The following is a 56950-nucleotide window of genomic DNA, read 5'->3' as shown; positions in this document are numbered from 1 at the left end:
GATCACCGCGCGCAGGTCCTTGTCCTTGCGCAGCGCGTGCGCGGTGATCGCCAGGTCCTGGAGGATCGGCAGGGTCAGCGCGTTGAGCTTGTCGGTGCGGTCGAGCCGCACGTGGGCGACGCCGTTGTCGATCCTGCAGGTCACGTTGCTCATGGCGTCAATACTACCGGCTGGTAACTTAGACCGGAAGATCAGCGGTAGGAGCGGACCTGCTGGGCGTCTGCGCTGAAGGTGACCACGCCGCCCTCGACCGCGAACGCAACGGCGTCGTGGTCGCGGAGCGCGATCCGGAACTTCTCGTGGCTGTGCTCGATGTCGTCGTAGACGACGAGCTCGGACTCCTCGACGGCGTAGACATCGTCGGCCGGTGCCTCCGGGCACTCCGCTCCGGTCCGGATCACGTCGCCGGTCGTGCGGTCGAGGACGTCGCCCTCGTTGCTTCCCGCGCACTCGCGGACGAGTCCGTCGGCGAGCACGGTCAGGCCAGGATCGCCGCTCCCGGTCTCGGTGTCCCACCACTGCCGGCCGGTGTCGTCGAAGCCGATCACCGCACCGGCATCGGTCGCGGTGTTCGTGGTCGCCACGAGCACCCAGTCGCCCGCGACCACCGCACTGGTGACGGCGGACGACGGGTCGATCTCGGCGGACCACACGACCCGCGCGTTGCGGTGGATCACGGCCTCGCGCTGCAGCGTCCCGCCTGACTCGTCGTCGGTCGGGTCGCCGGCCTCTTCGCACCCCGCTGTGACCAGCAGGAGCGCGACGAGGGGCATCGCTCGGAGCAGGGACGCCATGGGCCGAGACCCTAGACGATCACGCCCACGGGCCTCAGGCGGCGGGGACGTACTCCTGCTTGGCCTTGCGCTCCAGGAGCTTCAGCATCACGCGACGGCTGCGCTTGTCGGCGGTCGAGATCTTGTAGAGCGCGACCAGCTGCTGCGGCAGGTTCTTGGTGTTGGTCGTGGCCAGCCAGCCGTTGGGGAAGGACAGGCGCACGAACCGGTGCCACGCGCTCGCGACCTGCTTCGGCATCGGAGCGGTGTGGTAGTTGAGGCCGTACTCGTCGAAGATCGCGCGCACCTTCGGCGCGACCTCGGCGTAGCGGTTGCTCGGGAGGTCGGGGAAGAGGTGGTGCTCGATCTGGTGCGACAGGTTGCCGCTCATGATGTGCAGGGCCTTCGAGCCGGAGATGTTGGCCGAGCCGAGCATCTGGCGGAGGTACCACTCGCCGCGCGTCTCGCCCTCGATCGACTTCTTCTCGAAGGTCTCGACGCCCTCGGGGAAGTGGCCGCACATGATGACCGAGTGCGTCCAGAGGTTGCGCACGATGTTGGCGGTGAAGTTGGCGGCCAGGGTCGGGAGGAACGAGCCGGTCGGCAGCGACAGGAGCGGGTGGACGACGTAGTCCTTGGTCGCCTGCTTGCGGATCTTGGCCAGGACAGCCTTGGAGTTGGCCTTGAACTCCTCCGACCGCTTCTCCTTGGGGGTCTTCAGGTTCTTGCCGAGCTCGAGGTCATAGGCCGCGATGCCGTACTCGAAGAAGCAGGCGTTGATGAAGTTCCAGACCGGCTGGAACATGAAGAACGGGTGCCACGGCTGGTCCTCGTCGACCCGCATGATGCCGTAGCCGAGGTCGTTGTCCTTGCCGATGACGTTGGTGTAGGTGTGGTGCAGCTCGTTGTGGCTGTGCTTCCACTGGTCCGACGGCGTCACGTTGTCCCACTCCCAGGTCGAGGAGTGGATCTTCGGGTCGCGCATCCAGTCCCACTGACCGTGGAGGATGTTGTGGCCGACCTCCATGTTGTCGAGGATCTTCGCGGCCGACAGGCCGACGGTGCCGGCGATGAAGGCCGGCGGGAAGATGCTGCCGAGCAGTACGGCGCGGCTGCCGAGCTCGAGGTAGCGCTGGGTCTTGATCACGCGGCGGATGTAGGCCGCGTCGCGCTCGCCGCGGCTGTCGAGGACCTCCTGGCGGATGGCGTCGAGCCGGGTGCCGATCTCCTCGATGTCCTCGGGGGACAGGTGGGCGATCGGGTTGACGGGCTTCTTCGTAACGGCGGTCATGGGGATTCTCCTGATGGGGGGCGGAGGGGTCAGTGGTCGAGGTGGCAGTCGCCGGCGGCTGCGCTGATGCAGGTCTGGATCTTCACGCCGCCCGGGGCCTCGCCCGGGACGACGACGGTGATCTCGCCGTTGCGGAGGTCGCGCACGGCGCCCTCCTTCATCGGCAGCACGCAGCCCATGCAGATGCCCATGCGGCACCCGCTCGGCATGAGGACGCCCGCGGCTTCGGCGGCGTCGAGGATCGGGGTGGCGCCGTCGGCGTCGATGACGGTGCCGTTGGCGAACGCGACGGTGCCGCCAACGCCGGCATCAGCGACCAGCGCAGTGCGGAAACGCTCGGTGTCGAGCGACAGACCGCGCTCGTCGTACCACTGCTCGAGGGCGTCGAGGAGGCCGCTGGGGCCACAGGCGAACGCCGCCCGCGTGCCGATGTCGGGCACGAGGGACTCGAGCCGGGCCAGGTCGAGCAGGCCGTCGCGGTCGTCGAAGTGCTCGACGAGCGTGATGTGGCCGGCAGCCGCCAGCGCGCGCAGCTCGTCCTTGAAGATCGAGTCGGGCTCGGTCTGGTTGACGTGGAGCAGGGTGATCGCGGTGGTGGGCGCGACCGCCTTGGAGAAGAGGTTGCGCAGCATGCCGATGACGGGCGTGATGCCGGAGCCCGCGGTGACCATGAGGATCTTCTCGGGCAGCGGGAGCGGCAGCGTGAAGTCGCCGGCGGCCTGCTGCAGGTGGACGAGCTGGCCGGCGCGGGCCTTGTGCACCAGGTGCTGCGACACGATGCCGTCGGGGATCGCCTTCACGGTGATGCTGATGTGACCGTCGCGGCGCGGGCCGTGGGTCAGCGAGTAGCAGCGCCACAGGCGGACGCCGTCGATGTCGATGCCGACCTGGAGGTACTGACCCGGCGCGTGGCCGGTCCAGTCGCGGCCGGGCTTGATGACGATCGTGGCGGCGTCGGCGGTCTCGGCCTCGACGGCGACGATCTTGCCCTTCAGGTCGGTGCCCGACCGGAGCGGGTGGAAGCCGTCGAGAACCTCGTCGACCGACAGGGGGGTCAGGGCCGCGTCGGCCAGGGCGCGGAGGCGGCGGCTGAGAGTGCCGCGCTGGGCACTCCGGGCCAGCACTGGGGCGGAAAGACTCGTGGAACTCACAACATCAAGACTTCCCCATCGCGGCGGTAAGGTCATGACAGTGGGTGGTGAATCTGAGGCCACTTTTTATTCCTTGCGAACAAAGGAGGAGTGATGGCTGGCGGACCCGCTCCGACCGGCGTCGAACTCCCACCTGAGGTCGCCGTCGCGATCCGGGCCAACCTGCCGCGCGTCGCCGACGACGTGGTGCGGGTGATCATCGACGAGGTCCCCAGCTATACCGACGCCTTCAGCGGGCCGATGGGCGAGACGATCCGCTCGGCCGTGCGGGTCGCGCTCGGCGGCTTCTTGTCGATCGTCTCCGAGGGCCGCGCCGGCGCCGCCCAGCGCACCCCAGCCGCTGCGATCGAGGGTGCCTACCAGCTCGGACGTGGCGAGGCTCGGAGCGGGCGCAGCTCGGAGGCGTTGCTGTCGGCCTACCGGATCGGTGCCCGGGTCTCGTGGCAGCACCTGTCCGCGGCCGCCGTCGAGAACAACGTCGATGCCACGTCGCTGGGCGCCTTCGCCCAGGCGGTCTTCTTCTACATCGACGAGCTGTCGGCTGCGAGCGTGTCGGGTCACGGCGACGAGTCGGCGACGGCCGGCCGGGTGCGGCAGCGGCTGCTCGACCGGATCGCGCGCCACCTCCTGACCGACGCGCCGGAGAAGACCGTGCTGTCCGCCGCCGAGCGCGCGGAGTGGCCGCTCCCGTCGACCCTGACCGCCGTGATCGTGCCCGAGTCGCAGGTCGGTTCGGTCCTGCAGCTCGTCCACCAGGGCACCCTCCAGGCCGCCGACCTCCCCGAGCTCGACGCGGCGGTGCTACTGCTCGTGCCCGACGCGCACGGGCGGCGCCGCGCCGCCCTGCTCCGCGGCGTCGAGGGGCGCAACTGCCTGGTCGGGCCTGCCCGTCCGTGGCTGGAGGTGCGGTCGTCGTACGACCGGGCCCGGAGGGCCCAGGAGCGCGGACTCGAGGTCGACACCGAGGCACACCTCCCCGAGCTGGTGCTCACGGCCGACCCGGAAGCGCTCGCCGACCTCCGCGCCATGGCCCTGGCGCCGATGGCCGACCTACGCCCTGCCTCGGCCGCCAAGCTCGCCGAGACCCTGCGGGCGTGGCTGCTCCACCAGGGCCGGCGCGACGACGTCGCTGCCGCGCTCTTCGTGCACCCGCAGACGGTGCGCTACCGCATGACCCAGCTGCGCGAGCTCTACGGCGACAAGCTCGAGGACCCCGACACCGTGCTCGCGTTGACGATCGCGCTCGGGGTGGAGCCGGACTCCTAGGCCCGATGAGCGACCCGACCGGCGACGACCGTGAGTGCGACGTCGGGCCGGGTGGTGGTGAGCGGATCGTGGTCGAGGACCACGAGATCACCGGGCTGGTGGGGGCTGATCGCGTTGCCGCCGACGGATGCTGCCAGCGCCTCTCGCCGCGTCATCGCCTGCTCGCCGTGCCAGGCACCGCGGCCGTCGCCCGTACGCCGGACCGCCGCGTCGATCGCCAGCCACGGGTCGAGCGGCGAGACCGGGGCGTCCGATCCCAGGCTCACCGCCACCCCTGCGTCGAGCAGCCAGCGGAAGGCGAAGCACCGGTCGGTGCGGTCGGGCCAGACCCGCTCGGTGAGGTCGCGGTCGTCGACGAGGTGGTGCGGCTGCACGCTGGCGCGAAGACCGAGGGTCGCCATCCGTGCGACGTCGGCCTCGGCGATCAGCTGCACGTGCTCGAGCGAGCCGCGCGCTCCGCTGCGCTCGTACGCCGTCAGCGCCGCACCGACCGCCGCGTCGCCGATCGCGTGCGTGGCCACTTCCAGGCCGTGGGCGTGCGCCCGGCGGTGGAGGTCGGTCAGCTGGTCGAGGTCGAGGTTGGGCGCGCCCGCGGGGTGCTCGGGGTGCGCTCCGGTCGCGTAGGGGTGGTGGCACCAGGCCGTCCCGGTGTTGAGCGATCCGTCGCTGATGATCTTGAGCGGGCCCATCGTGAGCCGGGGGTCGTCGAGAAGCGGGTCGCCGGTCCGGAGGCCCTCGGCGATGACCTCGTCGAGGTGCTCGGCGTAGACGCCGGTGCGGACGCGGAGCAGGTCCGCGCCCTCCTTCCAGCGCTCGCGCCACAGGTCGGGGGTGTCGGTGAACTCCAGGTCGACGAGGCCGACGACGCCGAGCGCGGCTGCCGCGGCCAGGGTCTCCCGGTAGGACGCGGGGTCGTCGCCGGTGTCGGTCAGTGAGTTGAGGCGCTCGTAGGCCTCGAACCACTCCGTCTCCCGGACCATCCCGTCGCGCAGCGGCAGCCCGAGGGCTCCCTGCGCGGCGCTGTTGAGCCACGCGTGGTGGGCGTCGCCGGCGACGAGGACCACCGGCGTCACGCCGGCCGCCAGGTCGAGGTCGGCGGTCGTCGGCTCGCGCGACCAGGTGCCGGGCCGGTGGCCCCAGCCGATCACGGGCGTGCCCGGGCGCTCCGAGACCTTGTGGGCCACGAGAGAGACGGCTTCCTCGACCGAGTGGACCCGGCTCGTGTCGAGGCGTTGCCGAGCGAGCGTCCACTGCCCGAGGTGGACGTGGGTGTCCCACAGTCCGGGGAGGACCCATCGGCCTGCGGCGTCGTACTCATCGATGCCCGGAGGGCGCTCGACGACCGGTGCGACATCGGTGATGACGCCGTCGCGCACGAGCACGTCGACCGGGTCGACCGCCTGCGCGGTGCCGAGCAGCGGCACCAGCCGCGCGCGCCGTACGAGGAGATCGCTCACGGGGTCACCGTAGGCCGGGCACGTGCAGGAATCCCCGGTGCACCGGGGAAACTGGCGGTTATCGAGGGTTGCAACCCCCGAAAACTGCAGGAATCCCCGGTGAACCGGGGATTCCTGCAGCTGTGGATCAGAGCGCAGCGATCGCCTCAGCGATGGAGAGGGTGCGCTCGGCCGACTCGACATGGAGGTTCTCGACCATCTTGCCGTTGTAGGTGACGACGCCGGAGCCCTTGCCGTCTTCCCAGGCCCGGATCAGGCCGCGGGCGTCCTCGATGGCCTGGGCCGACGGCGCGAAGCCCTCGTTGGCGCCCTCGACCTGACCGGGGTGGATGAGCGTCTTGCCGTCGAAGCCCATCTGGCGACCCTGCTCGACCTCGGCGAGGAACCCCTCAAGGTTCTTCACGTCGTTGTAGACGCCGTCGATGATCACGATGCCGGCAGCGCGGGCCGCGAGCAGCGCGAGGCCGAGGCCGGTGATGACGGGCTGGCGGCCGGGCACGTGCTCGGCGTAGAGCTCCTTGACCAGGTCGTTGGTGCCCATGACGAAGCCGGTCAGACGCGGCGAGGCCTGCGCGATCGACAGCGCATTGAGCATCCCGATCGGCGTCTCGACCATGGCCCACAGCGTGGTCTTCTCGGGCGCGCCGGCGGCCTCCAGAGCGGCGACGAGCTGCTGGACCTCGGCGGCGGAGTTGACCTTCGGCACGAGTACGACGTCGGGGCCGGCCGCAGCGGCCGCCACGATGTCGGCGTCGTGCCACTCGGTGCCGATGCCGTTGACGCGGATGATCAGGTGGCGGCGGCCGTATTCACCGGACTGCACAGCGGCGGCGGCGGACTCCCGGGCGGCCGGCTTGGCGTCGGGGGCGACGGCGTCCTCGAGGTCGAAGATGATCGCGTCAGCGGCGATGGTCTTCGCCTTCTCCAGCGCCCGCTCGTTGGAGCTGGGCATGTAGAGGACCGACCGCAGGGGCTTGAACTCGCTCATGACTCAGGCCTCCGTCGGGATCGCGTCGTAGGTCGCCTTGAGGTCGGGGTCGATCTCGGCCAGCTTCTCGGCGAGCTCGACGAGCACCAGGCACTGCTTGAGGGAGGCGTCGTCCTCCATCTTTCCGTCGATCATCACCGCGCCCGTGCCGTCGCCCATCGCGGCGACGACCCGCCGTGCGTGGGCGATGTCCTCGACGGACGGGGAGAAGACGCGGTTGGCGATCTTGATCTGCACCGGGTGCAGCGACCAGGTGCCGACGCAGCCCAGGAGGAACGCATTGCGGAACTGGTCCTCGCAGGCGACGGTGTCCTTGATGTCGCCGAACGGGCCGTAGTAGGGGTAGATGCCGTGGGTCGCGCACGCGTCGACCATCTTGGCGATCGTGTAGTGCCACAGGTCCTGCTGGAAGATCGCGCGCTGGGCGTCGAGGATCGGTAGGCCGTCCTCGCCACGAGGCGCGTCCTCACGGACCAGGTAGCCGGGGTGACCGCCGCCGACGCGGGTGGTCTTCATCTTGCGGTCGGCGGCCAGGTCGGCCGGGCCGAGCGAGAGGCCCTGCATGCGCGGGCTCGCCCCGCAGATCTCCTCGACGTTGGCCACGCCGCGCGCGGTCTCGAGGATCGCGTGGATGAGGATCGGCTTGCTGATGCCGGCCTTCGCCTCGAGCTGGGCCAGCAGCCGGTCGACGTAGTGGATGTCCTCGGCGCCCTGCACCTTCGGGACCATGATCACGTCGAGCTTCTCGCCGATCGCGGGCACCAGGGTGGTCAGGTCGTCGAGCACCCAGGGGCTGTCGAGCGAGTTGATCCGGGTCCACAGCTGGGTCGGGCCGAAGTCCGTCGACTGGGCGATCTTCACCAGACCCTCGCGCGCGGCGACCTTGTTGTCGGCCTTGACGGCGTCCTCGAGGTTGCCGAGCAGGACGTCGACGGTGCCGACCATGTCCGGGATCTTGGCGGCCATCTTCTCGTTCGACGGATCGAAGAAGTGGATGGCTCGGCTGGGCCGGGCCGGGATCTCGCGCAGCGGCAGCGGGGCACCGACGGCGAGGGGGCGGAAGAAGTCCTTGGCGCTCTTGTGACTCACGTTCGGCGACCTTACCGACTGGTAGTCCCCGAGCGGTATGACCGATGTCTCGCCGAGACGGACGAGATTCGCTCTAGATTGACCAGGGTGACGCGGACGCTCGTCGGACGTGACGCCGAGCTGGCCTCCGTCCTCGCGACCGCAGCGGCGGGCGAGGACGGCTGGACCGTGGCCATCGGGGGTGTTGCCGGCATCGGGAAGTCGGCCCTCTGGGACGCCGTGCAGGAGGCGCTGCCCCCGCCGCGGTGGCTGCTCCGGACCCGGAGCAGGGCGGCGGAGACGGAGCTCGCCTTCGCCGGGCTGACCGACCTGTTGGACCCGGTGCCCGACGAGGAACTCGCGCACCTGCCCGAGCCGCAGCGCGACGCCCTCGCGGCCGCAACGTTGCGCGCCGGCTCGGTCCCCGGAGACCGGCGCGCGGTTGGTACGGCGTTGCGCACCCTGCTGGTCCGCCTCGCCGAGCAAGGCCCGGTCGTCCTCGCGCTCGATGATGTCCAGTGGCTCGACCCGGCATCCCGCGAGGCGCTGGAGTTTGCGCTCCACCGCTGCCGGGTCGGGTTGCTGGTCGCCGTACGCGACCCTGGCGCGACGGTGCCGGTCGCCGTGGCTGCGGCGGTTCCCGAGGTCCGGATCGACCTCGGCCCGCTGAGCGTCGCCGCGTTGCACCACCTCGTCGTCGGGGCGCTGGGCCATGCCCTCACCAGGCCCGCGCTGGTCCGGGTCGCCGAGACCTCCGGCGGCAACCCGCTGTTCGCCCTGGAGCTCGCGCGGGTGCTCCTGGGGAGCGGCACGCTCTCCGGCGACCAGCTGCCACGACTTCCGGCGTCGCTCACCTCGGCGCTGGCACAACGGGTCGGAGGACTGTCCGCGCCCGCGCGTCGATCGGTCCTGGTCGCGGCGCTCGCTGCGGCCCCCACAGTCGGTCTGCTGCGGCAGGTCGATGCCCGGGAGGGCGTGGAGGAGGCCGAGGAGGCCCGGCTCCTCGTGGTCGCCGGCGGCCGGGTCGAGCTGCATCACCCGCTGGTCGGGCCCGCGGTCGTCGAGCAGACGCCGGCTCCCGCCGTACGCGCAATGCATGCGGCCCTGGCCGCAGCCCTCCGCGACGACGAGGAGCGCTCGGCCCGTCACCTGGCGCTGGCCGCTCCGGAGCCGGACCCGACGGTCGCCGACGCCCTGGACCGAGCGGTCGTCGCGACGCGCGAGCGGGGTGCGGTCGCCGCGGCTGCCGAGCTCGCGCGCCTCGCCGTCCAGCACTCGGAGGGGGACGCCCCGGAGGCCCTGCAACAGCGCACCCTCACCCTGGCCGGTCTCGCGTTCGAGGAGGGCGACGCCGCGGAGGCGGAGCGGCTCTACCGCGAGGTCTTCCGGTCCGACGGCGCGCCGGGCCCGCGCGCGACCGCGGGACTGGAGCTCGCCGAGATCTTGTGGAAGCGCGGCGAGGTGGTCGAGTGCATCGAGGCCGCTCGGGCTGCGGCCGCCATGGGAGCGGGGGCGGAGGTGACGGCGCGCGCCCACCTCACACTGGTCGCGCTGTGGGACGACCGCGAGGCCAACACCCAGCGTGCGATAGAGGTCCTCGACGCTGCCGGGATCACCGACCCGCAGCTGCGCAGCTGGGCGCAGCTGTCCGTGCTCGACCTCGACTTCACCGCGGGTCGCGGGCTCGACGCCGGCGCGCTCGAGGATGCCCTGGTCGCCGAACGCGTCGGCCGCGAGTGGCGAAGCGACGACCAGGTCGCGACCTGTCGGCCCGTGATGCTGAAGTACGCCGACCACCTCCCCGAGGCGTTGGGAGCGCTGGACGAACTGCGGGCGCAGGCCGAGCGCGAGGGCAACGTCGGGCAGCTGATCTACGTCATCGGGCACTACCCGACCGTCCTGCTCCGGATCGGCGATCTCGCAGGGGCGGAGTCGACCGCGCGCGAGCACCTGGACCTGGCGGTCACGACCGGACAGACCAACCACCTCTGGCAGGCCCACCAGAACCTCGCCTGGGTGGCGCTGCATGCCGGGCGCCTCGATGCGGCGACCGACGAGGTGGCGGAGATGAAGGAGGCGCTGCAGGGGGACACCTACGCTCAGCGCGCCTACCGTTCCGTGGCCGGAGCGCTCGCGCTCCACCGCGGTGATGCCGAGCTCGCCGCCGATCATCTCGACGTCTGGTGGCAGCTCTGCGGCGAGATCCACGACGACCCCGGGGTGAGTCGCGAGCACGGTGACTACGCCGAGGCCCTCGTCGCGCTGCGCCGGTACGACGACTGCGCGGCCTTCCTCCAGGCAGCTCGACCCGCGGCCGACCGCGCGGGCCGGGTGTCGGTGCAGGCCATGCTCGCCCGTGGCCGCGCGATGCTCGAGGCGGCGCAGGGCGACCTCGACGCAGCGCTGGTCGCCGTGGAGGAGGCGATCCGCCTCGACGAGGCGGTCCCGATCGCGGTCGAGGGCGCCCGACACCTGCTCCTCAAGGGTCAGCTGCACCGACGTCGCCGGGAGAAGCTCCTCGCCCGGGAGTCGCTCGAGGCGGCGCTGGCCGGGTTCGAGCGGGTGGGTGCGGACTCCTGGGCAGATCGCGTGCGCGACGACCTGGCCAGGGTCAATATCCGCCCCGCGGCGCCGACCGACCTCACGGCGACGGAGCAGCGGATCGCCGAACTGGCCGTCCAGGGACTCACGACCCGGGAGATCGCCGACGCGGCCTTCGTCAGCCCGAAGACGGTCGAGGCCAACCTGACCCGCATCTACCGCAAGCTCGGCATCCGGTCGCGCGCCGAGCTGGGCCAGCGCCTGGCCCATGTCGAGGGTGCTCCCTGATTCCCCAGCGGTCGGGCCGCCGTACGTTCGCGACATCGACACCATCCGAGAGCTTCAGGTCTTCCTCGTCGAGCGCTACCTGCCCGACGCGACGATCGGCGACGTCCGCAACGGCGTCGAGAGGATCGGCGCCGCGCTCCCGTCCGACGGCTCGGTTCGCCACGTGTCGTCGACGCTGGTGCCGGACGAGGGCGCGGTGTTCGCGGTCTTCGAGGCCGTGAGTGCCGAGGCGGTCCTGGTCCTCAACCGGCGGGCGGGGCTGCAGGTCGACCGGCTGGTCGAAGGGGTCCACGTCACGCGGGCGCTGGCCCAAGTCGAGGGTGCTCCCTGATTCCTCGGGAGCCGCTGCTTCCTAACGTCGGAACCACACCGACCAAGGAGCTCCCCGATGTCCGTCCGACCAGCTGACGCCCCCCTGTCCCGCCGAGGAATCCTCGGCCGTCTGAGCGCTGCTGCCGTCGGAGGCGGTGCGTTGGCTGCCACCGGGATCGTGGGTGGGGGACGGGCGTCAGCAGCGAGCGGGGACGACTTCATCCTCGGCGTCGAGAACACCACCGAGTCACCGACCGTCGTGCATGCCCTCGTCGGCGGAGGTGGCATCGAAGCCTTCGCGAGACTGGATGCCTTCGGCCTGCACGGCCAGGCGCACTACATCGGCGTGTGGGGTGAGAGCTCGAAGGACCTGGTCCTCGTCGGCGAGACGACGAGGAGCGAGCACGTCGGTGTCTGGGGCCAGGCGATCGGGACCAACTGCAGCCACGCCAAGGTGGGCGTGCGGGGCGAGGGCGCGAGCGGAGGCACCGGGGTCGAGGGCACGGCCGCGCCGTACGGCTATGGCGTGCGGGGGTTCAGCGGCCAGGGGTTCGGCGTCCGCGGCGAGGTGACCCACGTCAACGGCATCGGCGTCTCCGGCACGGGCCCCGGCGTCGGAGTGAAGGGCGAGGGCCAGACCGGCGTCCTCGGCGTCGGCACGGCCGGTCAGACCGGCGTCAAGGGCACGGCGGGCGGCAACGGCTGGGGCGTCTGGGGCACCACCGGGATCGGCCACGGCGTCCACGGGGAGGCCGGCAGCGGCGGGATCGGTGTCTTCGGTCGCGCGGCGCCCAACGGCTACGGCGTCCGCGGCGAGTCGCCGTCCGGCTTCGCCATCATCGGGCAGTCCTCCAACGGTGTCGGGGTCGCCGGCGATGCGTCCAACAACGGCTGGGGCGTCAAGGGGACGGCAGCCAACGGCGGCTGGGGTGTGCAAGGCATCTCCGACACCTCGTTCGGGGTGCGCGGCGACTCGACCGGCGGCACCGGCGTGCGCGGTGAGTCGCAGACCGACACCGGGGTCTACGGGCGATCGATCAACCAGACCGGCGTCCTCGGCTACGGCGGGGTGTACGGCGTGATGGGCCAGTGCGATGCCGGCGGCACTGCTGTCGACGGCACGTCCTCCAACGGCGGCGTCGGCGTCTACGGCCGCAGCCTGCCGACGGGTTACGGCGTGCGCGGCGAGTCCTCGTCCGGGTTCGGCCTTCGTGGCGACGCCGTCACGGGCATCGCGGTCTCGGGGCAGGCGGACCAGGGGACCGGCGTCTCCGGCCAGGGCAAGGTCGGTGGCGAGTTCCGCGGCACCCGCTCCGCCCTCCGCCTCGTCCCGACCGCCTACGTCGGTGCGCCCACGACCGGCCGCCACCTCAAGGGCGACCTGATCCTCGACAAGAACGCCGATCTCTGGCTTTGCAAGGCCGATGGCACGCCCGGCACCTGGGTCCTGCTCGGATGACCAATCGAAGGGAAGATCTCATGAACCAGAAAGACGAGTCCGGGACGGCGGGTCCGTTCTCCCGCCGACGCCTCCTCTCCCAGGCCGGCCTCGCTGCCGCAGGCGGTGGTGCCCTCGCCGTCACCGGCGTGGTCGGTGGCGGGCCCGCCGCCGCAGGCAACGGCGACGCCCTGCTGCTCGGGCAGGCGAACTCGGCGAACTACAAGACGACCCTCTTCCCCGATCAGCTCGGCTTCGACATCTGGTCCCTGTCGCGCAACGGTGTCGGCATCCGGAGCGAGATGGGAGCGCTCGGTCTCTGGGGGCGGACCGGGCAGAAGAGCGACGGAGTGACGGCCGGTGTCTACGGCGACGTCTACTACGACACCTTGCCCGGCACCGGTGTCATGGGAGTCGGCCCCAACAACCACGCCGGCGGAATCGGCGTCGAGGGCATCGGCTACAAGGGGATCGGCGTGCACGGCACGGTCGCGGACTCGGGATACGGCGTCCTCGGTCATGCCGGGATCGGCTTTGGAGTACGTGGCGAGGTGACGAACGCCGACGGCATTGGCGTCTCAGGCGAGGGGCCGGGCGTCGCGGTGAAGGGGAAGGCCACCACGGCTGGCGGGACCGGGGTGCAGGGTGCCGCCGTCGACGGAGGTACGGCGATCCGCGGCGAGGTCCCCAACTACGGCTACGGCGTGCGGGCCAAGGCGGGCGCCGGTTTCGGTCTGCTCGCCGAGGTCGTCAACGGGGTCGCGGTCGCTGGGGACTCGACCGACAACGGCTGGGGCGTGAAGGGGACCGCGGCCAACGGTGGCTGGGGCGTCCAGGGGATCTCCGACACCTCGTTCGGGGTGCGGGGCGACTCGACGGGCGGCACCGGGGTCCGCGGCAACTCGACGACCGACGTCGGTGTCTACGGCCGGTCCACCAACCTGACCGGCGTCCTCGGCTACGGAGGTTCCTACGGCGTGATCGGGCAGTGCGATGCCGGCGGCACAGCGGTCGACGGTGCGTCCTCCGACGGCGGGACGGGAGTGTGGGGCCGCAGCCTGCCGACCGGCTACGGCGTCCGGGGTGAGTCGTCCTCGGGCTTCGGCGTGCGCGGTGACGCGGTCACCGGGATCGCGGTTTCTGGAAACGCGCCTCAAGGCACCGCGGTCTCGGGGGTTGGCAAGCTGGGCGGGGAGTTCCGCGGTACCCGCGCCGCCATGCGCCTGGTCCCGACTGCCTACGTCGGCTCGCCCCCGACCGGCCGGCACCTCAAGGGCGACCTGGTCTGCGACAAGAACGGCGACCTGTGGTTCTGCAAGGCCGACGGCACTCCGGGCACCTGGGTGAAGATCGCCTGATTGTCAGCGTGACCGTCGCTGCCACCACCGCCGAGGCGGGGGTACGGCGGCAGCGGGCCGGGCCGCGCGCCGTACTGCTCGACGGGCGGCCCACGCTGCGACGGTCTCCTCGACGTCGCGCGGCATGGTGATCAGCGGCGGACCCGACGGAGTCGAGTAGCGCGCGTGGATGACCCGCGCGTTGAAGTCCTCGACGGCGCCGCGGACCTCTTCCTCGGAGCCGAGCTTGTCGAGCCGGGCGTCGAGCTCGGCGTCCTCCTTGCGGAGCTGGAGCGAGGGCGGCAGGACGGTGATCTGCTCGCGCTCGATGAGCTTCTTCACCCACCACTCGGGGTCGTGGGTGTCGCCCAGTCCCTCGATCGGTTTGCCGGCGCCGGGCAGGTCGTCGAAGTCGCCGCGTTCGATCGCGCGCTGCACCTGGAGGTCGACCCAGGTCTGCTGTTGCTCGATCCGGGCCCGGGCAGCCGCTCGCTCGGCCGCGCGTCCCTGACCGGCGGGTGCACGGTCGGTGTGATCGTGGTCGGTCATGTCGTTCTCCTCGACACCACGATAGATATCGGCTCAACCGGGGACACGGTGCCGCTTCGCCCCTACGGTCTACTGCGTGGACGTCCGACTGCTCGGCCCGCTCGAGGTGGGTGACGCGGGCGAGTCGATCGCTCTCGGGGGACCGCGGCAGCGCGCCGTGGTCGCCATCGCCGCGCTCGCGGCACCGGAGGTCGTGTCCACCGACCGGCTCGTCGACGCGATCTGGGGCGAGGAACCGCCCGCCAACCCGCTGCCCACGCTGCAGGTCTTCGTCTCCAAGGTCCGCAAGGCGCTCGCGACCGCGGGTCACGACGGCGTCCTCGAGTCACGCTCGCCGGGCTACCGGTTGAGGATCGACGCGCTCGACACCGACGTCGCTCGCTTCGAGGAACGTACGGCGACCGCCCGCCGCCTGCGCGACAGCGATCCCGCTGCGGCACTGGCCGCCTACGACGACGCGCTCGCGCTGTGGCGGGGCCCGTTCCTGTCCGACCTCGGCGATCTCCCCTTCGTCGAGGCCGAGGGCGCCCGGCTCGAGGAGCTGCGACTGCTCGCCCTCGAGCAGCGGATCGAGGTGGCGCTGGCGGTCGGCGGGCATGCCGAGCTGGTGGCCGAGCTGGAGGAGCTGGTCCGCCTCTACCCCACGCGGGAGGCGCTCTGGGGTCACCTGATGACGGCGCTCTACCGCAGCGACCGCCAGGCTGACGCCCTCCACGCCTACGGCCGGGCGCGGGAGCAGCTCGCCGAGGAGCTGGGGATCGACCCCGGTCAGGCGCTGCGCCAGCTCGAGCTGGCGATCCTCCAGCAGGACCCTGCGCTCACGGTCCCCGTCCGCGCCGCCACCGCGAGCGCCGCGCCCGAAGCTGCGCCCGAGCCGACGCCGCGGCTGGCGGCACGGGTGCCGCGCCTGACGACCCCGACCTTCGGTCGCGACGAGCTCGTCGCCGAGGTCGTCGAACGGGTCGGCTCGGCCCGGTTGGTGAGCCTCACTGGCATGGGCGGCAGCGGGAAGTCGCGGCTGGCCACCGTGGTCGCCCACGAGCTCCACGCCGCGGGTCGCGGGGTGGTGTTCCTCCCGATCACCGAGGCGACGTCGGTCGAGCGGCTGCACGCCGACATCGCCGACGCGTTGTCGGCGTCGGGCACGCGCGACCCGCTCGACGCACTCGCCGACCGCGACGAGACGGTCGTCCTCGACAACCTGGAGTCGATGCCCGACGCCCCGGAGGCCGTCGCCGCGGTCATCGAGCGGACCGCGCTCACGATCATCGTGACCTCGCGCGTCGCGCTCGGGCTGCTCGCGGAGGCGGAGCTCCCGGTGCCCCCGCTGGCGGTGCCGGCCGAGGGCGCGGCCGTCGCCGAGATCGGAGAGGCGCCCGCGGTCGCGATGTTCGTGGACCGCGCCGCTGCGGCGGCGCGCGCTGCCGGGCGCAGCTTCGGGCTGGCCGGACACGAGGACGCGGTCGCTCGCCTGTGCCGGATGCTCGACGGACTCCCGCTCGCTCTCGAGCTCGCCGCCGCCCGGGTCAAGCTGCTCGGCCTCGACCGGCTGCTCGCCGCGCTGCCCGAGAGCCTGTCGGTCCTCACGACGACCGCCGCCGACGTGCCCGAGCGACATCGAGCGCTGGAGCAGACGATCGAGTGGAGCTATCGCCGGCTGCAGGACGACGCCCGGGTCATGTGCGACCGGCTCGCACTCTTCGAGGGTGGCTTCACGCTCGACGCACTGGAGGCGGTGTGCCCCGACATCCCGCACGTGCTCGACCTGGTCGCCGCGATCAGTGACGCGCGGCTGGTGACAGCGATCGAGAGCCGGGTCGAGGTGCGGTTCGCGATGCTCGGCACAGTCCGCGCCTTCGCCCACCGCCGGCTGGCCGACCACTCCGACCTGGCCGAGCGGCGCGAGCGCCTCGCCGGGCACCTGACGGTCCAGGTCGAGACGTGGTCGCGGGAGATCGAGGGGCCTGACGGCGTACTCGCCCTGGGGCGGTTCGCCGACGAGGCCGCCGACATCGAGGCAGCGATCGCGCGGGCCGTCGACAACGGTGACGTCGACCAGGCCGTCCGCCTCCTCCGCGGCACCGCCGAGCTCTGGGTCGCCTCGGGCCGGCTGTCGACCGGCGGTGCGCTCGTTGCCCGTGCTCTCGCGCTCGCTCCCGACTCGCCCGACCTGCTGCTCGTGGCCGGTCAGCTGGCCTACCACCTCACCGAGTGGGACGAGGCCCGGCAGTGGTGCGAGCGCGCGCTCGAGCTGGCCGCACTCGACGACCACGACCTCCGGGCCGCCGCTGAGTGCTACGTCGCCGGCGCGCTCGCCATCACCGGCGAGGTCGACGCGGCGTCGGCGCACGCCGAGCGCGCACTCGCGCTCGCCGAGGAGCACGACCTCTACCCGCAGGTGGCGGTGGCGCTCGCGATGAGCGCGATCACCTACGGCGTCCAGGGGCAGTTCGGCCGCGAGGCCGAGCTCCACCAGCGACGGCTCGCGGTGGTGCGCAAGCGGGGCGACGTCACCCGGATCGCCGACACCCTCAACACGCTCGCCGAGATCGCGCTGGACGAGGCGGACGTCGACACGGCTGCCGCGTATGCGACCGAGGCCCAGGTCATGGCGGGTGCCTCGCGGGTGCCGGAGGCGCGCGACGCGCGGATCACGCTGGCCCGCGCGCTGGTCGGCCGTGGCGACCTCGGTGTAGCGGCGGCAGCCCTCGCCGAGGGGCTCGTGCTCGCCGATCGCACCCGGCAACGGCTCGCGCGGGCCCAGTGCCTCCGGGTCGGCGGCGCGATGGCCACGGCCGTCGGTCGTCACGAGGACGCGATCCGGTTGTTCTCCGCCGCCGAGGCGGTCTCGCCCGCTCCGGGCGGTTCGGAGGAGCCGGTCGAGCGTGACCTGGCCGGCGCGCTCGCGGCTGCCCGGGAGGCGGTCGGCGGTCCGGCGGCGACCCGGGCCTGGACGCTCGGGGGGCTGGCGACGGGCGAGGCGGCGCGCGAGCTGCTCGCCGACGTACTCGCGGGGGTCTCTGCCTGAAAACGCGAGGAGCGGAGCCACCCCCACGGTGGCTCCGCTCCTCGCGTTATCGGTCAGTGATCAGGCCCAGTCGAGCTGGACTCCGTAGAAGCCCATCGAGCCGTAGGCCGGGTAGACGCCCTCGCCGGGGCCGTCGATCTGGACGTAGTAGCTGCCGGCGGCCAGGGTCAGGGCCGGGCTGGTGGCGCGGAGGTCGCCGTTGGGGGACCAGGCGCCGACGACGTTGAGGTTGGCGTCGCGCAGGGTGATCCGCATGTTGAGGTTGGTGTCGACCGCGCCGGTGTTGCCCCAGGTGGTGATGCGGAGGGTGCGGGTGCCGGTCAGGCTGAAGCGGAAGAGGTCGACGTCACCGGAGTTGATGATCCCGTAGCGGGCGGTGCCGGCGGGCAGGGTGCCGGTCGAGCTGGTGGAGTTCGTGTAGTCGTCGGCCGCGTAGTAGACCTTCGAGGCGATGATGGCGACGTCGTTCTCGCGGTTGTTGGCGTCGGCGTAGCTGCCGTTGCTCCACTGAGTGACCGGCTTGAAGTAGCTGACGCCCATGATCGGGGCCCAGTTGCCCGACCCGCCGTAGTAGGTCTGGGTCGAGGTGCCGTCGTGGCTCAGGCCGAGCGTGTGACCGGCCTCGTGGCTGGCGGCCTCGCCGACGAACTTCGCCGCACCCGAGGTGTTGGTGAAGACGAAGGCCGTGGTCTCGGTGCCGGAGCGCACCTCACCGAACGAGTTGACGTAGGCGACGCCGCCGGCGTTGGGGTACCAGGCGTTGGTGGGGCTGACGACCATCCGGACGCCGTAGTAGCCGTCGCTGGAGGACGTACGGCGCAGTCCGTCGAGGCCCGGGTCCTGGGTCGTCACGTCGATGTGGAAGGGCGCGTAGTCCTCGCGGACCTGCAGCCAGACGGCCTGGATGATGGCGTGCTCGCGGGTCGAGAAGGAGCCCGGGTTGCCGTCGAGGTCGAACGGCGCGGAGACGATCGCGCGGCCGCCGTTGAGCTCGGAGTTCCAGCGGGTGCCCGTGGTCGTGTTGCCGTTGAAGTCGAGGTAGAGCTTGTAGGGCGAGCTCGACCGCGAGTGCAGCGCGAAGGTGTCCGTCGTCGGGTAGACCGGGGTCTGGATGTTGTCGGTGATCGACGTCTGGCCGGTCTTGAGCGGCTCGTCGGCGTAGACCAGGCCGCCGGGGCCGGTCACCTTCAGGGTCTTGTCGTGGAGGAGGGTCTTCTCGAGCTTCTCGGGCGTCCAGCCGTTGCGGGTGGCCACCTGCTCGAGCTGGTCGGCGAGCGCGTCGACCGCGGCGCGGCCCGAGACGCTCTCAGCGCCGCGGGTGTCGACGCTGACGTCCTTCTGGGCCGGAGCGTGGTGCGCGTCGGCGAAGGCCGGCGTGCCCGCCGTGCCGGCGACGGCTGCCGCGGCGAGGGCGAGGGAGGTGATCGTGCGGCGGAGGGTGAGCTTGTTCATGGTGAATCTCCTTGGTGAGGGCCCGTTCCGGGCTGGTGAGAGGAGATTCGCGGGCATCGCCTACCGCGCACTTACCGTGCGCTTAACGCCCTTTCCGCAGCGGTCAGCGGCCCACCCAACGGCTGGTCACCGTGGTGCGGACGACCAGGATCGCGTCGCCTCCGCTGCCGGGGACCTGGCGGCTGCTGTCGGCGTTGTCGAGGCGGTCGACACAGGCACGTGCGGTGCCCGGCGGGGTGCCGTCGGACTCGCAGGCGCGGATCCGGCGCCACGGCGCTCCGGCCGCCTTCTGGCGGAAGACCTGGACGTCGGCCCACGTACGACCGTCGAGCAGGCTGCCGTCGTACCGCAGCTCGATGAGCGCGGGCGTCAGCGCCGTCGCCTCGAGGTCGTCGGCGTGGACCAGGTAGGGGATGCCGAGGTCACCGGGACGGCGCAGGTCGGCACGGGGCCGGACCTCGACGAGGGCGCGCTGGGACTCGGGCTGCGACGCCGGAGCCTGCAGTACGGCGGACTGGCGCTTGCCGCTCTTGCTCAGGGTCGTGAAGTGGCAGTCTCCGGACGCGCGGCGACACGGCCCCGAGCCGAGCAGGCTCCCGGCCGTCACCTCGGCGGGACGTCGCGATCCGTCGGTGATGATCACCTCGTCCTGCTCCTCGACCCAGATCTCGCCGTCGCCGCGGTAGCGGGTGCTGATCACCGTCACGCCACGGTCGGAGCCACCGCCTCGGAACTTCCGGATGATGCCATGGTTGACCAGGACCGGTCGGGGCTCGCCCTTCCCGATCGCGTAGAAGTCGCCGTCGCCGTGGACGTTGACCTGGTGGCCGGCGCCGATCACGAGCCGGCTGCCCGCCGCCAGGCCGATGCCGGCGTCGGCCGGGACCAGGGCACCTTCGACGATCAGGTCGTAGCCGCCGATGAGGCGGAGCCCGCCGTAGCCGTTCATCGCCGAATAGTCGAAGAGCTCGCCGCCGGCGGCGCACGCCGCAGGTGGCAGTCCGTCGAAGAGTGAGCACGGGTCACCGGCGAGCGCCGGCGTCGGATCGAGGACAGCGTCGCTGCTGAACGCGGTGGTGCCGAACAGGCTGCTCGGCATCAGGTCGATCCGACCGGGACCGCCGATCGCGCCACCCACCTCGAGATATCCGCGCACGGTCGAGGGTCTGCTGTCGGGATCCCCGTAGACGAAGAGGCCAGCGCCCGCGGGGATCGTCAGCTGGGCGAAGAGCTCCATGTCGAACGCCTGCACGAGCGCGAGGTCGCCGGTCTCCATGGCGACGTCGAAGTTGCCGAGGCAGACGTAGGCATCGTCCTGGCCGCCGACCCCGGGCGCCACGTCCCCGCTCCAGTTGAGCGGGTCCGACCACGAGGTCCCGTCACCGCCGCCGTCGAACGCGTAGGTGGTCATTCCGGTCAGCGCACAGGCCCCCGGATCGGGCGGTGGATCGGCGGACGCCGTGCCGCTGTCGATCGAGGCTGCAACGCCGAGCGCCGCGGCGAGTGCCGCGGCGGCTGCGGTGTGACGCTTGATGTTCATGGATCCCCCTGAGGATCGGATCGTAGGCGTCGGGTGGGCGCCAGGGGCGCGAACCGGCGATCGGAGTCAGTACTGGTAGACCCAGCCGGTGCCGAGGTTGGCGCGGGCGCTGCCGGCGTAGGCGTAGTAGGGGCTCTCCCCGGAGAAGTAGGCGGTGCCGACCCGGTAGGCAACCGACATCTTCACCGGGTAGTTCTGCAGCCAGCCCGCGATGTTCCACGCGACGCAGCCCGAGTAGTTGCCCTCCTGGCTGGCGACCCGGTTCCAGCGGCCGTTGTTCCAGTAGTTGAGGTTGATCGTGTAGTGGAACGCCGAGCCGTTGGTGTGCTTGAAGCAGCCGGTCACGTAGCTCGCGGCCGAGGCGGAGCTCGGGGCGGCGACCTGGGCGGTGCCGAAGACGGCGAGGGAGAGGGCGAGGCCGGCGAGGAGGCGGCGGAGGATGGTGTTCATGGTGTGCTCCTGAGGTTCGGGGCCTCGTGGTCGGGGCCATGACCTGACTCTGGGGCGGCGCACTTTCCTCCGGCTTTCCACCCGCTTAACGCGGTGCTCAGGCCGCTGGGACTCAAAGGGAGATGTCGGCGCGGCGTTCGTCGTCGTACGACATCCGCGGCCCGGCGGGGCGGGAGAACTGCTCGACGTACAACCGGGCGTAGAGACCGTCCGGGTCCTCCAGCAGCTCCGCGTGCGTGCCCTGCTCGACGATGCGTCCGTCGGCGAGCCCGAAGATCACGTCGGCCGACTGGATGGTGGAGAGCCGGTGGGCGATCGCGATGGTGGTGCGGGAGCGGGTCGCGCGCTCGAGCGCCTCCTGGACCAGGCGCTCGGTCTCGGTGTCGAGGGCGGAGGTGGCCTCGTCGAGGATCAGGATCGCGGGGTCCTTGAGCAGCACCCGCGCGATCGCGAGGCGCTGCTTCTCGCCGCCGGACAGGCGGTAGCCGCGCTCGCCGGTGACCGTCTCGTAGCCCTCGGGGAAGCTCATGATCCGGTCGTGGATGTTGGCGTCGCGGGCCGCCTGCTCGATCGCCTCGGCGGTCGCACCAGGGCAGGCGTAGGCGATGTTGTCGCGGATCGTGCCGTGGAAGAGGTAGGGCTCCTGGGTCACCATCCCGACCGCGTCGGCGAGCGAGGAGAGGGTCAGGTCGCGCACGTCGTGACCGTCGATCAGCACCGCGCCCTCGGTGATGTCGTAGAACCGCGGCACCAGGTAAGTCGCGGTCGTCTTGCCCGACCCGGACGGCCCGACGATCGCGGCGAGCTGACCCGGCTCGACGACCAGGTTCACGTCCTCCAGCGCCCAGCCGGAACGGGTCGGCTGCTCGCTGTCGGGGTCGGCCTCGATCCGAACGCCGCTGTCGCCGAAACGGTCGCGGTTGACGGTGCCGGACAGGGAGCGAGGCTCGGGGTAGCGGAACCAGACGCCGCGGAGCTCGACCCGGCCGCGCATCGAGTCGTGCTCGAGGGCGACGGCGCCGGGCCGCTCGGTGATGGCGGGCTCGAGGTCGAGGTATTCGAAGATCCGGCGGAAGAGGGCCAGCGAGGTCTGCACGTCGAGGCTGACCCGCATCAGCTGGAGGAGCGGCATCTGGAGCCGACTCTGCAGGGTCGTGAACGCGACGAGCGTGCCGGCGGTGAGGGCGTCGGCGCCGATGACGGAGGAACCGGTGATCACCCAGCCGGCCACCAGGTAGATCAGAGCCGGCGTGATCGCGAAGAAGGTCTGCACGACCGCGAAGAAGGTGCGACCCGCCATCGCCTGCTCGACCTGGAGCCGGGTCTGACGTCGGTTGGCCTCGCGGTAGCGCTCCACCTCCTGGGTGGACCGGTTGAACACCTTGGCGAGCAGGATGCCGGAGACGCTGAGCGCCTCCTCGGTGATCGAGGTCATCTCCGACAGCGACTCCTGCGTGTGGCGGGCGAGCCGTTGCCGCCGGCGCCCGACGCGCAGCTGGAGCCAGATGAAGAGCGGCATCACGATGAGCGTGAGGATGGTCAGCTGCCACGACAGCACGACCATCGAGATGAGCGCCGCGGTGACCGTGACGGAGTTCTGCACGATCGTCGTCGCGGTGTCGGTCAGCACGGTGCGGACGCCGGCCACGTCGTTGGCCAACCGGCTCTGGATCGCCCCGGTCTTGGTGGCGGTGAAGAACGCCAGCTCCATCTTCTGCAGGTGCTCGAAGAGGTCGCCCCGGAGGTCGGCCATCGCCGAGTTGCCGACCGTGGAGGTCAGGTAGTTCTGCCCGATGCCGATCAGCGCCGTGAGCACCGGGATGATGCACATGCCGGCGACCAGCCACCCCAGCAGGCCGAGGTCCGGAGCGCCGCCGTCGAGCGGGAAGAGGGCGTGGTCGAAGACGGCCCGCACCAGGAAGGGCACGATCGACGTGAGCGCTGCCGAGGAGACGACGGCCACCAGGACCAGCAGGATCTGGCGCCGGTAGGGCCGCAGCATCTGGACGACCCGCGGGATGACCGGGTTGGTCGCGCTCAGGTCCTCCTGGGTGAGGTGGGTGACGACAGGACTGGGACGCATCACTGCCAGCCTGCGCCGTAGCGCCCGCGGTGCGCCACCTCATTCCACGGCGTACGGCGTCGCTTGCTCGCCGATCCCGTCGCCCCCGTCGCCCGCGGGGCCGGGTGGCCGATGGTGATGGCGCCGATCGGGTGGGGGTCGCCGTCGTCGGGCAGTCCCAGCGCGCGCCGTACCTCCAGCTGGCGGTCGGTCACGATGCCGAAGAAGCAGGCGCCGAGGCCCGCGTCGGTGACGGTCTGCAGGATCAGCAGCGAGGCCATGGCGGTGTCGAGGTCCCAGAAGGGCATCGGCCAGCGCTTCTCGGCCCGGTCCGACCAGCCCTTGTCAGCCTCGGCGTAGCGGTCGAGGTAGGCAGCCTTCACGCTGCACGGGACGATCACGACCGGCGCCTTCATCATCCCCGCGAGCCAGCGGTCGGGCTCGTCGACGCTGTCGGTCGAGGCGGTCCAGAAGCGGCGGACGTCCTCGGGGGTGTCGAGCACGATGAACGTCCAGCCCTGGGAGAAGCCCGCGTTGGGTGCCCGGGTGGCGTGGTCGAGCGCCCGCTCGACCACGGCCGGATCCACCGGGTCCTCGGTGTAGCTGCGCGTCATCCGGCGACGGCGTACGACCTCGGAGAACTCCACGCCGTGGAGTCTCCCACCTGCCGTCCTGACCGGTCGCGGGCGGCGTCTGAGGTAGCTGCGCACGCTCAGGAGGTCGCCTAGGTCACACCGAATAAGGCAGTTGCCCGATGTGAGGTGCTACCTCAGGGGACGAATCTCTGGGATGTCGTCAGAAACAAACCCAGGAGCACACCATGAACCCCTACTTCATCGAAGCCGAGATGGACTACCGCAAGCAGCAGACGCGCAAGGCGATCGCCGCCCACCGGGGCAACCGTTCGCGTTCGTCGTGGCTGCGCCGCGTGGCCGCCTCGGAGAAGACCGTCTGAACCGACCGCCGGGCACCCGCCCGGCGGTCGTTTCGTCATCACACCTCCATGACCCCGCCATGACGCAGACGGAAATCATCGCGCCGCTGTCGGCCCTGGGCACCATGATGGAGCCCGTGGCAGCGCACACCAGCCGCACCCTCGTGGGTCGCGACGCCGAGCTCGAGCAGCTCTGCGACGTCCTCGGCGTGCGCGCGCACGGTGACCACCACGGCGTCGTACTGCTCAGCGGCGATGCCGGCGTCGGCAAGACTCGCCTGCTCATCGAGCTCCGCGACCAGGCTCAGGCCGCCGGCTGGCGGATCGTGGCCGGCCACTGTCTCGACTTCGGCGACAGCGCTCTGCCCTACCTCCCCTTCAGCGAGCTGCTCGGCCGGTTCGACGCCGAGCTCCCCGAGGTGGTCGAGGCGATCTCCGCCCGCCACCCCGCGATCGGTCGGCTGCAGCCCGGCCGACGGGTGCGCACGTCGGGCGACACCTCTGCCGACGGTGAGCGCGGAGCCGACCGCGGCGAGCTGTTCGACGCGGTCCACGCCCTCCTGGAGGCGGCCGCTGCGGACGCACCGCTGATCCTCGTCATCGAGGACACCCACTGGGCCGACCAGTCGACGCGCGACCTGCTCGGTTTCCTCTTCACCCGCGACTTCGCCAACCCGGTCGCCCTGGTCGCGTCCTACCGCTCCGACGACCTCCACCGCCGCCACCCGCTCCGCCGGCAGGTCGCGGAGTGGTCCCGCCTGCAGGCCGTCACGCGCCTCGCCCTCTCGCCGCTGCCTGACGACGCAGTGCGCGAGCTGATCGCCGAGCTGGCCTCCGAGCGACTGGGTGAGCGCGAGCTGGTCGAGATCATCAGTCGGGCGGAAGGCAACGCCTTCTTCGTCGAGGAACTGGTGGCCTCCGGCGCGGGGGAGTGGGTGCCCGACGACCTGGCCGACCTGCTCCTCGTGCGGCTCGACCGGCTCTCTGACGAGGCCCGGCAAGTGGTGCGGATCGCCAGCGTCGCGGGCCGCAAGGTCAGCCACAACCTGCTCGAGGCCGCGGCCGGGCTGCCGGCCGCCGAGCTCGACGCGGGCATCCGGCAGGCCGTCGAGATGAACATCCTGGTCGCGGGCAGCAAGACCTACGAGTTCCGTCACGCGCTGCTCGGTGAGGCCGTCTACGACGACCTGCTCCCGGGCGAGCGGGTTCGCCTGCACGGCGCCTACGTCGCTGCCCTCGCCAGTGGGGCTGGCCGCGGCACGTCGGCGGAGATGGCGCGTCACGCCCGTCGGGCGATGGACTTCGACCGCGCCGCGACAGCCGACATCGAGGCCGGCGACGAAGCGCTCTCCGTTGGCGGTCCCGACGAGGCTGCCCGTCACTACGAGCACGCGCTCGAGCTGCTCGAGGACGCCGAGCGCGCCGATCGGCTCGACCTCGACGTGTCGAAGATCGTCGTCCGCGCCGCCGATGCCCACAGTGCGTCCGGCGACAACCAGCGAGCCGCCGGGCTGCTCGCCGAGCACCTGGAGCGCCTTCCGGCTGATGCGCCTGTCGCCGCCCGGGCCCGGCTGCTCAGCCACTACGCGCTGTCCCTGTGCATCATCGAGACCACGCTCGACCCGACGACGATCTCCGAGCAGGCGCTCGCGCTCGCGCCGGTGGGCGAGAGCCCGTTGCGGGCGAAGGTGCTCGCCACCCACGCGCGCGTCCTCGCCGGCTACGACCGATTGGAGGAAGCGGAGACGGCGGCCACCGAGGCCCTCGCCCTCGCCGAACGACTGGCGATGCCCGTGCTCGCCTCCGAGGTGGTCACGACCCTCGGCACCTTGCGCTTCAAGCGGGGGGACGGCACGGGAGATGCGGTTCGCGGCGCACTCGAGGACGCCGTACGACGTGCCCGCGAAGCGGGTGCCGTCAGCGCCGAGCTGCGCGCCCTCTTCCTGCTCGGGCGCTCCTACCAGGAGGCCGCCGACTGGGAGGAGGCCGCGCGGTGGTTCGCCGAGGCGGTCGACCGCGGCGTTGCCGTGGGCCTGCCCTGGGCGCCCTACTCGATCGAGGCCCGCTGGCAGCTCGGCTGGGTGCGTTACGCACAGGGCCAGTGGGACGACGCGCTCGAGCTCGTCAGCATCGCCGACGACGAAGGCGGCCCGGTCATCCCGCGGGCCATCATCGAGGCGACCCGGCTGGCGATCCTCGCCACCCGCGGGGTCGACGTCAGCGCGGAGCTGCGGCGGCTCCGGAAGGTCTGGTCCGACGAGGGCGGGGTCGCGGTCTTCTCGGCCGGCATCGAGATCGAGTCGGCCGCTCAGGCCGGCGACCTGGCCAGCGCCATCGCGGCCTACGACGACGTGGTCGGCGTGCTCTCCCGGATCTGGACCGAGCACTTCCCGGCGCGGGTCCGGCTCGCGGCACAGGCCGTAGGGGCGATCGCGCGGGTGCTGCCTGCGACGAGCGCCGGCGACCGGCCCCAGGTGCTCGAGCGTGCCGCCACGCTGCGCGCCGAGGGCGACCTCGTCGCCGAGCGGTTCGTCTCGAGTGGCGCCGCGTGGGGTCCGGAGGGTCAGGCCTGGGGCCTGCGTCTCGCGGCCGAGCACCTGCGCGCCCGGTGGGTCGGTGGCGTCGACCCGCCCGAGCGCGACGAGCTGGTCGCTGCCTGGGCGGCGACGGTCGCCGCCTTCGAGCAGCTCGACAGCGTCCCCGAGCTGGCCAAGGCACGCACGACCTACTCCGGCATCCTGCGGCTCCTGGGCGACACGGCCCTCTCCCGCGAGCAGGGCGACCTCGCGCGCGCCGCCGCCCACCAGCTCGGTGCGACCGTGCTGCTCGACGAGCTCCAGGCCTCCGGCAGTGCTCCCGCGCGCGCCACCACGGCCGCGCCGACGAGGCTCACCGCTCGCGAGCGGGAGATCCTGCGCCTGGTCGCCGAAGGGCGGAGCAACGGCGAGATCGGTCGCCAGCTCTTCATCAGCACCAAGACCGTCAGCGTCCACGTCTCCAACATCCTCGGCAAGCTCGGCGCTGCCGGTCGCACCGAGGCCGCCGCGATCGCGCGTCGCGACGGACTGCTCGGCTGACGCGGATCCCGAGCCCCTAGCATCCGGACCGTGCGCCGGTCTGTTGTCGTTGCGGTCCTGATCGTTCTCGGCTTGCTCGCCGGCGGTTGCAAGGAGGAGCTCGACACCTTCACGGTGACCGTGCCCACGGACTCGATGGCGCCGACCTTCCATGCCGGGCAGGAGGTCAGTGTCACCGAGGTGGCCGACGACTACGAGCCGGAGCTCGGTGACCTCGTCTACTTCGAAGATCCCGGCGGCTGGCTCGTGGGTGGCGGCGACGAGGGACACCTGATCAAGCGGGTCATGGGCGTGCCTGGCGACACCATCGTGTGCTGTGACAGTGCGGGTCGCATCAGCGTCAACGGCGAGGCGATCGACGAGGCCTCCTACATCCTTCCCAGGAAGACCTGTGCCGGCGCAGGCGTCGGGTTCGGTTGCCGCTGGACGGTTGGCCCGGTCCCCGAGGAGAGCGTGTTCGTCCTGGGCGACAACCGCGGTGCGTCGGCCGACTCCCGCGCTCACATGTGCCAGCCCACCGAGGACCCGTGCAGCCAGTCGCCGTGGGTGCCCTTCGACAGCATCCAAGGAACGGCCGACCCCGACTGACCCGGACAGGGGCCCGAAGATCCGACCACGGTAGGAACCGGTTCTCGTCAGGTCGGCGTACCGTCGTCCGGGTGACCGCAGAGCTGACCGACGACACGTTGGTCGACACCCGCCCGCTGACCCTGAAGCGCTTCCACAAGGCGACACTGATCGGCGACCCCAGCCTGCCGCCGATCCCGCGGTCCGAGCTGCCGCCGGGACCACGCTGGCCGGCGCTCGTGCAGACGATCGCGCTGATGCGCTTCCGGCACCAGTTCCACCCCTACCTCTACAAGAAGTACGGCGAGGCCTACACCGTCCGGCTCATCCCGAAGTCGCGCCCGCTCGTGCTCTTCGTCAACCCTGACGTCACCAAGGAGATCTTCGCGGCCGACCCGGCGGTCTTCCACGCGGGCAAGGGCAACTCCGTCCTCGGCCCGATCATGGGGGAGCACTCCCTGCTGCTGCAGGACGGCGCCGAGCACCACCGCGCTCGCAAGCTCGTCATGCCGGCGTTCCTCGGCCACGCCCTGCGCGGCTACCGGGCGATGGTCGCCGAGGTCGCGGCCGACACCGTCGCGGGTTGGCAGGACGGCGAGGAGTTCAGGTCCCTGGACCGGATGAACGCGTTGACGCTGGAGATCATCCTGCGGGTCGTTTTCGGCGTGACCGACGAGGAGCGGCTCGCCGAGCTGCGGCCGCGCGTGACGGCGACCGTCGACATCAACCCGGCGATCCTCCTCGGCTGGGCCTACCCGCGGTTGCAACGCTTCGGCCCGTGGCGTCGGACGATCGACAACGCGGTCGAGCTCGACCGGCTCATCTACGCCGAGATCCGCGAGCGGCGGCTGGCCACCGACATCGCCGACCGCAAGGACGTCCTGTCACGACTGATGTCGGCCGGCGATCCCGAGAAGCCGGGCGACCAGCTCGACGACACCGAGCTGCGGGACCAGCTCATCACGCTGCTGCTCGCCGGGCACGAGACGACCGCGAGCGCGCTCTCGTGGGCGCTCTACGAGCTCGGCCGTGATCCGGAGCTGCTGGCGCGCACCCGCGCAGCAGCCGCGAGCGGCGAGGACGGCCAGGCCTGGCTCGAGGCCGTGCTCAAGGAGTCGATGCGGCTGCACCCGGTCATCCCGATGGTCGTGCGCACCCTCATGCAGCCCGCCACGGTCGGTGGCTACGAGCTCCCGAAGGGCACCACCGTCGGCCCGTCGATCCTGATGAGCCACCAGCTCGACTCGAACTTCCCCGGTGCTGACGCCTTCCGACCGGAGCGGTTCCTCCCCGAGCTGTCCGGCGCCGAAGCGCCCTCGCTCCACGTCTGGATCCCCTTCGGCGGCGGCGTCCGCCGCTGCATCGGCGCCGGCTTCTCCCTGATGGAGGGTGCCGAGATCCTGCGGGAGGTGCTGACGTCGTACGACGTCTCCGCGGTCGGCGACGACAAGCCTCGCGTCCGCAACATCACCAGCGTCCCCCGCCGCGGCGCCCTGGTCCGGGTCACGCGGCGCCCCTGATCCGCCTTGTGACGCGCAGGTCCCCCGTTACCCCGAGGGGGTCGCGGTCGAGGAATCGAGCATGTCGGAGCCGGGGTCGTCGCCCGTGATCAGCCAGTCGCCGTCGGTGAGGGTGAGCAGGTAGGTCTCCGCGTCGCCCTGGCTCGAGGCGATCGTGACATCGACGCGGGCCGTGGTGTCGTCGGTCAGCTCGCCCTCGGTGTCGGTCACCTCGAGTTGGTCCGCTGGGTCGCCGACCATGGCGTAGACGTCGCTGAGCGACGCGAGCAGGCCGGGGCAGTCCTTGACCGGCTCGCCGTAGCCGTCGTCGTTCCAGCGCTTCACCGACACGGCGGCATAGTCCGAGGACCAGTAGGCGCAGGCGGTATCGAAGTGGCCCTGCCCGAACGCGCCGTAGAAGTCGCGTACGACGGCCTCCGCATCGGACGCGCTCGGACCCGACTTCGCGTCGTCCCCGCCCGTGCTGCACGACGCGAGCAGCAGGGGGAAGACGACGAGCAACAACTGGCGCGGAGTGACCATGCCCCGCTGTCTATCAGAGGTCGAACGCGGCGCGGACCTGGTCCTCGGTCAACCCGTAGTCGCCGAGGTCGTAGCGGTGCGACGGACGAGCCTGGCCGGTGCGGGACTCCTCGTCGATGCGGGTGACCTCAGCGCGAGCGGCGTCGCTCCACGGGATGTCGAACGCGTCGTAGATGCCGGCGACCGTGCCGAGCGGGTCGGTCACGAAGCCGCGGTAGTCGACGTCGACGAACTGCGCCGGGTCGTAGTGCTTCCGCGCCTCGGTGAACGCCTGCCACGACCGCTCGAGCATGCCGAGCTGGGTGCGGCCGATGGTCTCGCCGACGAACGTCGTCGACATGTCGGCGGTCGCCTCGGCGGACAGGGAGCAGGCGGACGCGATCGACGTCACCGGGTCGCGCCGCGTGGTCACGATGAGCGCGTCGGGGTAGACCTTCATCAGCGCGTCGAGCGCGACCAGGTGCGACGGGTTCTTGAGGACCCAGCGCTTGTCCTGGTCGTGCAGCCCGACCAGTTGGAGGTTCTGGCGGTGCCGCTCGTAGGCGTCGGTCCAGTCCTGGCGGGCGAGCCACTCGGAGTAGCGCGGGACGTTGGCGAGCGACTCGAACGAGATCGACTTCCCGGTCTGGCGCAGCAGCCGCCAGCACTCCTCGGGTGACGTCGCATCCATGTAGTGGATGCCCATGAACTCCGGGTTGGAGACGTGGTGCTGCTGGAAGGCGCCCTGCATCGCGTTGAAGATCGGGTCGTCCTCCCAGGTCTCCCGCGGTGGCCGCGGCTGGGGGAACTCCGTCAGCCACAGCTCGAGGCCCTGGTGGCCGGGGTCGGCGCAGAGCAGCCGGTGCAGCGCGGTGGTGCCGGTGCGGGGGAGGCCCACCACGAAGATCGGGCGCTCGATCGCGACGTCGGCGTGCTGGGGGAACTCCTGGAAGCGCGCTTCGGTCATCAGCCGCCCGACCAGGGCGCTCTTCACCTGCGAGCGGTGGAAGTAGTTGCCGATCGGCGTCAGGCCGGCCTCGGCGGAGGCGAGGTCGTCGACGAGCAGCCGCAACCCTTCCTCGTGCGCCGTGCCGCCGAAGTCGCTGAGACCGGTGGTCCGGATCGCGGCTTCGGCGATGTCGTCGTACGACCCGACGTCAGCGCGCTGCCTGGGCTCGCTCATCGCGCGTGGAACTCGCCGCAGTCGACGTTGAGCATCTGGCCCGTGACGGCCGACGCGAGGTCGCTCGCCAGGAACAGGGCGGCCTGGGCGACCTCTTCGGGGCTGGCGAGCCGCTTGAGGTCGGTGGGCTCGGCCTTCTCGGCGTAGACCTCCTCGTGCGTGCGGCCGGACTCCGAGGCGAGCCAGTCGAAGTAGGCCTTGTTGACGTCCTCGTAGATGTAGGACGGCGCCACGCTGTTGACCCGGATGCCGCGCGGACCGAGCTCGGTCGCCAGCGACGAGGCGAGGTGCTGGAGGGTGCCCTTGGAGAGCTTGTAGCCGGAGTACTCCGGCTGGCTGCTGTAGACCACGCAGGAGTTGAGCATGATGATCGACCCCTTCGCCTCCGCCAGGGCGTCGGCGAAGAGCGCGGAGAGCCGCAGCGGCGCGAAGACGTTGGTCTCGTTGGCGGCGCGGAGTCCCTCGAGCTCGAGCGTCGAGATCGGGTCCATCGGCGGGATGCCGAAGGCGTTGTTGATCAGGCAGTCCACCTTGCCGAACTCGGCGAGCGTGGCCTCGACGAGGCGCTGCCGCGAGTCCTCGTCGGTGATGTCCGTCGGGCAGACGAGTGCGCGGCGGCCGTGGCTGCGCACGACCTCCGCCATCTTCTCGAGGCGCTTCTCGGTGCGGCTGACCAGCACGAGGTCGGCGCCCATCATGGCCGCCGCCTCGCCGAGCGAGCGCCCGAGGCCCGGGCCGACACCGGAGAGGACGATGACCTTGTCTTGGAGGAGAGGAATCACGGAGCAAAACTAGAACGTGTTTCAGTTTCCCGCAAGGGTGGGTGCCTCCCCGGAGGAATAGTGGTCCGCGCGTGGTGTTGGGTGAAGGCATGAGCACTTCTCGGATCACTCTCAACGACGGCAGCACGATCCCCCAGTTCGGACTGGGTGTCTGGCAGGTCCCGGACGCGGAGGCGGAGCGGGTCGTCGCCGATGCGCTCGAGGTCGGCTACCGCCACATCGACACCGCCCAGATGTATGGCAACGAGGAGGGCGTCGGCGCTGCGATCGCGAAGTCCGGCCTCGCGCGCGGCGACCTCTACGTCACCACCAAGCTCAACAACAACCGTCACGACCGCGCCGCGGCCAAGGAGTCGTTGCGGGTCTCGCTCGACAAGCTCGGCCTCGAGCGCGTCGACCTGTTCCTCATCCACTGGCCGCTTCCCACGCAGTACGGCGGCGACTTCGTCTCCACGTGGGAGGCGCTGCTCGAGCTCCGCGACTCCGGCCTGACGCGCTCGGTCGGCGTCTCGAACTTCCAGCCCGACCACCTCGACCTGATCGTCGACAAGACCGGTGTGGCTCCGGCCGTCAACCAGGTCGAGGTGCACCCCTACTTCGCCAACGAGGACGTCCGTGCGGCGACCGCCCGTCATGGCGCGGCCGTCCAGGCGTGGTCCCCGCTCGGTCAGGGTGGTGGCGAGCTTGCCGATGCGGTGGTCGCCGAGATCGCTGCGCGCTACGGCAAGACGCCGGCGCAGGTGCTCCTGCGCTGGGCGCTCGACCGCGGCGACATCGTCTTCCCGAAGTCGGTCAAGAAGGAGCGCCTCGCCGAGAACTTCGACGTCTTCGACTTTGCGCTCACCGAGGACGAGGTCGGCGCGCTCGCCGCGCTCGACAAGGGCGAGCCCGGCCGCCAGGGCCCGAATCCCGACACCTTCGACTGGATCCCGTAACCGTCACGCCGCTGGCGGGATGAGGTGCTTCTTGACCAGCTTCATGTCGTCCTCGAGTGCCTCGACCCGACGATCGAGGGCGCCGAAGCGGATGTCCATCGTCTTTTCCTGATGAGCGAATCGCTCCTTCACGACTGCGTCCTGAAGATCGAAGCGGCGGTCGACCTCATCGAAGCGGCGGTCGACAGCATCGAACCGAGCGTCGATGCGCGCGCCGAACTGCCGCAGCAGCACGGTCACCACGCCGATGAAGACGACGAGCTGCGTCCAGAATTGTGGGTCCTTCACCACGTCCACCCCCCGAGTATGCGGCACTGATGCCCATCGTGTCCTGTACAGGACACGATGGGCAAGCCGAGCGCTGGGAACTGTGGACGAAGGTCAGCTGATCATCCGCCGGGCCACGGCCCGCTGGCGCGCGGTGATCCGGGCGGCGTACTCCTCGTCGGTGAGAGCCGTGGCCTGCGGCAGCAGGGACGGTACGTCGGCGAGGTCGACGACCTGCACGGTCGGCCCGTCGGCCTCGGTCAGGTCGCGCTCGAGCTTCTGCCAGCGCAGCATGATCGGGCCGGTGGTGTGGCCGGTCGTCTCGAGCCAGTTGGCGGTCGGTGCGCCGTCGATCGGCGGGCGCTCGGAGATGACGAACCGCAACATGCCGTCGTCGTCGGCCACGGCCTGTGCCTTGGTCAGCGACGTCTGGTGGGTCTGGTAGTCGGTGGAGGCGTACCAGTCCGAGCCGATCTGGATGGCCTGATAGGTGCAGTCGTCGCAGCGCGGCACGGTCACGATCATCGCCTGGTCGGCGGTGAGCTCGTAGTGGCCGATCGAGGAGAACTGCGAGGCCAGACCGCCCGGCGTCGACTTGGGGACGGTCAGGGTGTTGACCGGCTCCTTGTACTGGAAGAACTGGGGGAAGGCGAACCACGTCTGGATCGACCCGACGAGCGAGCGGGCTGCGACGTCGTACTTCTTCGCGAGCGTCTCGCGGGTCAGCGGCTTGCGGGGCTGGCCGAGGGTGTCGGGACGCTCGATCGTGAGCGTGCCGCGCTCCTCGTTGTCCCAGTCGTTGAAGACCTCGCGCACGATGAGGGTCTTCGCGCCGGGCTCGGCGACGTAGGTGAACTCGAAGGTGCCGTCGTCGGCGATCTCGAGCTTGCGGTCGTCGAAGGCCATCAGGCTCGTCGCTGCCGACGTCGCCGTGTAGGCGCCGCCCATCACCTGGAAGGACAGGTCGGCCGACGTGCCGCGGCGACCGCGGACGACGTACTCGACACCCTCGCGCAGGTAGGCGTTGAAGTAGACCGCGTCGGGGTTGTCGAGGCCCTGCTTGGAGAACTGGTGGGTCGGGTTGACGAAGAGGGGCTGGTCGAGGTCGTAGTCGAAGGCGTTCTGCATCGCCATCCGGATCCGGCCTGACAGGTAGTCGTAGCCCTCGAGCCGGTCGGCCTCGGTCTTGATGAACGGTGCGTTGGCGATCAGCTCCTCGGCCTCTGCGATCGCGTCCGACAGGGCCTTGGTCAGGCCGTAGGCCTCGCTCATCAGCCGTTGACCTTGTGGATGATGTTCTCGGCGTACTGCTCGAGGTGCTGGACCTTCTTCTCCAGCGGCTCGTTGTCCGGTCCCTTGATGTAGGGCACCCGGAAGCCGACGATGCAGTCGGTGACGCCGCGGTCCTCGAGGCGCTTCACGCCGTCGACGGTGTAGGCGTCGTAAGAAATGACGTGCACCTCGAAGTCGTCGCGAGTGTCGCCCTCCTCCTTGCGGATCTCGTCGAGGCGGGTGAGCAACCGCTCGAGCTCCTCGCCGTCACCGCCGGCGTGCATCCAGCCGTCGCCCTTGAGTACGGCGCGCCGCAACGCCGCGTCGGAGTGACCGCCCACGAGCAGCGGGATCTTCTCGGTCGGCGCGGGGCACTGCTGTAGCGAGTCGATCTCGAAGAACTCGCCCTTGTAGCTGAAGAACGTCGGCTCCTCGCCCGGCTGCGTGAGGCCTTGAAGGATGTCCATGCACTCATCCATCCGCTTGCCGCGCCGCTCCCACGGGACGCCGAGGGCGGCGAAGTCCTCGGGCCAGGGCGACAGGCCCACGCCGAGCCCGAGCCGGTTGCCCGACAGGAACGCCAGCGACGAGGCCTGCTTGGCGACGAGCACCGGCGGCCGGATCGGGAGCTTGAGGACGAACGGCGTCAGACGCAGCTTCTCGGTCACCGCGAAGAGGTGCGCGCACAGGATGAAGGTCTCGATGAACTCCTTCCCGAGCAGGAACTCGCGGTCGCCGGTGTCGGTGTAGGGGTACTTCGAGTCCGACACCTCGGGGTAGATGAGGCTGTCGGCGATCGTCATCGACGTGTAGCCGGACGCCTCGCAGGCCTGAGCGAGCGGGGCGTAGTACGACGCGTGGGTCATACCCTCGGCGAAGGAGAAGCGCATGAGGCAAGACTAGAACGTGTTCTAGATTTGTGCCAGGGGAGTCAGGCGATCTCCTCCACCGCTGTGCAGGTGTCGCCGCTGTCGATGTACGCCAGGTCGCTGCCCGCGCCTCCGTCGATCGAGTCGTTGCCCATGACGGTGTCCGCGCTGGCGAGGATGTCGTCGCCGCCCAGGCCGAAGATCTGGTCAGCGCCGTCATCGGCCGGAGGGAACACGACCCCGGGTCCGCCAGTGAGATGGTTGGCGGCGTTGGTGCCCCGGACGATGTCGTCGCCGCGGCCGCCCTCGGCGTACTCGAAGCCCTTGAAGAGATCGTTCTCGCCGGGCGCGCCGCTGATCGCGGAGGTCGAGCCGAGGTCGACGACCACGTTGTCGATTCGGTTCCGATAGGTGACCAGGTCGCACCTGCCGGCCCCGCCCTTGACGATGTCGGTCCCGACCACGCTGTGGAAGCTCGTGTCGCAGCCACTGCCCAGGGAGATGGTGTTGATCCCGGTGCCGCCGTCGACGAGGTCGTCCCGGTTGCCTGAGGTGATCGTGTCGTCGCCACCGAAGCCCAAAACTCCGTTGAAGCCGTTGCCGGCCTTGATGACGTTCGGACCATCGGTGCCGAAGAAGTGCTCCGAGGCGACGCCGCCGTTGGCGTTCTCGAACTCGTAGAGCTCGTCGTGCTCGCCGCCGTTGCCGCTGAACCCGCTGTCGCCGAACGTGTGGTTGAGGTCGACCACGATCGGGCTGAACCCGTTTTCGCGGGCGGCATAGCTGATGGTGTCGACGTCGTCGCCGCCATCGAGGTAGTCGCCGACGTCGATGGTGTCGCCCTGCTTGATCAGATCGTCGCCGGCCCCGCCCGCGACCGTGTCGGCGCCCAGTCCGTCGGAGATCTTGTCGTTGCCGCTGTTGCCCGCGATGGTGTTGGGGCCGTCGGTGCCCACAATCTCGTCGTCCCCGGCGCCGCCGAGGGCGTCCTCCATCGCCAACAGCTTGTCTCTCTCGCCGGTCGCGCCGTCGTCGCCACCGGTGGTGTTGAGCCGGAGCTTCACCTTGACGGTGCGCACGGAGTAGTCGGCGGTGTCTGCGCCGTCGCCGCCGTCGACGAGGTCGCCGGTGTCCTTGGTCGCGTGGGCCACGAAGATGTCGCCGCCTGCCTCGAGGTAGACCTTGTCCTTGCCTGCGCCGTCGCTCACCTGGTCGTTGTTGGCGCCGGCGCAGATGACGTCGTTGCCGTCGCCGGCATCGATCGTGTCGGCGAGGTCGGAGCCGACGATCACGTCGTTGCCGGCGGTCCCGGAGATGACGCCGCTCCCGGTGATCGTGGCGTCCAGGCCGTTGCACGTCGGAGCAGCGTGCGCCGGAGAACTGAAGGCCGCCAGGCCGGCTGCCGCAGTCATGGCGGCGATGGACAGGTTGAGGCGAGTGTTGCGTCGATGCGACATGGGAACCCCAGGTCAGTGCAGGAGTGTGGAGCACTCGGATGGCACGGGCCTCGAGCGAGCCCCCGAGAGCCTTGGGGTCCGCACCATCTACTGAAGTACTCCGAGGGGGTCCAGCGCAACCGCCGGAGGGATGAAATGTGTGGTCGAGAGTCCGCCAGCACTGTTAACCCCAGAACACCGTTTCGGCGCGCTCGGTCGGGTCGCCCTCGTCGATGACCGCCTCATCGGCGTTCCCTGAGCCGCCGTCCACGGAGTCGTTGCCCGCCACGTGGTCGACCGAGTAGAGGTAGTCCGATCCGCCTGATCCGGAGAGTCGGTCGTCGCCGTCGCCGGCGTTGATGACGTCGCTGGCTCCGCCTCCGACCAGGAAGTCGTCACCGCCTCCGCCCCAGAGCCAGCCTTCGCCGTCGCCACCGTAGATGTTGTCGTCGCCGTCCGTTCCGTGGTCGGTCCCGAAGAAGACCAGACCCCCATCGTCGCCGTAGAGGCTGTCCTCGCCGCCCAGGCCGAGGATCTCGTCGTCGCCGCCGTTGCCGAGCACGTGATTCCTGCTACCCGTCCCGGAGATCGAGTCGTCGCCGGCGCCGCCGATCGCGTTCTCGAACCCGCTGGTCTTGTCGGCCTCGCCGGGTGCGCCGTTCGTCGAAGCGGTGCCGCTCAGCTTGATCGTGACCTCGGTGTCTCGCTGGTCGTAGATGAGCCAGTCCTCCGCGCCGCTCCCGCCGTTCAGCACGTCGCCGGGGTCGATGGCGCCCGGCTGGAAGATCAGGTCGTCGCCCTTGGCTGCTTCGACCTTGTCTGCTCCGCGGCCATCCTCGATCCAGTCGTTGCCGGTGCCGCCGTAGATCGTGTCGTCTCCGGAAGATCCACGGATCACGTTGTTGCCATCGCCGCCGTAGAGGACGTTCGCCCCCTCGGTGCCGGTGATCGTGTCGCCGACCGATCCGCCGCGAGCGTTCTCGACCCCGACGACCTGGTCGTCCTCGCCGGCGCCCCCGTCGTCGGCACCGCTGGAGAGCGTGATGGTGACCGCCGTCGTACGAGCGTTGTAGCGGACCTCGTCGGTGCCCGCCCCGCCGTCGAGGCGGTCGCCGGCGTCAGACGAGCTGCCCTGCACCAGGAGGTCGTTGCCGTCGCGGCCGTGGACGTCATCGGCGCCGCCGCCATCCGTGATCGTGTCGTTGCCCGGACCGCCGTCGAGCTCGTCGGCGCCGGATGATCCGGTGATGGTGTCTGCGCCGCTCCCGCCGGTCGCACCCTCGAAGGCCAGTAGTCGGTCGCCCTCGGCGCCGGAGCCGTCATCGGCGTTGCTGTTGCCGATCGAGAGCTTCACGGCGGCCGTGCGAGCGAGGTAAGAGGCGGTGTCGGCGCCGGAACCGCCGTCGTATCGGTCGCCGTTGTCCTTGGCGGCGCCGGTGCGGAGGTAGTCGTCGCCGATGCCCAGCGAGATCGTGTCCTTCCCGGCCGTGTCGGTCACGATGTCGTCCCCGCTGCCGGTGTCGAGGATGTCGTTGCCGGCGCCGGTGTCGACGAGGTCCGCGCCCGTGCCTGTGGTCACCTGGTCCGCCCCGGCGCCGGGGAAGACGCTGTCGTCGCCAGCGCCAGTGTCGATCACGTTGTCACCGTCGAGCGTGGTGACGTGGTCGTCGCCGGCGCCCGTCGTGACCGTGTTGTCCCCGGCTCCCGCGCTGACGCCGTCGTCCCCGCTCGAACCGACGATCGTGTCGTCGCCCGGGCCGGTCGAGACGGCCTCGATGCCGAACACCTGGTCGTGCTCCCCGGCGTAGCCGTCGTTGGGCAAGCCGTCGCCCAGGTCGATCGTGACGTCGCTGGTGCGGCTGGCGTAGGAGATCCCGTCGTGGCCCGGGCCGCCGTCCAAGGTGTCCCCGATGTCGCCGGAGCTGCCCTGCGTCAGCACGTCGTCGTCTGCCCCGCCGTACGAAGCGTCCATGCCGGGTCCGTCGACGATGTCGTCCTCGCCGTCCCCGGCCTCGATGTAGTCGTTGCCGGCGCCGCTCACGATGTAGTCGTCGCCGTCGCCCGAGCAGATCAGGTCGGCGCCTCCGAAGGCATCGATCATGTCGTCGCCGCTGGATCCGACGATGACGTCGGCACCGGCCGTGCCGTCGATGTCCCCGGAGCCGACGATCGTCGCCGGGACGCCGAGGCACGTGGCCGTCGTCGCGTAGCTGACGTCGAGGCTCCAGCCCCCGATCCGTCCGGCGTTGCCGCCCCAGTCGTCGACGACGTAGAGGTGCCAGTCGCCCGATGGATCGATTCCGTCGAAGGTCGACAGTGCGCTGGGGAGGCCGTCGGGATCCGGTGCGGGGGCCGCGAACTCGTCATCGACGATGACGTCGTCGACGTTGAGCGGTTGCCAGGCGCCGGAGGTGAGCGGGTCGTTGGCCGGCAGCGGGTCGACGGCTTCGTCGTCGAGGACGATGTCCACCGCGTTGACGGGTCCCTGGGCCTCGCTGATGTCGGACATGACGACCGCGGCGGTCCCGTCGGGAGCGACGAGCATGACGTCGAGGTCCATCACGTAGTCGTGGGTGAGGTCGTCGAAGTGCAGGTCGACGTCAGTGACCGCCATCCCGGCCGGTGCCGCGACCGACCAGGTCGAGGGGTAGGCCGACGCGGGCCCGTGATCGGGGATGGTCATCGCCCCCGAGCTGTAGGCGGCCGGGGGTGCCGCGACAAGCCAGGCGACGGTCGCAAGCGGGACGGTGAGACGGGCAAGCACTCCGGACATGGGAGCCTCCTGGAAGTCGGGGAGATCGCGGCGCTGACTGTCCCGACCGAGGAGCAGGTCCGGCATCCGCCAACTGGCGGAGATCGCCTGTGACCCACGAGACCTAGAACGTGTTCTAGATATCTGAGAAGGTGGACGGCGTGACCCCCGTGAAGGAACGCCCCGACGGCCTCGACAAGCCGATCGTCGGCAAGCTCATCAAGTACGGCGCCCGCGCCCACGTGCCGGTCTTCCGGCTGACCAACGGCCGGATCGGCAGCAAGTGGCGGATCGGCGCGGGGTGGAAGAAGCCGGTCCCGACGCTGCTGCTGGACCACGTCGGCCGCAAGAGCGGCACGCAGTTCACGACCCCGCTGCTCTACCTGGCCGACGGCCCGCGCCTGGTGATCGTCGCCTCGCAGGGCGGTCTGCCGAAGAACCCGCAGTGGTTCCACAACCTGGTGGCCACCCCCGACACCGTCGTCGCCCTCCGCGGTGAGCGGCGCCGTGAGGTGCGTGCCCGGGTCGCGACGCCCGAGGAGCGCGCCGCGCTCTGGCCGCGCCTCGTCGAGATCTACGCCGACTTCGAGAGCTACCAGGCGTGGACCGAGCGGGAGATCCCGGTCGTCATCCTCGATCCGCGCTGAGGCGCAGCCCAGGTCAGAAGTGGATGGTTTCGACGGAGCTGGCGTAGTCGCCCGGGTCGACGTAGCCGGTGTCGGACCCGAACCCGCCGTCGATCTCGTCGTCAGCCATGTCGTCGTCAACGGAGAGCACGTCGGCGCCGCCGAGGCCCTTGATGACATCGGCGCCACCCGTGTTGGCGTTGAGCTGGTTGGCCGCGCCGGTCCCCGTGATGGTGTCGTCTCCGGACCCCGCGTAGACGTTCTCCGCCCCCGTCACCTTGTCGCCCTCGCCGGGCGCTCCGTTCACGGCCGCGGTGGTCTTGAGGGAGATGGTGACGCCGACGGTGCGATCGAAGTAGTCGATCCAGTCGCAGGCGCCTCCGCCGCCGTTGAGGACGTCGCCCGGGTCGGCGACGGGGGGTTGGACCATGTAGTCGCATCCGGTCCCGGTGTCGACCTTGTCGGCGCCGAGACCGTCGAGGATGGCATCCGCGCCTTCGCCGCCGTAGAGCACGTTGGGACCGCTGGTGCCGAAGATGTCGTCGTTCCCGTCGCCGCCGCGGGCGTTCTCCGCGTTCGTGATGACGTCGTTCTCGCCGAACTCTCCGCTCACGCCACTGCCGTCGAGGTAGATGTCGACGCCCTCGAACCGGCCGGCGTAGCTCACCTCGTCGATGTCGAGCCCGCCGTTGATGGAGTCGTTCTCGTTGCCGCCGCTGGCCTCGAGGAAGATGTCGTTGCCGGCCCCGCCGAGGAGGACGTCCGCCCCGGACTGCCCGTTGAACGTGTCGTTGCCGGCCCCGCCGTCCAGTAGGTCGGCGCCGAACCCTCCGACGAGCTTGTCGTTGCCGCTACCGCCGACGACGGAATCGACGTTCACGAGCTTGTCGGCCTCGCCGATCTCGCCGTCGTCGCTGGCGGTGGTGCTGAGGTTGACCTTGAGGGCGTTGGTGCGCAGGTAGCGGATCTGGTCCCAGCCACCGGAGCCGTCGATCAGGTCGTGGGAGTCCTTGGACGTGTGGCTGGTCAGGACGTCGTCGTCGGCGCCGAGATCGACGATGTCGGCTCCGGCTCCGTCGGAGACCTGGTCGCTGCCGGCGCCACTGTCGATCAGGTCGTTGCCGGCTAGGCCGCAGATCACGTCGTCGCCGCCGCCGCCGTTGATGGTGTCCACGCCCAGGGACCCGACGATGACGTCGGGTCCGGGGGTGCCGGTGATCGTGCCGGAACCGACGATGGTCGACAGGTTGCCGAGGCACATCTCCACCGCGTGGGCGGGCGTGCCGACGGCGACCAGACTTGCAGCGGCGACAGTGACGACGGTCGGGATGAGGACACGAGGACGCGCGCGACGAACGGCCATGCTGGCCTCCAGGGGCTCCGGGGAGTTCGGATCCTTCATTGAAGACGCTCGCGTCTCGCGCCACCATCGTCCGTTCTGACCATTGCTATCGGTGGTCTGGACTGGTTGGGCGATCCTGCAACTGCAAGGCTGGTCCGCATGGACATCGCTGAGCTGAGTGACCGGACCGAGATCAACGACGCGTTGATCCGCTACACGATCGCGATCGACACGGGGGAGTTCGACCGACTCGACACCGTGTTCACGCCGGACGCCCAGATCGACTACAGCGAGAGCGGCGGCATCGTCGGAGCCTTCCCCGAGGTCAAGCCATGGCTGGCCGAGAACCTTCCGGCGTTCTCCAAGAAGCGGATGCACACCCTCGGCCAGGTCTCGTTCTCGTTCGCGAACCCGCGCGACGAAGCGCGGGTGGCCGCCTACTTCCACAACCCGATGCTGATCAGCGACGGCTCCGGTGGCGAGCGGCTGGTCGAGGTCGGTGGGCACTACCACCACACGTTCGTCCGCACTGACGCCGGCTGGCGCTCGCGGCGCCTCCACGAGCAGGTCGTCTGGACGCGGGGCTTCTGAGACCCGAATTTCCGGCTGGTTGCGCCGGTCCGTGACAATGGCGCGGTGAGCGACGATCAGGAGAAGTCCGACAACCCGGTGCTGACCGGTCTGGTCGCGCTGATCGCCGTGTCGCTCGCCGTCGGCCTGGTGCTGGGCGGCGTAGCCCTCGTCGGCGCCCGCGTGCTCGGCATCGGGGAGGGATCGAGCGCGTCGGTGGGTGCGACCGAGCGCGAGTCGGCGATCATCCCGAAGCCCTCGCGCACCGCCGGCAGCGGACCCCAGGTCACCTTGGCCACCGACGAGCCGACGACCGAGGACACCGGCGCTGGTGACCCGCAGTCCGAGGCGACGACCGAGGAGACCGAGGAGGAGAAGGCCATCACCCTCCAGGCGGGTCAGACGGCTGTCGGCAACTTCCAGCGCATCGACCTCAGTGGGGTCTACCCCGGCGGCGAAGGCGCGATCCTCCAGGTGCAGCGCTTCGAGTCGGGCGCCTGGGCCGACTTCGACGCCACCATCCCGGTCAGCAACGAGACCTTCTCGACCTACGTGCAGTCGGCGCTGGTCGGGGTCAACAAGTTCCGCGTGATCGACAACGCGAGCGGTGATGCGTCCAACCCGGTCACCGTGACCGTCGGCTGACGCCTCTCTCCGCCGAATGGCGGATACCGCCGCCGGGGCGGCACGCCCATGCTCTCGCCCATGGACGACGAGGGACTGGATCCCACTACCGGCACCTGGCGGTTCGGCGGCTCGACCTGCGCTCTCGGTCCGGCGCTGACGAGGGCGACGTTCGATGCCCATCCGGAGGCGGGGTTGTGGTCGCCGTACGCCGTCGATGAGCCGTTCTGCAGCTATCGACGGGCAGCGGTCCTGTGCGGTGAGCCGCTGACGGTCATCGTGTGGTTCGACGGCGACGCGCTCCGGAGGATGACCGTCGGGACGAGTCGCGCGGAGATCGTCGGGTCCGGATGGGGCGAGTACGACCTCCGGGCGGGCGTCGCGTTCCACCAGCGTTTCCTCGAGCGCGTCCTGGGCGCGGCCGTCGGCCCTTTCCCGTGGGGGCGCCTGAGCGTGGGTGTTGACCCGGTCAACGGCACCAGTGAGATCGTGGTCGACGTGGAAGCCACGGTCGGCGCATGAGCTCCGAGGAGGAGCTCGAGCTGCTCCTCTGGCTGGACATCCAGGCAGGGGACTACGACCGCGCCTATGCCGCGCTGACCCGGCTGTTGACGGTCGTCGAGGAGCCGGTCGCCCGCGGGCGCCTGGAGACGGCGCTCGGCATCATGCTGCAGCGGGCCGGGCTGACTGCGGACGCCCGCGAGAGCTACTCCCGCGCGCTCGCCCTGATCGGTGAGTCGGAGGCGGATCGCGCCTTCGCGCTGGCGATGGCCTCGATGGCCAGCGCTCTCGTCGGAGAGCTCGACGTCGCCCGTGCCGAGGCCGACGAGGCAGCGGCGCTGGGGGAGAGCGCCGGAGCGCTCTTCGCCGTCGGCCAGGCCCACGTGACGCTGACGATCGTGCACCTGGGGCGGAGTCGTCCGCACGAGGCGCTCGCGGCCGCCGAACGCGCGGTGGCGGTCGACGCAGAGGGCCCCGGACAGGCGGAGTTCTTGTCGACCGCTCACGTGATGAAGGGGATGGCCCTCGCGGAGCTCGACCGGCTCGAGGAGGCCTACGCCGCCATCGATCTCGGGATCGCGATGGCGCAGGAGCAGGGCGACACCGGGCAGCTGGCCTGGTACCACGCGTCCCTCGCGCTGCTCCACTTCGTGCACGGTTCCTGGGAGGAGGCGCGGGCGGCCGCGGGCGCCGCCCTCGACCACGCCACCCGCACGGGCGCGTTGGTCGCCACCGGGCTGGCCGCCGGGATCGCTGCCTGCGTCGAGGCCTACCGCGGCAACACGTCGTCGGCCCGCGAGCTGATCACCCGAGGCACGTCGAGCCGGCCCGGGCAGTTCGGCGGCCTCGGTGGCGAGTGGGTCGCGCTCGCGACCGCGGCGACCGCGGACGATGCCGACGACCGCTTCGCCGCGCTGTGCGACGCGTGGTTCCGGTTGCGCGGAGTGCCCTACCAGCTGGCGTGGAAGGTCGCCGCCCACCCGCTGATCGTCGCCGCGCTCGATCGCGGCGACGTCGCCTTGGCAGAGGCCGTCGAGCGTCGGGTGGCCGAGGGCGCCGCCCGGGCCGGTGACGTGGCGAGCGCTCGAGCCACGGCACTCGTGTGTCGCGGTTCGCTCCTCGGCTCACGGGACCTGCTGGAGGAGGGGGTGGCGCTGCTGCGCACGTCGGGTCGTCCGCTCGCGCTCGGCTACGCCTGCCGCGAGGCCGGTCATCTCGCTCACGCCGCCGGTGACACCACCCGCGCCGTCGAGCTCCTCAACGAGGCGGCCGACGTGTTCCACGCCCTCGGCGCCACCACCTGGAGCGCCTCGGTGACCCGCGACCTCATCGCCGCCACCGTCTCGCCGGCAGCGGCGCCGTCGCAGAGCGAGGCGTGGTCGCGGCTCACCGGTGCCGAGCGGCGCGTCGCCGAGCTGGTGATCGAGGGCAAGACCAACCGGCAGATCGCGGCCGAGCTGGGCCTCTCGCCGCGCACGGTGCAGAGCCAGCTCGCGAGCGCCTCCGAGCGGCTGGGGGTCGGCTCCCGGGTCCAGCTCGCGGCCCTCCTCGCCCAGTAGTTCCCAGAGATCCGCCAGTTGGCGGATGCCGGACCCCCTGATCGGGCGCATGCTCCGAGGCGTTGAGAGACCCGCCCGGACAGGAGTCGGAACGATGTCGATGGTGACCCGATTCATCGAGGTCGTCACGTGGCCCACGAGCCGCAAGACCGCCCTCCTGTACGGCGCGCTGCTGCCCTTCCACCTCGTCCTCGAGACCACGGCCTACCTGGCGCTGCGGCAGAGCGGCGGCGGCCATGACGGTCTCTTCGGTGCGTTCCTCATCGCCTGGATCGCCGTCATCGCGCTCGGTTGCGTGACCGGCATGATGCTGGACCGCCGCGGTCGCGAGGGTCGGTGGACGGCGTACGTCTTCGTCGCTCTCTACGGCGCCGCCGTGGTCACGTTGATCCACCTGTTCGGCACGATGAGCACGGGCTTCGTCGTCTTCGTGCCGGCGGTCGTCAGCGTGTGGGCCATCTTCTACGACTGGGCCGTCGCCAAGGTCGGCGTCGCCCTCCTGATCCCGGCACTGCTCGTGGTGGTCGTCCTCGAGCGGGTCGGCACGCTGCCCTACGCGCCCGTGCTCGAGGGCCGCGCGCTCGACGCCCAGTCGAGCGGCGCCTGGTACCTCCTCATGGGTCCGGCCGCAGCGGGGTGCATCCTCTTCTCCGTCACCCTCTGCGGCCTGGTCGTCGGCGCGCGCGCCCAGCAGGACGTCGAACTGGTCACCGCCAACGCGCGCCTGGAGCGCAGCAGCACGCTGATCAGCCACTACCTGCCAGCGCAGGTGGCCGAGCAGATCCTCGGCGGTCCCGAGGTCCAGGCGCCGGTCCCCGTGCGCCGGAAGCTGACGGTCTTCTTCTCCGACCTGGTCGACTTCACCGACCTCACCGAGTCGCTCGAGCCGGAGGACCTGTCGCGGGTGCTGCAGGAGTACTTCACGGCGATGACGGCGATCGCCGACCGCTACGACGCGACGATCGACGACTTCATCGGCGACGCCGTCGTGGTGCTGTTCGGCGCCCCGCGGGTGACCGACGACCGCGACCACGCGCTCCGCGCGGTCCGGATGGCCGCCGAGATGCAGGACGCGATGGCCGGGCTCAACGCCGGTTGGGCCGCTGCCGGGATCGACGTCCGGCTCGAGGCGCGGATGGGGATCAGCACGGGCATGGCGACCGTCGGCAACATCGGGTCCGAGAGCCGCACGAAGTACACGGCTGTCGGGCGCAGCATGAACCTCGCCGCGCGGCTGCAGGCGCAGTGCACCCCGGGGCGGGTCCTCGTCAGCCACTGCACCTGGCTGCTCGTCCGCGACGAGATCGACTGCGTCGCGATGGGCGAGGTGCAGCTCAAGGGGATCGCCGCACCGGTGCGGGTCTACGAGGTCAGCGCCGCCGATGCTGGGAGCACGGTCGTGGACTTCCCCGTCAGAGGGTGGGCAGCATCATCCCGGCGAGCTGCACCCGCGAGGTGATGCCGAGCTTCGCGTAGATGTTGGACGCGTGGGTCTGGATCGTGCGCGGCGAGACGTAGAGCTCGGCGGCGATCGCGGGGTTGGTGAGTCCGCTGGCGAGGAGCTTGGCGACCCGCTGCTCGGTCGGCGTGAGCGAGGACCAACCGGCGGGAGGGGCCGCGGCCGGCGGCGGCGGCGCGGAGGGGGCGGCGCGGACGAGGAGCTGGCCTGCTCGGGCCAGCCACGGCGTCGCCTGGAGGCTGTCGAAGATGTCGATCGCCTCGCGGAGCGATCGCGTCGCGTGCCCCGGTGCTCCCGCGCGCAGGTGGAGCCGCGCAGCATCGAGGCCAGCCTGGGCGAGGGCGAACGGGCGGTCGGCGCGCCGGTAGTGCTCGAGCGCCTCCTCGGCCGCGGTCGGATCGTCGTCGGCCAGCGCGCGACACAGCAGCGCAGCGCCCTGGGCCGACGGCACCCCGGCGGCCAGCTCCGCGCCCGCGCGACACGCCTCCACCACCGAGGCGACGATCGTCGGGTCCCCGATGTGGAGCGAGGTGCGCACGAGCATCGGCGCGAGGGACCGCCAGCTCAAGAAGTACGGCGTCCGCCTCGTGTGCAACCACCCCTCGACCAGCGCCGTGTGGCTGTCGGTGACACTGGCGGCCGCTGCCGAGCGGGCCAGCGATCCCCAGTCCTCGCCGGCGAGCCCGACCGCGAACAGCGCGCCCTCGGTCGGGGCGACGTGAGCGAGTGCGGCGTCCCGGTTGCCGCGTGCCGCCTGGACCATCGCCTGGACGGCCATGCCGATCGGGCGACCGATCAGCGTGCCGGTGCGTTCGGCGGCGTCGATCGATCCGACGGCATCGGCCATCGCCTCGGGCCACCGGCCGTTGAGGAAGCGCGCCAGCGATCGGAACCCGAGGTACCACGTGAGCTGCGCGAAGCTGGCGTCCGCGCGTGAGTGCGCGATGCCCTCCTCGAAGGCCTCGTCGGCCTCGGCGAACCGGTCGAGGTCGATGAGGGTGAGAGCCAGGTAGAGGTGCGACATCGGGCCGCCTCCCGTGCTCTCCCGCTCAGCGGCCCGGAGCGACACCCCCTGTTTCGCGAGGCGGAGGGCATCCGTCGTACGCCCCTCGCTGAGGGCGACCGCGACCTCGGTGTTGATCGCCTCGCAGGCCGCGAACCGGTTGGCGTGCCGGTCACCGAGGAGGCGGGCATGCGCGGCCTGCGCGGCGGCCCCCGCGAGGTCGCCGAGCAGGAAACGGGAGCCCGCCGCGTCGGCGATGTAGGACGCCTGGACCTTCGGCACCTGAGCGGTGAGCTCGGCGGCCGACTCGAACCGGTCGCGAGACTCCGCGATCCGACCGACGCGCTGCAGCATCAGCCCGAACGCGGACTCGATCTCGGCACGTCGCTCGGGCGACCCGGGCAGCTCCAGGAGCCACTGGGCGCGCGTTGCGGCGGCGTTGAGCTCGCCGTGGCCGATCAGGCGCCAGATCTCGTCGAGCGGCTCGTCCTCCAAAGGTCACCTCCCGGGGCTGATCGGGGCCGTCCGTGAGCCGTGGTCAGCACGCTAGTAGGAGATTTTTCGGCCCGGGGAACAACCCGGCTTTCGCCTCCGTTGGAGCGTGTGTGAAACTTGAGTCAACTCGGCTCAACTAACTTGCTGGACATTCGTTCCAGGGGCTTACGGAAACGCACAACGGAGGAGCAACAACATGGCACGTGCTGTCGGCATCGACCTGGGGACGACCAACAGCGTCGTCGCGGTCCTGGAGGGCGGCGAGCCCACCGTCATCGCCAACGCCGAGGGTGCGCGGACGACCCCGTCCGTGGTCGCCTTCGCCAAGAACGGCGAGGTCCTGGTCGGCGAGGTCGCGAAGCGTCAGGCGGTCACCAACGTCGACCGCACCATCCGTTCGGTGAAGCGCCACATGGGTGAGGCGTGGACGACCCCGATCGACGACAAGACCTTCACGCCCCAGCAGATCAGCGCCTTCATCCTGCAGAAGCTCAAGCGCGACGCCGAGGCCTACCTGGGCGAGACGGTCACCGAGGCCGTCATCACCGTGCCGGCCTACTTCTCCGACGCGCAGCGCCAGGCCACCAAGGAGGCCGGCGAGATCGCGGGCCTGAAGGTGCAGCGCATCGTCAACGAGCCCACCGCCGCGGCGCTGGCCTACGGCCTCGACAAGGGCGACGACCAGACGATCCTCGTCTTCGACCTCGGTGGCGGCACGTTCGACGTGTCCCTGCTCGAGATCGGCGAGGGCGTCGTCGAGGTGAAGGCCACCAGCGGTGACAACCACCTCGGTGGTGACGACTGGGACAGCCGCGTCGTGGAGTGGATGGTCAAGAAGTTCAAGGACAACAACGGCGTCGACCTCTCGGCCGACAAGATCGCCGCCCAGCGTCTCCAGGAGGCTGCTGAGAAGGCGAAGATCGAGCTGTCGTCCTCGAGCGAGACCACGATCCACCTGCCCTACATCACCCACGGCGAGAACGGTCCGCTGCACTTCGAGGACCGCCTGACCCGTGCGGAGTTCCAGAAGCTCACCGCCGACCTGCTCGACCGCACGAAGAAGCCCTTCCAGTCGGTCCTCAAGGACGCCGGTGTCCCGGTCTCCGCGATCGACCACGTCGTCCTCGTCGGTGGCTCGACCCGGATGCCCGCCGTCACCGACGTCGTCAAGGAGCTGCTCGGCGGCAAGGAGCCCAACAAGGGCGTCAACCCCGACGAGGTCGTCGCCGTCGGCGCCGCCCTCCAGGCCGGCGTCCTCGCCGGTGAGGTCAAGGACGTGCTGCTCCTCGACGTCACCCCGCTCAGCCTCGGCATCGAGACCAAGGGCGGCGTGATGACCACGCTCATCGAGCGCAACACCACGATCCCGACGAAGCGGTCGGAGATCTTCACCACCGCTGACGACAACCAGCCGTCGGTCGAGATCAAGGTCGCCCAGGGCGAGCGCCAGATGTGGGCCCAGAACCAGCCGCTCGGCAACTTCGAGCTGACCGGTCTCCCGCCGGCTCCCCGTGGTGTCCCGAAGATCGAGGTGACCTTCGACATCGACGCCGACGGCATCGTCCACGTCTCGGCCAAGGACCAGGCGTCGGGTCGCGAGCAGTCGATGACGATCTCCGGTGGCAGCGCGCTGTCCAAGGAGGACATCGACCGGATGGTCCGCGACGCCGAGCAGTACGCCGAGGAGGACGCCCAGCGTCGCGCGGTCGTCGAGGTGCGCAACCAGGGTGACCAGCTCGTCTACACGACCGAGAAGTTCCTGGCCGACAACGGCGACAAGATCCCCGACGAGGTCACGACCGAGGTCACCGCCGACGTCGAGGAGCTCAAGAAGGTGCTCGCCAACGACGAGGCCACCGTCGAGGAGCTGACCGCGGCCATCACCAAGCTCGGTGAGTCCAGCCAGAAGATGGGCGCGGCCATGTACGCCGCCGCCGAGGCCGACGCGGCCGCCGCCGGTGGCAGCACCGGCGCGACCGGCGAGGCCGACGACGACGTCGTCGAGGCGGAGATCGTGGACGAGCCTGGCGACGAGGGCGACACCCAGTGACCGACCCGGTCGAGCCGGACGACTTCAGTCCTGACGACGGCATCCCCGAGGAGGTCCCGGCCGAGGCCGGGGCCTCCCCGGTGGGGGGATTCGGCGAGGCGGCTGCGGAGATGGCCAACGAGTCGGAGGTCGAGACGCCGGTCGACATGACAGAGGCCGACGAGCTCGCGGTCACGAAGATGGCGCTGGAGGAGCGGACCCTCGACCTGCAGCGACTGCAGGCCGAATACGTCAACTACAAGCGTCGGGTCGAGCGTGACCGGGAGCTGGTGCGGGAGAACGCGACGTACGGCGCGCTCGCGCCGATCATCGACGTGCTCGACACCATCGACCGCGCTCGCGAGCACGAGCCGCTCGAGGGCGGCTTCAAGGCCGTCGCCGAGCAGCTCGAGCGGATCGTCACCGGCCTCGGGCTGGTGCGGTTCGGCGAGGTCGGCGACGCCTTCGACCCGACCATCCACGAGGCGCTCTCGCACATCGGCACCGACCCCGAGGTCGAGGTGACGACCTGCAAGGTCGTCGCCAAGGGCGGCTACAAGATCGGTGAGCGGGTCGTGCGGGCTGCGCAGGTGCTGGTCGTCGATCCCGTCGACGCTTGATCTGCAGTGAACTGAACGGTGTGAGTGAGGGAGGTGTGCGATGAGTGACAACGGCATCCGGTCTGACTGGGCGACCAAGGACTTCTACGCCGTGCTCGGCGTGGGCAAGTCCGCGTCGGCCGACGAGATCAAGAAGGCCTACCGCAAGCTCGCGCGCGCCAACCACCCCGACGCTGTGAAGGATGCCCCGGACGCCGCGGCGAAGCACGAGAAGTTCAAGCAGGTCGCCGAGGCCTACGACGTCATCGGCGACGCCGACAAGCGCAAGAAGTACGACCAGGCGCGGGAGATGTTCGCGTCCGGTCGCGGCTTCCCGGCTGGCGGTGCCGGCTACTCCGGCACCGTCAACCTGGAGGACCTGCTGCGCGAGCGCGGTGCCGGGGGTGGCGGAGGTGGCTTCGGCGACCTGTTCGGCGACTTCCTCGGTTTCGGTGCCGGGCAGCGGCGGTCCCAGCCGCGTGCTGCTCGCGGCACCGACCTCGAGACCACGGCGACCATCGGGTTCGGCGAGGCGCTCGAGGGCGTCACCGTCTCCTTGCGCATCGCGGCTGATGCCGCTTGTGGCACGTGCTCCGGCACCGGCGGCAAGCCCGGCACCAGCCCGCACCGCTGCCAGACCTGCGAGGGCACCGGTTTCGTCGTTGCCTCCGTCGGCGGCGCGTTCTCGATGAACGAGACCTGCCCGGCCTGCGGCGGGCGACAGCTCGTCTATGACGAGGCGTGCCCGACCTGTCACGGCAGCGGCCGCAGCCGCTCGGCCCGCACCATCCAGGCGAAGTTGCCGGCCGGGGTCAAGGACGGTCAGCGGATCCGGCTGCGCGGCAAGGGCGCGCCGGGCGAGCGTGGCGGTCCGGCCGGCGATCTCTACGTCGCGATCAAGGTGACTCCCGACCGCGTGTTCGGTCGCAAGGGTGAGGACCTCACCATCGACGTGCCCGTCTCCTTCGCGGAAGCCGCGCTGGGTGCGCAGGTGCGGGTGCCGACGCTGGGGGGCGCTGCAGTCACGCTGAAGATCCCCGCCGGCACCCCCAACGGCCGCACTTTCCGGGTGCGGGGCAAGGGCGTGCCGCGCAAGGACGGCGGCAACGGTGACCTGCTCGCGACGGTCGAGGTGCAGGTGCCGGCCCACCTCAACGACGAGGCCCGCGCCGCGCTCGAGGCCTACGCCGCCGCCACTGCCGATGCTCCGCTGCGGGCGGGGCTCTTCGAGCAGACGGAGGCCTGACATGGTGCGACAGCCGTTCGGCGGAGAGCCCCCCGCGCCCGAGGCCGCGGTCTTCGTGATCAGCGTCGCCGCCGAGCTCAGCGGCCTGCATCCGCAGACCCTACGTACCTATGAGCGGATGGGCCTGCTGACGCCCGGACGCACGACCGGTGGCGGCCGCCGCTACTCCTACCGCGACATCGAGCTGCTTCGCGTCATCGCCGAGCTCACCGGTTCCGGCATCGGTATCGAGGGCGTCCGTCGCATCCTCGAACTCGAGACCGCCGTCGCCACCCTGCGCGCCCAGCGCGACGAGCTCCTCGCCGAGCTCGACGCCGCCCACGAGGCGCTCCGTCAGGCCCTCAACGCCCGCCAAGCTCCCGGCAACCTGCCCGCCGTACGTCCTCAGGTGACGGGGCAGTCAATGGTGGTCTGGCGCCGCAACCCCTAGTCGGCCTCAGGATCCGCCCAGCGGATCCGCCGAGCCGAGGCGCCACACGGCTGTCCCTCGGAGCCCGAGGCGCTCGGCGAGTCCGGCGCGCAGCTGGTAGGAACGCGCGTCCGACCACCACAACACGGTGCCGTTGGAGAGGGTCGCGGTCCACTCGCCGTACTCGCGGTTGAACGTCGCGTCCGCCCCGTCGTCCTGCACCATCCGTCGGGCGCCGCGGGGGGTGATCGAACGGCCGGTGCCCTCGGTCGGCCAGGTGTAGCCGTAACCGGCCACGCCGAGCTGGATCATGCGGGCAGGCACCCTGCTCCGCAGGGCGCGCACGGATGCCCGCTGCCAGGCGAGCGGGCCGATCGGCCCCGGCCCGGTCCACGTCGGACCGCTGTAGTCGTAGGCCATCAGGTCGATGACGTCGACCTCGCGTGCGAGGTCGGCGAGCCGGTAGCCGCGCTGTCGGTAGCCGCGCACCGAGCTCGTCGCGCTGATGTCGATCGACACCGTCCGCGCTGCCGGCATCGCTTGTTGGAGCCGCGCCACGAACGCGACCAGACCAGCGCCATCGCTCTCCCGCACTCGCTCGAGGTCGACGTTGACGCCGTCCCACGGGCCACGCCCGACGATCCGGGCGACCTGGTCGGCCACCTGCCGGATTCGGGCCGGGTGGGACAGCATCCGGTGCAGCGCCCGTCGGTCGAAGTCCCCGAGCGCATCGCTGTAGTTGGAGACCAGGAGCTCAGTCGTGAGCCCGTGCCGGTGCCCGGCGAGTGCGAGCCTGCGCATGGCGCGGGTGGGCGAGGAGGTGCTGGCGCCGTCGGCGCGGAGCCCGATGCCCACGACCGACAGCGTCGTGAGGTCGGCAGCGTTGCGGGCGACCAGGCGCGGCGACGCGGACGGAAGGATCCACGCGGTGACCTCCTGCTCTGGCGTCCTGGCTCCCGCCGGCGCAGGGAGCGCAGCGAGGACGAGCGTCAGGCCTCCGAGCAGGAATCGCTTCACTCGTACAGGTTATGTGCGACAGTCCGTAGCGCGGATACGTATGCCTCCCTCGGAGGCAGGCACTACCCTCAGGGCACTCGGGAAGGTTCGGACCACATGGGGCGGCCCGATCGGTGGACAGGGGTGTGCGCGGGTGGACGCTATTACGCAGTTCTTCCAGGACTGGGCCAGCGGTGACCTCACCGGCGGGCACGGCGTCGACTGGTTCGCCTTCATCTCGATCCCGTTCTTCACCGGCATCATCGGCTGGCTGATCAACTGGTCCGGCCTGTGGATGCTCTTCAGCCCGGTCAAGTTCTACGGCTTCAAGGTCCCCGGTCTCCGAGAGATCGCGACGGTCATCCCGCGCAAGCTCCAAGAGGTCCCCGGCATCCCGTTCGGCCGCGTCGGCTGGCAGGGCATCGTGCCCGCGCGCGCGGCGAAGATGGGCAGCATCGCGGTCGACAAGGTCATCGCCAAGCTCGGCACCCCGGCGGAGTTCTACGCCCAGCTGGAGCCCGAGGAGATCGCCGCCCACATCGTCAAGGTCTTCGAGCCCGACCTGCCGTTGATGGTCGACGAGATCATGATGCGCGAGCACCCGAAGCTCTGGCGCGACCTCCCCGCGCCGGTCAAGGCAGGCGTCATCGCCCGTGTGCAGGGGCAGCTGCCCAACGTCGTCACGACGATCACGGACGAGATCGGCGTGCACATCAACCAGCTGCTCGACCCGAAGATCATGGTGATCGACCACTTCCGGAAGAACCCCGACCTCGTGGTCCGCGTCTTCAAGGACGTCGGTCAGCGCGAGCTCAACCTGATGGTCGCCTTCGGCTTCGTCTTCGGCTTCCTGCTCGGCGTCCCAGTCGCGGTCGTCGACCAGACCTGGCACATCTGGTGGTTGCTCCCCGTCCTCGGCATCTTCGTCGGTTGGACCACCAACCTGCTCGGCATGTACCTCATCTTCGACCCGCCGGAGGAGAAGCGGATCCTCGGCATCAAGATGCAAGGCCTCTTCCTGCGCCGCCAGGCCGAGTGCGCCGAGGTCTACGCCGGGATCATCGCCGACGACGTGATCACGCTCGAGCGCATCGGCGACTTCTTGATGGACGGCCCGCGGGGCGACCGCACCCGCCAGATGATCGCGACCGCGATGAAGCCCGCGATCGACCAGGCGGCCGGGCCGCTGCGGGGCGCCGCCCGCGTCATCGTGGGTGCCGACAGGTTCGACAGCATCCGCGAGTCGTTCGCGCGGGAGGCGGTCGGTCGCACGATCACGCCGTTCCGTGACCCGGAGTTCAGCAAGCGTCAGTCCGAGAAGATCAAGACCCTGATCGCCAAGCGCACCAAGGAGCTCCCGCCCAAGGACTTCGTCGAGATGATGCGTGCCGCGATCAAGGAGGACGAGTGGATGCTCTACGCCCACGGCGCGATCATGGGCGCGGCGGGCGGGTTCATCCACCTGGGCATCTTCAACTGGGGTTGGATCCCCGGCTTCCCCCCGTGATCGACCCGTGCGGTTGATCGACGATTCGTGTTCAACAGAAGGTTCCGATGACTGAAACCATCGACAAGGACGGACTCCCCAAGGTCCCCTCGCTCCCCACCAACGGGGTGGTCGTCGAGTCGCTCCCCGGGCTGGCTCGCGTCGCCTCCACGGCCGCGCTCAACACGGCGGGCTGGGGCCTGCGGACGACGGCGCGCAACTGGCGTCGCGTCGGTCGCGCGGCGACCAACCGCGACGAAGCCGTGGCGCTCATCCGTGAGGTCGGCTCGGTCGTCGGCACGGTCGGCGAGATCGCGCGCCAGGTGGCCGACGGCATGCCGGTCGGCACTGCGCTGCTCAAGGCCGGCGAGGCGCTCGGCGGTGCTCCGGCCCCCCGCCACACCGCGTCCGACAACGGGCGGGTCGTCGGCGGCGAGGTCACCGCGATCCGTCCCACCTCTCTGCGCGAGCGCGGCCAGGAGCTCCTCGAGAAGTCGCGCGACGTGTGGGCGATCGACAGCCGCCACCCGGCGTTCGACCGGATCCTCGACGAGATGGCGCCTGACGAGGCGCGCATCCTGGTGATGCTGCTCAAGAACGGCCCCCAGGCCAGCGTCGACGTGCGCACCGGTGGTCCGGTCGGCATGGTCTCGAGCCAGCTGGTTGCTCCCGGTCTCAACATGGTGGGACCGCGTGCCGGCCTCCGCTACCTCGACCAGGTGCCGTCCTACCTCAACAACCTCTTCCGGCTCGGCCTGATCTGGTTCTCCCGCGAGTCGCTCCGCGACCACATGGAATACCAGGTGCTCGAGGCGCAGCCCGACGTCCTCGGCGCGATGCACTCGGTGAAGTTCGCGAAGGTGGTGCGCCGCAGCATCCACCTCACGCCCTTCGGCGAGGAGTTCGTCAAGCAGGCCCTGGTCGACGAGGTCATCGCGACGAGCGAGGACCTCCCCGAGCACATGGCTCCGCCCGAGATCGACGCCGATTGAGCGGACGGTCCGTGCGGATCGTCCTGCTCGGCGACAGTCACCTCGACTACGCCGACGACCACCTGGCGCTGCTCGGCGACCGCGTGCTCAATGCGGCGGTCGGTGGTGCGTCGGTCGACGACCTCCCCGGTCAGGCGCGGGGGCTGGACCTCGGCCCTGACGACGTCGTCGTGCTCTCCGTCGGCACCAACGATGCGGCTCCCTGGAAGCAGGTGCCGATCGCCGAGTTCGGGCGGCGTGCCTCGGAATGGCTGCGCGCGTTGCCTGTCGGCGGCTGTGTGGTCATGACGACGCCGGGCGTCGACGAAGCGCGGCTGGTGGGCTTCGGAGATCGCACCAACCAGGTGATGCGCGACTATGCCGGCGCCTTGTGTGCCGCTGCGGCCGAGGTCGCCGCGGAGGTCGTCGACGCGCAGGCGGTGCTGGCACCGCTCGGCTCGCGGGCGTACGTCGACGACGGTGTCCACCTGACCGACGACGCCTACCGCCTGCTGCTGCCGGTGGTTGCGGAGGCGGTCGGGCGCGCGCGTTCGGTCTAGCGCGCGACCGCCCGATCGACCGCGGACATGATGTCGGTCGGCACCAGAGGGAGCAGGTCGGTCAGGTCGGGATCTTCGCGAAGGTGCGCGACCGCGCTGACAAGGTCCGGATCGGCGGCGTCGATGACGCCGACCATGTGCGCTCGGGACTCCTCGTCGAGCTCGGTGAGAACCGGGAGGAGCAGCGGCCACAATGCGTGGCCGTGCGCCGCGGTGATGAGGTCCACGACGGCGTGGGGATCCTGGCGGGCGATCAAGTCGGCAGCCTTGGCCCGCACGACGCCGGGCAGGGCGACCACGAGGGGAAGCAGGTCGGGCCAGAGTCGTCCGTCCCTTGCCGCCGAGCCCACGATCTCCTCGAGGATCCGCGGCTCGTGGAAGGCGGGCCGGCCCGCGATCTGGAGGCGGCCCTGCTCGGACATCACGCTGACGACGGGGAGCAGTGCCTCCCAGAGGTCGGCGGCCGAGACCGCACGGACCAGCTCGGCGACGACGTCCTCCTCCATCGAGCCGACCACGTCGGCGATCGGGCCGCGCCGCTCGTGGCTCAGGTGGTCGAGGAGGTCCAGCGCCTCGGCCCAGAGGCCCTGCTCGGAGGCGATGCGGAGCACCCCGGGGAGCCGTTCGGGCGGGAGCAGGCCGACAGCGTGGTCGAGCGCCTCCTTGTGCTCGAGGACGAACGCGGTGCGCAGCATGGCCTCGTCGGAGAGCGCGGTCATCGCGGCCACGATCGAGTGGTCGGGGACGAAGGCGAGGAAGCGGCCCATCGTCACGTGCTCCTTGCGGCGGCCGAGCTCGCGAGCGACAGGCTCAACGAGCTCGGTCGGCACGCCGGCGATGATCCGGGCCACGCGACGCGGATCGAGCTCGATCGTCGCGTCGGCGAGGAAGTCGGGCGAGAGGCGCTTGGCCACGTCGATCGCCTTGGCGGGATCGACCGCGGCAGCGGCCCGGGCGCACATCAGCGGGCCGAACGACTTCTCCGCGATGGTGGCGACCAGCGCCGACGGCGTGATGGCCGCGGCCGCCGCGAGCCGGGCCATGCTCTTCGCTCCGGTGTCGAAGAGCGAGTCGGTGGCCTTCTCGCGCAGCGTCCGGATCTCGCTGGGAGCTACCTCGCCCAGGAACTCCAGGGTGCCGTGCTCGAGGCTCAGCAGGCGTTCGAGCTTGAGGATCTCGGCCGCAGTCTCCAGGCGCGCGCTCATTTTCGGGGTCCCCGCGGAGTTGTTGGGCGGAGGAGCGAAGCGGGGGAGGCCAAGAACTCCGTGGGGTGAATCATCGGAAGAGCACCTTCTTGATCGCCGGGCGCAGCAGCTTGGGGACGAACCCCAGGCCGTTCTCGGTCGCCGCCTCGAGCGCCTCGGCCTGGCGCACCCGGGCGGCCGCGAT

Annotated in this window: 50 protein-coding genes (2 of these 50 only partly in view); 24 read left to right on the top strand and 26 right to left on the bottom strand. The window is 70.7% G+C overall.

The window, feature by feature from the left end:
* The 4 genes in view from F0U44_RS05005 to F0U44_RS04990 are tightly spaced (at most 38 nt apart) and all read right to left on the bottom strand, a layout consistent with a single transcriptional unit that may run on beyond the window.
* Positions 1–153: the start of a crotonase/enoyl-CoA hydratase family protein gene (locus F0U44_RS05005; RefSeq protein WP_149727098.1), read on the bottom strand. It extends 642 nt beyond the left edge of the window; only the first 153 of its 795 coding nucleotides appear in the window; the start codon lies at positions 151–153; its stop codon lies off the left edge, out of view.
* 38 nt (positions 154–191) lie between these two features.
* A complete protein-coding gene (locus F0U44_RS05000) occupies positions 192–794 on the bottom strand; it encodes a hypothetical protein (RefSeq protein WP_149727097.1) in 603 nt (200 codons plus the stop codon).
* A gap of 34 nt (positions 795–828) precedes the next feature.
* Entirely contained in the window at positions 829–2064 is a 1236-nt protein-coding gene (locus F0U44_RS04995) for a fatty acid desaturase family protein (RefSeq protein ID WP_149727096.1), read from the bottom strand.
* A gap of 29 nt (positions 2065–2093) precedes the next feature.
* On the bottom strand, positions 2094–3215 hold the full coding sequence (locus F0U44_RS04990; protein WP_246160306.1) for a ferredoxin reductase: 1122 nt from the start codon (positions 3213–3215) through the stop codon (positions 2094–2096).
* Between the two features lie 93 nt (positions 3216–3308).
* Here F0U44_RS04990 and F0U44_RS04985 point away from each other — a divergent pair, with 93 nt between their 5' ends.
* Entirely contained in the window at positions 3309–4481 is a 1173-nt protein-coding gene (locus F0U44_RS04985) for a PucR family transcriptional regulator (protein ID WP_149727094.1), read from the top strand.
* On the opposite strand, the gene F0U44_RS04980 is transcribed toward F0U44_RS04985, so the two are convergent.
* From F0U44_RS04980 to F0U44_RS04970, 3 genes are all read right to left on the bottom strand, one after another.
* On the bottom strand, positions 4478–5938 hold the full coding sequence (locus F0U44_RS04980) for an amidohydrolase (protein WP_149727093.1): 1461 nt from the start codon (positions 5936–5938) through the stop codon (positions 4478–4480). The two genes, F0U44_RS04985 and F0U44_RS04980, sit on opposite strands and share 4 nt — an antisense overlap.
* Before the next feature lie 127 nt (positions 5939–6065).
* Positions 6066–6926 carry an HpcH/HpaI aldolase/citrate lyase family protein gene (locus F0U44_RS04975; protein ID WP_149727092.1) on the bottom strand — a complete coding sequence of 287 codons (861 nt, stop codon included), beginning with the start codon at positions 6924–6926 and terminating at the stop codon, positions 6066–6068.
* Between the two features lie 3 nt (positions 6927–6929).
* Positions 6930–8015: an HpcH/HpaI aldolase/citrate lyase family protein gene (locus F0U44_RS04970; protein ID WP_149727091.1), complete on the bottom strand. Its 1086-nt coding sequence runs from the start codon at positions 8013–8015 to the stop codon at positions 6930–6932.
* An 87-nt stretch (positions 8016–8102) separates the two neighbouring features.
* On the opposite strand from F0U44_RS04970, the gene F0U44_RS04965 reads away from it, so the two are divergent.
* Genes F0U44_RS04965 through F0U44_RS04950 form a run of 4 tightly spaced genes read left to right on the top strand, consistent with a single transcriptional unit; the run spans position 8103 to position 13931 of the window.
* Positions 8103–10823, top strand: coding sequence for a helix-turn-helix transcriptional regulator (locus F0U44_RS04965; RefSeq protein WP_188113329.1), 2721 nt, complete (start codon positions 8103–8105; stop codon positions 10821–10823).
* Positions 10804–11154: a nickel-binding protein gene (locus tag F0U44_RS04960; protein ID WP_149727089.1), complete on the top strand. Its 351-nt coding sequence runs from the start codon at positions 10804–10806 to the stop codon at positions 11152–11154. Before F0U44_RS04965 ends, F0U44_RS04960 begins: the two co-directional genes overlap by 20 nt.
* A 57-nt stretch (positions 11155–11211) precedes the next feature.
* Positions 11212–12594, top strand: a complete 1383-nt coding sequence (locus tag F0U44_RS04955) for a hypothetical protein (protein WP_149727088.1) — start codon at positions 11212–11214, stop codon at positions 12592–12594.
* A 20-nt stretch (positions 12595–12614) separates the two neighbouring features.
* Positions 12615–13931, top strand: coding sequence for a hypothetical protein (locus F0U44_RS04950; protein WP_149727087.1), 1317 nt, complete (start codon positions 12615–12617; stop codon positions 13929–13931).
* A 3-nt stretch (positions 13932–13934) separates the two neighbouring features.
* Here F0U44_RS04950 and F0U44_RS04945 read toward each other — a convergent pair whose 3' ends face one another.
* Positions 13935–14459 (bottom strand): DnaJ family domain-containing protein, encoded by a 525-nt coding sequence (locus F0U44_RS04945; RefSeq protein WP_149727086.1) that lies wholly within the window; start codon positions 14457–14459, stop codon positions 13935–13937.
* A 76-nt stretch (positions 14460–14535) separates the two neighbouring features.
* Between F0U44_RS04945 and F0U44_RS04940 the strand changes: the two genes are divergently transcribed.
* Positions 14536–17487, top strand: a complete 2952-nt coding sequence (locus F0U44_RS04940) for an AfsR/SARP family transcriptional regulator (RefSeq protein WP_149727085.1) — start codon at positions 14536–14538, stop codon at positions 17485–17487.
* Between the two features lie 60 nt (positions 17488–17547).
* Here the strand turns inward: F0U44_RS04940 and F0U44_RS04935 are convergent, their stop codons facing one another.
* The 5 genes from F0U44_RS04935 to F0U44_RS04915 all read right to left on the bottom strand — a co-directional run bounded on the left by F0U44_RS04935 (position 17548) and on the right by F0U44_RS04915 (position 23638).
* Entirely contained in the window at positions 17548–18939 is a 1392-nt protein-coding gene (locus F0U44_RS04935; RefSeq protein WP_188113328.1) for a zinc-dependent metalloprotease family protein, read from the bottom strand.
* A 103-nt stretch (positions 18940–19042) separates the two neighbouring features.
* The gene (locus F0U44_RS04930; RefSeq protein ID WP_149727083.1) at positions 19043–20479 is read right to left on the bottom strand and encodes a hypothetical protein; all 1437 of its coding nucleotides are present in this window, start codon (positions 20477–20479) and stop codon (positions 19043–19045) included.
* A 66-nt stretch (positions 20480–20545) separates the two neighbouring features.
* Entirely contained in the window at positions 20546–20929 is a 384-nt protein-coding gene (locus F0U44_RS04925; protein WP_149727082.1) for a hypothetical protein, read from the bottom strand.
* 112 nt (positions 20930–21041) lie between these two features.
* Entirely contained in the window at positions 21042–23012 is a 1971-nt protein-coding gene (locus F0U44_RS04920; RefSeq protein ID WP_149727081.1) for an ABC transporter ATP-binding protein, read from the bottom strand.
* Positions 23012–23638: a nitroreductase family protein gene (locus F0U44_RS04915; RefSeq protein ID WP_149727080.1), complete on the bottom strand. Its 627-nt coding sequence runs from the start codon at positions 23636–23638 to the stop codon at positions 23012–23014. The genes F0U44_RS04920 and F0U44_RS04915 overlap by 1 nt, the downstream gene beginning before the upstream one ends.
* 173 nt (positions 23639–23811) lie before the next feature.
* On the opposite strand from F0U44_RS04915, the gene F0U44_RS23700 reads away from it, so the two are divergent.
* From F0U44_RS23700 to F0U44_RS04900, 4 genes are all read left to right on the top strand, one after another.
* Positions 23812–23946, top strand: coding sequence for a hypothetical protein (locus tag F0U44_RS23700; protein WP_281292619.1), 135 nt, complete (start codon positions 23812–23814; stop codon positions 23944–23946).
* Positions 23947–24005: 59 nt separating this feature from the next.
* Positions 24006–27002 carry a helix-turn-helix transcriptional regulator gene (locus F0U44_RS04910; protein ID WP_188113327.1) on the top strand — a complete coding sequence of 999 codons (2997 nt, stop codon included), beginning with the start codon at positions 24006–24008 and terminating at the stop codon, positions 27000–27002.
* A 30-nt stretch (positions 27003–27032) separates the two neighbouring features.
* Complete coding sequence (gene lepB, locus F0U44_RS04905; RefSeq protein WP_149727078.1) at positions 27033–27590, top strand: signal peptidase I; 558 nt, start codon at positions 27033–27035, stop codon at positions 27588–27590.
* A 71-nt stretch (positions 27591–27661) separates the two neighbouring features.
* On the top strand, positions 27662–29089 hold the full coding sequence (locus F0U44_RS04900) for a cytochrome P450 (protein WP_246160305.1): 1428 nt from the start codon (positions 27662–27664) through the stop codon (positions 29087–29089).
* 27 nt (positions 29090–29116) lie between these two features.
* Here the strand turns inward: F0U44_RS04900 and F0U44_RS04895 are convergent, their stop codons facing one another.
* Genes F0U44_RS04895 through F0U44_RS04885 form a run of 3 tightly spaced genes read right to left on the bottom strand, consistent with a single transcriptional unit; the run spans position 29117 to position 31555 of the window.
* Positions 29117–29611 (bottom strand): hypothetical protein, encoded by a 495-nt coding sequence (locus F0U44_RS04895; protein ID WP_149727077.1) that lies wholly within the window; start codon positions 29609–29611, stop codon positions 29117–29119.
* A 13-nt stretch (positions 29612–29624) separates the two neighbouring features.
* Entirely contained in the window at positions 29625–30773 is a 1149-nt protein-coding gene (locus tag F0U44_RS04890) for a sulfotransferase family protein (RefSeq protein WP_149727076.1), read from the bottom strand.
* Positions 30770–31555, bottom strand: a complete 786-nt coding sequence (locus F0U44_RS04885; RefSeq protein ID WP_149727075.1) for an SDR family oxidoreductase — start codon at positions 31553–31555, stop codon at positions 30770–30772. The genes F0U44_RS04890 and F0U44_RS04885 overlap by 4 nt, the downstream gene beginning before the upstream one ends.
* An 89-nt stretch (positions 31556–31644) precedes the next feature.
* On the opposite strand from F0U44_RS04885, the gene F0U44_RS04880 reads away from it, so the two are divergent.
* On the top strand, positions 31645–32490 hold the full coding sequence (locus tag F0U44_RS04880; protein WP_149727074.1) for an aldo/keto reductase: 846 nt from the start codon (positions 31645–31647) through the stop codon (positions 32488–32490).
* 3 nt (positions 32491–32493) lie between these two features.
* Here F0U44_RS04880 and F0U44_RS04875 read toward each other — a convergent pair whose 3' ends face one another.
* The 5 genes from F0U44_RS04875 to F0U44_RS04855 all read right to left on the bottom strand — a co-directional run bounded on the left by F0U44_RS04875 (position 32494) and on the right by F0U44_RS04855 (position 39107).
* Positions 32494–32787, bottom strand: coding sequence for a hypothetical protein (locus tag F0U44_RS04875; protein ID WP_149727073.1), 294 nt, complete (start codon positions 32785–32787; stop codon positions 32494–32496).
* Positions 32788–32871: 84 nt separating this feature from the next.
* Positions 32872–34029 carry a hypothetical protein gene (locus F0U44_RS04870; RefSeq protein ID WP_149727072.1) on the bottom strand — a complete coding sequence of 386 codons (1158 nt, stop codon included), beginning with the start codon at positions 34027–34029 and terminating at the stop codon, positions 32872–32874.
* Positions 34029–34919, bottom strand: coding sequence for a TIGR03619 family F420-dependent LLM class oxidoreductase (locus F0U44_RS04865; RefSeq protein WP_149727071.1), 891 nt, complete (start codon positions 34917–34919; stop codon positions 34029–34031). Before F0U44_RS04865 ends, F0U44_RS04870 begins: the two co-directional genes overlap by 1 nt.
* Before the next feature lie 41 nt (positions 34920–34960).
* Positions 34961–36310, bottom strand: a complete 1350-nt coding sequence (locus tag F0U44_RS22920) for a calcium-binding protein (RefSeq protein WP_188113326.1) — start codon at positions 36308–36310, stop codon at positions 34961–34963.
* A gap of 208 nt (positions 36311–36518) precedes the next feature.
* A complete protein-coding gene (locus F0U44_RS04855; protein WP_188113325.1) occupies positions 36519–39107 on the bottom strand; it encodes a calcium-binding protein in 2589 nt (862 codons plus the stop codon).
* A 140-nt stretch (positions 39108–39247) separates the two neighbouring features.
* Between F0U44_RS04855 and F0U44_RS04850 the strand changes: the two genes are divergently transcribed.
* A complete protein-coding gene (locus F0U44_RS04850; RefSeq protein ID WP_149727069.1) occupies positions 39248–39733 on the top strand; it encodes a nitroreductase/quinone reductase family protein in 486 nt (161 codons plus the stop codon).
* 13 nt (positions 39734–39746) lie between these two features.
* On the opposite strand, the gene F0U44_RS23695 is transcribed toward F0U44_RS04850, so the two are convergent.
* Positions 39747–41075, bottom strand: a complete 1329-nt coding sequence (locus F0U44_RS23695; RefSeq protein ID WP_188113324.1) for a calcium-binding protein — start codon at positions 41073–41075, stop codon at positions 39747–39749.
* 138 nt (positions 41076–41213) lie between these two features.
* Between F0U44_RS23695 and F0U44_RS04840 the strand changes: the two genes are divergently transcribed.
* The 5 genes from F0U44_RS04840 (at position 41214) to F0U44_RS04820 (ending at position 45767) form a co-directional block, all read left to right on the top strand.
* Positions 41214–41645, top strand: coding sequence for a nuclear transport factor 2 family protein (locus F0U44_RS04840; RefSeq protein WP_149727067.1), 432 nt, complete (start codon positions 41214–41216; stop codon positions 41643–41645).
* Positions 41646–41690: 45 nt separating this feature from the next.
* Positions 41691–42269, top strand: coding sequence for a hypothetical protein (locus tag F0U44_RS04835; RefSeq protein ID WP_149727066.1), 579 nt, complete (start codon positions 41691–41693; stop codon positions 42267–42269).
* Positions 42270–42329: 60 nt separating this feature from the next.
* The gene (locus F0U44_RS04830; RefSeq protein ID WP_149727065.1) at positions 42330–42770 is read left to right on the top strand and encodes a hypothetical protein; all 441 of its coding nucleotides are present in this window, start codon (positions 42330–42332) and stop codon (positions 42768–42770) included.
* Positions 42767–44308: a helix-turn-helix domain-containing protein gene (locus tag F0U44_RS04825; protein WP_149727064.1), complete on the top strand. Its 1542-nt coding sequence runs from the start codon at positions 42767–42769 to the stop codon at positions 44306–44308. The genes F0U44_RS04830 and F0U44_RS04825 overlap by 4 nt, the downstream gene beginning before the upstream one ends.
* A 94-nt stretch (positions 44309–44402) precedes the next feature.
* Complete coding sequence (locus F0U44_RS04820) at positions 44403–45767, top strand: adenylate/guanylate cyclase domain-containing protein (protein WP_149727063.1); 1365 nt, start codon at positions 44403–44405, stop codon at positions 45765–45767.
* On the opposite strand, the gene F0U44_RS04815 is transcribed toward F0U44_RS04820, so the two are convergent.
* Entirely contained in the window at positions 45721–47265 is a 1545-nt protein-coding gene (locus F0U44_RS04815) for a helix-turn-helix domain-containing protein (protein ID WP_149727062.1), read from the bottom strand. The genes F0U44_RS04820 and F0U44_RS04815 overlap by 47 nt on opposite strands.
* Positions 47266–47461: 196 nt before the next feature.
* On the opposite strand from F0U44_RS04815, the gene dnaK reads away from it, so the two are divergent.
* Genes dnaK through F0U44_RS04790 form a run of 4 tightly spaced genes read left to right on the top strand, consistent with a single transcriptional unit; the run spans position 47462 to position 51569 of the window.
* Positions 47462–49315: a molecular chaperone DnaK gene (gene dnaK / locus F0U44_RS04810; RefSeq protein ID WP_149727061.1), complete on the top strand. Its 1854-nt coding sequence runs from the start codon at positions 47462–47464 to the stop codon at positions 49313–49315.
* Entirely contained in the window at positions 49312–49914 is a 603-nt protein-coding gene (gene grpE / locus F0U44_RS04800) for a nucleotide exchange factor GrpE (RefSeq protein ID WP_246160304.1), read from the top strand. Before dnaK ends, grpE begins: the two co-directional genes overlap by 4 nt.
* Positions 49915–49954: 40 nt before the next feature.
* Positions 49955–51139, top strand: a complete 1185-nt coding sequence (gene dnaJ / locus F0U44_RS04795) for a molecular chaperone DnaJ (protein WP_149727060.1) — start codon at positions 49955–49957, stop codon at positions 51137–51139.
* Position 51140: 1 nt separating this feature from the next.
* Positions 51141–51569, top strand: coding sequence for a heat shock protein transcriptional repressor HspR (locus F0U44_RS04790; RefSeq protein WP_149727059.1), 429 nt, complete (start codon positions 51141–51143; stop codon positions 51567–51569).
* A 6-nt stretch (positions 51570–51575) separates the two neighbouring features.
* Here F0U44_RS04790 and F0U44_RS04785 read toward each other — a convergent pair whose 3' ends face one another.
* Positions 51576–52565 carry a glycosyl hydrolase family 18 protein gene (locus F0U44_RS04785; RefSeq protein WP_149727058.1) on the bottom strand — a complete coding sequence of 330 codons (990 nt, stop codon included), beginning with the start codon at positions 52563–52565 and terminating at the stop codon, positions 51576–51578.
* Between the two features lie 133 nt (positions 52566–52698).
* Between F0U44_RS04785 and F0U44_RS04780 the strand changes: the two genes are divergently transcribed.
* The 3 genes from F0U44_RS04780 to F0U44_RS04770 are packed head-to-tail and all read left to right on the top strand — an operon-like array spanning position 52699 to position 55561.
* Positions 52699–54051 carry a DUF445 domain-containing protein gene (locus tag F0U44_RS04780; RefSeq protein WP_246160303.1) on the top strand — a complete coding sequence of 451 codons (1353 nt, stop codon included), beginning with the start codon at positions 52699–52701 and terminating at the stop codon, positions 54049–54051.
* A gap of 47 nt (positions 54052–54098) precedes the next feature.
* Entirely contained in the window at positions 54099–55022 is a 924-nt protein-coding gene (locus F0U44_RS23260; RefSeq protein WP_223163574.1) for an Abi-alpha family protein, read from the top strand.
* 11 nt (positions 55023–55033) lie between these two features.
* On the top strand, positions 55034–55561 hold the full coding sequence (locus tag F0U44_RS04770) for an SGNH/GDSL hydrolase family protein (protein ID WP_188113323.1): 528 nt from the start codon (positions 55034–55036) through the stop codon (positions 55559–55561).
* Here F0U44_RS04770 and F0U44_RS04765 read toward each other — a convergent pair.
* Together F0U44_RS04765 and F0U44_RS04760 are read right to left on the bottom strand one after the other, a co-directional pair.
* Positions 55558–56766: a hypothetical protein gene (locus F0U44_RS04765; RefSeq protein ID WP_149727056.1), complete on the bottom strand. Its 1209-nt coding sequence runs from the start codon at positions 56764–56766 to the stop codon at positions 55558–55560. The genes F0U44_RS04770 and F0U44_RS04765 overlap by 4 nt on opposite strands.
* Before the next feature lie 70 nt (positions 56767–56836).
* Positions 56837–56950, bottom strand: partial view of a hypothetical protein gene (locus F0U44_RS04760; protein WP_149727055.1) — the 3' portion only. The gene runs 102 nt beyond the window's last position; the window shows 114 of its 216 coding nt (coding positions 103–216); the start codon falls outside the window, past its right edge — the gene reads right to left on this strand; it ends in the stop codon at positions 56837–56839.

Origin of the sequence: Nocardioides humilatus, from assembly GCF_008373755.1 — a bacterium.
Lineage (GTDB): Bacteria > Actinomycetota > Actinomycetes > Propionibacteriales > Nocardioidaceae > Nocardioides > Nocardioides humilatus.
The sequence above is the reverse complement of the archived record's forward strand: the minus strand, read 5'-3'. Positions and strand labels throughout refer to the sequence as shown.

What these genes read in the sequence shown, in the direction of transcription:
- F0U44_RS05000 (WP_149727097.1), bottom strand. Translation starts at nt 794, where the DNA reads ATGGCGTCCCTGCTCCGAGCGATGCCCCTCGTCGCGCTCCTGCTGGTC.
- F0U44_RS04995 (WP_149727096.1), bottom strand. Translation starts at nt 2,064, where the DNA reads ATGACCGCCGTTACGAAGAAGCCCGTCAACCCGATCGCCCACCTGTCC.
- F0U44_RS04985 (WP_149727094.1), top strand. Translation starts at nt 3,309, where the DNA reads ATGGCTGGCGGACCCGCTCCGACCGGCGTCGAACTCCCACCTGAGGTC.
- F0U44_RS04975 (WP_149727092.1), bottom strand. Translation starts at nt 6,926, where the DNA reads ATGAGCGAGTTCAAGCCCCTGCGGTCGGTCCTCTACATGCCCAGCTCC.
- F0U44_RS04960 (WP_149727089.1), top strand. Translation starts at nt 10,804, where the DNA reads ATGTCGAGGGTGCTCCCTGATTCCCCAGCGGTCGGGCCGCCGTACGTT.
- F0U44_RS04955 (WP_149727088.1), top strand. Translation starts at nt 11,212, where the DNA reads ATGTCCGTCCGACCAGCTGACGCCCCCCTGTCCCGCCGAGGAATCCTC.
- F0U44_RS04950 (WP_149727087.1), top strand. Translation starts at nt 12,615, where the DNA reads ATGAACCAGAAAGACGAGTCCGGGACGGCGGGTCCGTTCTCCCGCCGA.
- F0U44_RS04945 (WP_149727086.1), bottom strand. Translation starts at nt 14,459, where the DNA reads ATGACCGACCACGATCACACCGACCGTGCACCCGCCGGTCAGGGACGC.
- F0U44_RS04935 (WP_188113328.1), bottom strand. Translation starts at nt 18,939, where the DNA reads ATGAACAAGCTCACCCTCCGCCGCACGATCACCTCCCTCGCCCTCGCC.
- F0U44_RS04930 (WP_149727083.1), bottom strand. Translation starts at nt 20,479, where the DNA reads ATGAACATCAAGCGTCACACCGCAGCCGCCGCGGCACTCGCCGCGGCG.
- F0U44_RS04925 (WP_149727082.1), bottom strand. Translation starts at nt 20,929, where the DNA reads ATGAACACCATCCTCCGCCGCCTCCTCGCCGGCCTCGCCCTCTCCCTC.
- F0U44_RS04920 (WP_149727081.1), bottom strand. Translation starts at nt 23,012, where the DNA reads ATGCGTCCCAGTCCTGTCGTCACCCACCTCACCCAGGAGGACCTGAGC.
- F0U44_RS23700 (WP_281292619.1), top strand. Translation starts at nt 23,812, where the DNA reads ATGAACCCCTACTTCATCGAAGCCGAGATGGACTACCGCAAGCAGCAG.
- F0U44_RS04910 (WP_188113327.1), top strand. Translation starts at nt 24,006, where the DNA reads ATGACGCAGACGGAAATCATCGCGCCGCTGTCGGCCCTGGGCACCATG.
- F0U44_RS04895 (WP_149727077.1), bottom strand. Translation starts at nt 29,611, where the DNA reads ATGGTCACTCCGCGCCAGTTGTTGCTCGTCGTCTTCCCCCTGCTGCTC.
- F0U44_RS04890 (WP_149727076.1), bottom strand. Translation starts at nt 30,773, where the DNA reads ATGAGCGAGCCCAGGCAGCGCGCTGACGTCGGGTCGTACGACGACATC.
- F0U44_RS04880 (WP_149727074.1), top strand. Translation starts at nt 31,645, where the DNA reads ATGAGCACTTCTCGGATCACTCTCAACGACGGCAGCACGATCCCCCAG.
- F0U44_RS04870 (WP_149727072.1), bottom strand. Translation starts at nt 34,029, where the DNA reads ATGAGCGAGGCCTACGGCCTGACCAAGGCCCTGTCGGACGCGATCGCA.
- F0U44_RS04865 (WP_149727071.1), bottom strand. Translation starts at nt 34,919, where the DNA reads ATGCGCTTCTCCTTCGCCGAGGGTATGACCCACGCGTCGTACTACGCC.
- F0U44_RS22920 (WP_188113326.1), bottom strand. Translation starts at nt 36,310, where the DNA reads ATGACTGCGGCAGCCGGCCTGGCGGCCTTCAGTTCTCCGGCGCACGCT.
- F0U44_RS04855 (WP_188113325.1), bottom strand. Translation starts at nt 39,107, where the DNA reads ATGTCCGGAGTGCTTGCCCGTCTCACCGTCCCGCTTGCGACCGTCGCC.
- F0U44_RS23695 (WP_188113324.1), bottom strand. Translation starts at nt 41,075, where the DNA reads ATGGCCGTTCGTCGCGCGCGTCCTCGTGTCCTCATCCCGACCGTCGTC.
- F0U44_RS04840 (WP_149727067.1), top strand. Translation starts at nt 41,214, where the DNA reads ATGGACATCGCTGAGCTGAGTGACCGGACCGAGATCAACGACGCGTTG.
- F0U44_RS04830 (WP_149727065.1), top strand. Translation starts at nt 42,330, where the DNA reads ATGGACGACGAGGGACTGGATCCCACTACCGGCACCTGGCGGTTCGGC.
- F0U44_RS04825 (WP_149727064.1), top strand. Translation starts at nt 42,767, where the DNA reads ATGAGCTCCGAGGAGGAGCTCGAGCTGCTCCTCTGGCTGGACATCCAG.
- F0U44_RS04820 (WP_149727063.1), top strand. Translation starts at nt 44,403, where the DNA reads ATGTCGATGGTGACCCGATTCATCGAGGTCGTCACGTGGCCCACGAGC.
- dnaK (WP_149727061.1), top strand. Translation starts at nt 47,462, where the DNA reads ATGGCACGTGCTGTCGGCATCGACCTGGGGACGACCAACAGCGTCGTC.
- dnaJ (WP_149727060.1), top strand. Translation starts at nt 49,955, where the DNA reads ATGAGTGACAACGGCATCCGGTCTGACTGGGCGACCAAGGACTTCTAC.
- F0U44_RS04790 (WP_149727059.1), top strand. Translation starts at nt 51,141, where the DNA reads ATGGTGCGACAGCCGTTCGGCGGAGAGCCCCCCGCGCCCGAGGCCGCG.
- F0U44_RS23260 (WP_223163574.1), top strand. Translation starts at nt 54,099, where the DNA reads ATGACTGAAACCATCGACAAGGACGGACTCCCCAAGGTCCCCTCGCTC.
- F0U44_RS04765 (WP_149727056.1), bottom strand. Translation starts at nt 56,766, where the DNA reads ATGAGCGCGCGCCTGGAGACTGCGGCCGAGATCCTCAAGCTCGAACGC.